We start from the raw sequence: 57,671 nt of genomic DNA, 5'->3' as shown, positions 1-57,671 counted from the left end.
CGAAACTGCCGAGCGGAATCTGGCGATCGGCCGCGCCCGCCCAGCCGGGCAGGCCGAGGAGCAACGGGAGCAGCAGGGTACGGGCTATCGTCATGCCCGCGATCCTCCCCCGACCAGCGCCGGGGGGCAAGCGATCATCCTCCGCAGCGTGCGCGTCCGGACCCCATGCGCGATGTCGTGCACCGGGCGTCCGGGCCCAGATCGGCATCGCCCGATCCCATGATCGACACGGTGGCGGGTCCCTCGACCCGTGTGGTGATGCTGCCCGATCCGGCGATCGACACCTCCGCCGATCTTGCCCGCAGCGCCGGTGCGGCAACGCTGCCCGACCCTGCGATGCTGGCGCGCAGTGCCCCCGCCGTTCCCGCAGCCTGCACGCTGCCCGACCCTGCGATGTTCAGGTCGGTCCGCTCCACCCGCAGTGCCGCGACGGTCAGCGACCCCGATCCGGCAAGACTGGCGTCGAAGTTCGGACCCTCGACCCGGTCGATCGTCATCGAACCCGATCCCGATACGCCGGCGTCGCTGATCCGCGGCATCGTCACGAACACCTTCACGCGGCCGCGCGAGGACCAGTTGCCGCCACGCTTCTCGCGTCCGACGCGCAGCGTATCGCCGCTGCGTTCGATGCGCAGCATGTCCAGTTCGCTGGCGGGACCCTCCGCACGGATCGAAAAGCCGCGGCCGACCTGTACCGCCACCGAATCGGCACCGCGGACATCGATGCCGGTAAAGCCGGTCACCGGATAGCTGCGGCTGGTGCCGCCCTCTGCCGCCCGCTCGGACGAGCAGGCCATGGCCGGGATGGCGAGCAGGATGAGGGTAGCGGGAACGAAGCGGCGCATGGCGATCCTCCTGTGTATTGTATATACAATACACACCGCCCGTTTCCTCGCCAAACGAAAAAGGGCGGCCCCGCACCGGAGCCGCCCCATCGAAGCCTTGGCCTGAACGAAAGACGTCAGGCGGCGGGCTTTTCCTTGTTGTAGATCGCGGCAGCGGCACGCAGGATTTCCAGAATCTTCTCCTGGGCCCGCGGCTCGTCCACCTCTTCCATCGCGGCCAGTTCGCGCGCCAGCCGGCTGGTCGCCGCTTCGAAGATCTGGCGCTCGGAATAGCTCTGCTCGGGCTGGTCGTCGGCACGGAACAGGTCGCGGACCACTTCGGCGATCGACACCAAGTCGCCCGAATTGATCTTCGCCTCATATTCCTGCGCGCGGCGCGACCACATGGTGCGCTTCACCTTGGGCTTGCCCTTCAGCGTTTCCATCGCCTCGCGCATCGTCTTGTCGGACGACAGCTTGCGCATACCCACCGATTCGGCCTTGTTGGTGGGCACGCGGAGCGTCATGCGCTCCTTTTCGAAACGCAGCACGTACAGTTCGAGCTGGAGCCCCGCAATTTCCTGCTTTTGCAACTCGATGACGCGCCCCACGCCATGCTTTGGGTACACGACATAATCACCGACATCGAAGGAGAGCGCCTTGGCAGCCATTGATGGGCCTTTCCGGATCAAGGCCTTCGCACGACCGCCGTTTCACGGATAACACCGTTCACAAAGCCGTCGGGAAGGAGGGGTCGAACACTAGAAGGCGGGCGAGGTCATGGAAGTTCGCCCGACATGGCCCCTTTTAACATGCCGGCAACAAAATTACTAGCCAAACTGTCAGTTTGACTGACCCGAACGCGGTAGTGGCGCAGGGGTTCCCCTACACCATCCCCGTTACCCCTGCAACTGCTTCGCAATAGAAACAGTCAAACCCGGATCTTGCCTTGGATCAGTCGCCCTTGCCGGGTTCGGCGGAGAAGAACTGCTCGTACTTGTTCTCCACGCCCTTCATCGCATCCGCATCGGGCGGCGTCTGGTCCAGCTTGCGGGTGACGTTGGGCCACTGCGCGGAGAAGGTGGTGTTCAGCTCCAGCCATTGCTCCAGATTGCTCTCGGTGTCGGGCAGGATCGCCTCGGCCGGGCATTCCGGTTCGCATACACCGCAATCGATGCATTCGGACGGATTGATGACGAGCATGTTTTCGCCCTCGTAGAAACAATCCACGGGGCACACCTCGACGCAGTCCATATACTTGCAGCGGATGCAGGCATCGGTGACGACGTAGGTCATGGAAACTCCTGAGGGGGTAACGCGGTGCTGCTATGTCGCGTTCCGGCTCGCGTCAATCGACACGCGCCTGCTGCGAAACGTTAGCAGTCTCCAGATCGGTGTAACAGCCTTGCGCCTCGGGCGCCGGGCCACGCCGGACGGGTAGCGCCTCTACACGGATCACCCGCACGCGTCCATGCGCTATGTAGGTCAACACGTTGCCGACGCGCACACAGGCATGGGCGCGATCGATCGCGCGCCCGTCCAGCCGCAAATGGCCATCGCTGGCGATCGCCTGCGCGGCGCTGCGCGTCTTGGCCAGGCGTGCCCACCACAGGAACCGGTCCAGCCGCATCGTGTCGGCCCGACCCGTCTCAGCCCGACCTATCTCAGCCCGATTCATCTCAACCATGCGGCCGCCAGTCCGCCAGCGCGGCAAAGGCGTTGTCGGGGGCGGGGCGGGCAGGGGGCTGCTTGGCGGCGGGCGGTCGCCCGTGCCAGCGCCAGCGATCGGTGCCATCCGCCTCCGCGGCCAGCCGGCGAAAACCCAGCTCGGCCATCAGCCGTGCGATCGTCGCACCGTCCAGTCCCATCGAGGTCGCCAGCGCCGCATCGGGCGTGAACGGCGTCCGCCCGGCGCGCGCATCGTGCGCGGCGCGCGCGATCCGCTCGACCAGATCGATCCGCACCGCCTGCGCGCCGAGCGGCCGGAACCCCGAGGCCAGCACCGCACCCGCCGCACCGCGTTCGAGAACGGTGGCGCCGGGTGCGGCCAGCGTCGGCGCACGTCCGTGCAGGCCCAGCAGCACCCGGCGCCAGCGGGCCGCTTCGGGCTTCAACAACCGTGCGTCGAACAGGTCCAGCGCGCCGATGGTGATGCCCGCCTGGCGCAGCCGCTTGCGATCGGGCTGGGTCAGCGTGTCGACGGTCGCGCGTTGCGGCATCCGGGGGGCGATCCCGCCCAGATCCTCCAGCGCCGCCGCGGTCGCGCGCAGTGCCGGTGTCGCCTGCGGGTCGCGCGCCAGGGCGGCAAGTGCAGCAAGCCCCGGCACATGCCGCCTGATCCCCTCGGCCAGCCAGCGTTCCATCCGACCCGCGATCCGCTCCCGCACATTGCGGTCCAGACATTCCAGGTCACGGTGCAGCACCACCTGCGGCCGCCCGGGCGTCGGCCCCGCATTCAACCGCGCCACGCCATGCCCTTCCCACAGCACGCCGCCCTCGTCGTCCAGGGTGAAGGCGCGCGGCTCGGCCGCCATCAATCCCTCCGCCCGGCGCGCGCGCTCATGGCCCAGCCGCTTTTCCGCCGCCGCCAGCAACAGCCGCTTGTCGGCTGCGCGGGCACCCGGCTCGACGGTGAAGCGAAACCCCTCCAGCCGTCCGATCGGGTGATCCTCCACCAGCACTTCGCCCTCGGGGCCGACGGTCACCGGCAGCGATGCCGCATCCGCACCGATCTGCCGGATCAGCGCGGTGGTGCGCTTGTCGACGAAACGCTGCGTCAGGCTGGCGTGCAACCCGTCGGACAGCCGTTCCTCGATCGCCTTGGTCCGGTCGGCCCAATGCGCGGGGTCGGCCAGCCAGTCCGCCCGCTGCGCGATATAGGCCCAGCTCCGGATCGCCGAGAGGCGCCCGGCCAGCGTTTCCACATCACCGGCCATCGTATCCAGCCGCGCGATCTCGTCCGCGAACCACTGGTGGGGCACATGCCCCGAACCCTCGCTCAGATAGCCGAACACGCGCGACACGAAGCGCGCATGCGGGTCGAGCCCCACCTTGCGGAAATCGGGAATGCCGCACGCCGCCCATAGCCGCGCCACCATCGCCTTGCCCCGCACCCGGTCGCGCACCCAGCGTTCGTCGGCCAGCCGCTTGAACACCTGCAGGTCCATCGCCAGCGGCGCGGCGCGCAACACGCCCGGCGGCGGGCGGCGCTCCAGGCTGGCGATCAGCGCATCGATGCTCGACAGGTCGGGCTCCCCCTCGCGCCAGAACAGATGCTCCAGCCGGGGAAAACGATGTTCCTCGATCGCGGTGATCTCTTCGGGCAGGAACGCGTCCGGCCCCTCGTCGGCCAGCGCGCCAAAGGTGCCGTCGCGCTGGTGCCGGCCGGCGCGCCCCGCGATCTGCGCCATTTCCGCCACGGTCAGCCGCCGCTGCCGCCGCCCGTCGAACTTGGACAGGCCGGCAAAGGCGACATGCGCCACGTCCATGTTCAGGCCCATGCCGATCGCGTCGGTGGCGACCAGATAATCGACCTCGCCCGCCTGGAACATCGCCACCTGCGCGTTGCGCGTGCGCGGCGACAGCGCCCCCATCACCACCGCCGCGCCCCCGCACAGGCGGCGCAGCATCTCGGCCACCGCATAGACTTCTTCCGCCGAGAAGGCGACGATCGCGGAGCGCTTGGGCAGGCGACTGATCTTCTTGGCGCCGGCATAGGTCAGCGTGGAAAAGCGCGGCCGGTTGACGATCTCGGCGTCGGGCATCAGCGCCTTGATCATCGGGCGCAGCGCCTCCGATCCCAGGATCATCGTCTCCTCGCGCCCACGCGCGCGCAGCAACCGGTCGGTGAAGACATGGCCCCGCTCGGGGTCCACGCCCAGTTGCGCCTCGTCCAGCGCGACAAAGGCGGCGTCACGGTCCGGCATGCTCTCGGCGGTGCACAGGAACCAGCGCGCGTCGCGCGGCACGATCTTTTCCTCGCCGGTGACGAGCGCCACCTGGTCCGGCCCCTTCAGCGCCACCACCCGGTCATACACCTCCCGCGCCAGCAGGCGCAGCGGGAAGCCGATGATACCACTGGAATGCGCGCACATCCGCTCGATCGCGAGATGCGTCTTGCCGGTGTTGGTCGGCCCAAGAACGGCCGTCACGGCGCCCGATACGCGGCTGGTCATGGCCCCTAACATCGGCACTCGGGTGCCCGCATGCAATGACGGGAATGCACAAGCGACGCCCGGCCGCGCGCGACCCACGGCCGACCGCACCAAAGCCCTGGATTTCCGTGCCTTCATTTGACTTTAGGAAAGCGGCGGCCACAACGGCGAAACACGGCGCCGGGGGGATTTCGGCGCCGCTTGAGCGTGGACATGGGGCCGACGGTGTTTTTACGGACGGTTGAAGGACTGGAACTGGCCGGGGGTACGGCCGCACGGCCATTCGGACGGCTGACCGGGCCGGCCGCGGTCGCCACCCCGATCGACCGGCTGCGCGATGCCGCCGCCGGTATCGACTGGGCACCCGACCTCGGCACCCAGATCGGCAGCCGTACCTGGTGGCGCGGGCTCGCCACGTGCACCGCGCTGTGCGCCACCACCGTGTGGCTTGCCCCCGGTATCCGCCCGATCACCGGCGCCACCCCTGCGCCGCTCGCCGGCACCGCCTGGGAGGAGCAGCGCGCACAGACGATCACGCCGCTCGCCTGGGGCGCGGACACCGGCCGCCGCATGGGTGCGGGCGACCTGGTCGCCCCGCTCGCCCAGGCGCCCGAACGGCCGGTGGTGGAGCTGGCCGCGACGATGGGGCAGGGCGATCGCCTCGCCAGCGTCCTCCAGCGTGCCGGCGTCGGGCGCAGCGATGCGCGTGCCGCCGCCGACCTGGTGGCCGGCGCGGTGGATGCGAACGCCATTCCCTCCGGCACCCGCCTCGCCCTCACCCTCGGCCGCCGCCCCAACCGCTCCGTCGCCCGCCCCCTCGACAAACTGACCCTCCGCGCCCGCTTCGACCTCGCGCTCACCCTGGAGCGCACCGCGAACGGCCTCTCCATGACCCGCCAGCCGATCGCGGTGGACGCTACCCCGCTGCGCATCCAGGGGCTTGTCGGCGCGAGCCTCTACCGCTCCGCCCGCGCCGCCGGCGCCCCCGCCAGGGCGGTCGAAAGCTACATCAAGGCGCTCGCCACCCGCCTGTCGATCGGCCGCGACGTCAGTGCCGCCGACACCTTCGACCTCATCGTCGAACGCGAACGTGCCGCCACCGGCGAGGTCCGGCTGGGCCAGCTGCTGTTTGCGGGGCTCGACCGCGGCGGCAAGTCGATCCAGCTGGTCCGGTTCGAGGGCGAGCGCGGCCGTGCCGACTGGTTCGACGCCAAGGGTCAGACGGAGCGGCGCGGCTTCATGGGCATGCCGGTCGCCGGTCGCATCACCTCCTCCTACGGACGGCGCATGCACCCGCTCCTGGGCTTCATGCGCATGCACAAGGGCCTCGACATCGGCGCCCCCTATGGCGCGCCCATCTATGCCGTGCTCGACGGCGTGGTCCAGTTCGCCGGCCGCTCGGGTGGATATGGCAACCTCGTCAAGCTGCGCCATGCCGGCGGCGTGGCCAGCGCCTATGGTCATATGAGCCGTTTTGCCGTTCGCTCGGGCACGCGCGTCCGTCAGGGACAGGTCATCGGCTATGTCGGCTCGACCGGCATCTCCACCGGCCCGCACGTCCATTGGGAGGTGTGGAAGAACGGTCAGGTAGTGAATCCGAAATCGATCACCTTTGCCAATGTCGCGCAACTGTCGGGTGAGCGCCTGCGCGCCTTCAGGCAACAGGTGGCGACGCTACGGGCGGTAAAGCCGGGCGCGTGACAATCTGGCCGTGAAGTAACGGCTTGCACGGTCGGGAAAAGCAGCCGATGTTTGAACAAGGCGGGGCATGTCGGGACAGGAAAACCTACGATGCTGAACCTCTGTTTCGTGGCTGCAATGACGGCGTCGATGATTTCGAATGCTCCGGCTGACCGAACGCCGACCGTTATCGACGAGAGCGCAGCCCTGATGTCGGCCGTCGGGATGCCGCCACCGCCCGGAACGCGGATGCTAGGCATGTCGATCACGCCGGACAATCCCAATGCGCCGGTGATTTACCGGGTCGGCAGCGCGCTGAGCGCCGATGATTTCCTGAAGGCCTATGCCATCGCGGCGGCAGACGCCGGGCTGCGTGTTTCGCAAGCACAAGGAAATCGCATCACCGGAATGCTGAAAACCGGTGAAAACTTCAGCCTTGATGTGGCCGCCTCGGAAGCTGGATCAGGATCGACGGGCGTTCTGGTCATCACGCCGGGCCACAGGCGGTAAACGTCAATCTGCCGCGCCGAGGGATAGCACGCACGCCGCGATAAATCCGGTCATGCGTCGCCCATCCAGCCTCACTTCCCCTGCGAGCGCCAGCGCTTGATCGTCCGGGCCAGGATCTGATCCTCGCCGCCGACATCCCGCCAAAGTTCCGAAAACAGCGGATCGCCCGAGGCCGGGCGCCTGGCTTCCTCCAGATCGGCAAAGCGTACCCGGATCGGCACCGCCACGCCCTCGCCGCAGACGATCGCCTCGCGGTTGCGCAAGGCCGGGATCGCATCGAGAAACCCACGCGCACCCTCCGGCATCGCCGCGCGTACGAAAGCCTGGTCGCGGTCGTTGTTCAGCCGCATCGCGATGATCGTACCGCATTGCGACAGCACGCCCTCCGCCAGATCGGACGGGCGCTGTGTCACCAGTCCCAGCGCGACGCCATATTTGCGACCTTCCTTGGCGATCCGCGACAGGATGCGGCCGACCGAGGATTGCTGCTCCGCTTCCGCCGGGATGTAGCGATGCGCTTCCTCGCAGACCAGCAGGATCGGGCGCTGCGGCTCGGCGCGGGCCCAGATCGCATAGTCGAAGGTCATCCGGCTCAGTACGGCCACCACCACCGCGGTGATTTCCGACGGCACGCCCGACACGTCGATGATCGAGATCGGCTTGCCGTCGCCGGGCATGCGGAACACGCGTTGCAGGAATGCCGCCATCGTGTCCGCGACCAGCATGCCGGAGAACATGAAGCCATAGCGGGGATCGGCCTTGATCTCGTCGATCTTGCCCTTCAGCCGCAGATAGGGCGCGGTGTCGCCGGCCCGGTCCATCTTTCCCATTTCCTGATTGATGATGCCGGTCAGGTCGGACAGCAGATAGGGGATGGGGGCATCCACCGTCAGCTTCGCTATCTCCTGCCCCAGCCGGCTCTTGGCGCGCGCCGCCAGCAGGCATTTCGCCAGGATATCGGCATCGATCTGTCGTTGCGCCCCGCTGGAGGTCAGGAAAACCTCGCAATGCTCCTCGAAGTTCATCAGCCAGTACGGCATCTGCAGGTTGCCGACATCGTAGATCGCGCCGGTATCCCGGAACGCCGCGGCATATTCGCCATGGGGATCGATCATCACGATATGGCCCTGCGGCGCCAGCGCGCAGATGCGGTGCAGGATCAGCGCGGCGGCGGTGGACTTGCCGGTACCCGTCGACCCGACCAGTGCAAAATGCTTGCCCAGCATCGCATCGACATACAGCGCGGCGGGCACGTCGTCGGTCGGATAGACCGATCCTATGCCGATATGAGCACGATCCTGCGCGGTGTAGATCCGGTGCAGGTCGGCGGTGGTGACCGGAAAAACATCGCATCCGGGCATCGGATAGCGCGTCACGCCGCGGCGGAAGCGGGTCAGCGTGCCATCGGCATCCTCGTCGCCTTCACCCAGGAAGTCGATGTCGGCGGCGATCAATGCGCCGCCCTGCGCACTGTCCAGCGTCAGCGCACGGACATTGGCGATCAGCCAGCTTGTCCCCACCCGCATCTTTACCTGGCTGCCGACCTGACCCGCTGCCGCAGTCATCGGATCGGCGTCCGTCGACAGTCCTTCCAGCAAGGCGCGGTCGAACAGGATGCGGCTGCTCGATCCCGCTATGGCCAGCACATAGCCGACCGGGGCCGGACCGGTATTGGTGGTAAAGGTCTGGAAGTGCGGCATTTCGACCATGACGGGTCACCCGATGAATATATTCGGTGCCGCCTCTAGCGTCGGTCGGGTAAAGATAAGGTGAGGGCGCACGCCGGATTATGTGCGTCGCGCGATCCATCCCGCCGTCCAGCCGAGCAGCACGGATAACGCCACTGCGGTCAGGCCGTAGAGTATCGAGGACCGATCGGCCGCCCGCGCCACGAACCGCTCGAACCCCGATTTCCGGATGTCGATATCGCGCACCGCCGCCGCCAGCACCCGGCCGTCACGGATCAGGAAGGTTTCGGCGGTGAAGCGCCCCACCGGCACGCGCGCCGGAATGGTTACGCGCGCCCGGTACAGCACGTCGTCGGTGATCTCCACCGCACGCGGCGCCTCGACATACAGGCCGGCGCGGCGTTTCAGATCGACCAGCCCCTCCTGGAACCGGCCCTGTTCCTCCGAGGGAGCGTTGGAAGCGGGGGAGAGTTGCAGGCTGTCCAGCCCCAACTCGTAGATTGCCCGCGTCCGCTCGTCGACCAGCCGTTCCACTGGCCGGGACGATGCGATCGCGTAAAAGGAGGGTGCGGAGCGATAGCGCAGGCGTCCGGCATTCACCCACAGGCCCGCCACCTTTTCCTTTTCGCGGATCAGCACGGATTGGGTGGGGCCTTTCACCACCACCACCACGTCGGTCGGACGGTCATCGCTCGGCAGGCGGCCGCCGGGATACAGGATCGCGCCGAACAGCAGCAGTTCGGCCCCGGTGAAGCTGTAGACGATCTCGATGTCGCGCTGCGACACGTCGGGAACCAGCACCGGCTTGGCCTGCGCCAGCAACAGGGGGGACAGCAGGGTGAGTGTTCCCGCCGCGCGCCTGCCCATCGCCTTCACGACAGTTCGACCGTGAAGATCTCCTCCGGCCGCCATACCAGCCCGAGCAGGATGCGCGTACCCACCAGCAGCACGATGATCGCGAGTGCCAGCCGCAGATATTCGGGCCTGGCCCGCGACGCGAACTTGGCGCCCAGTTGCGCCCCCGTCACCGATCCGATCAGCAGCAATCCGGCCAGCACGATATCGACCGCCTTGGTCGTAGTCGCGTGCACCATCGTCGCTGCCGCGGTGACGAAGAGCGTCTGGAACAGCGACGTGCCCAGCACCACGCTGGTCGCCATGCCCAGCAGGTAGATCATCGCCGGCACCAGGATGAACCCGCCGCCGACACCCAGCAGGATCGTCAATATGCCGGTAAAGAAGCCGAGCAGCAGCGGTGCGAGCGGCGAGATGTAGAGGCCCGAGGCATAAAAGCGCGTGCGGAAGGGGAGGGCGGCGACCAGCGGATGGTGTCGCCGCCGCGCGGCTGCCCCCGCGTGCCCACGGCGGCGCGCCAGGATCGCCTGCACCGCTTCGCGCGCCATCATCGATCCGATCGATCCCAGCATCAGCACATAGACGATGGCGATCACCGTATCGATCTGCCCGCTCGCCTGGAGCAACCGGAAGATGCCGGCACCCGCGAACGACCCGACGACGCCGCCCGCGACCAGCACGCCACCCATCTTCACGTCGACGCCGCCACGGCGCCAGTGCGCGAACACGCCCGACACGCTGGCGCCCGTCACTTGGCTGGCGGCCGACGCGGCGGCGACGGTCGGCGGAATGCCGTAGACGATCAGCAGCGGCGTTGTCAGGAACCCGCCGCCGACGCCGAACATGCCGGACAGCAGGCCTACGCCCCCACCCAGCGCGATGATCACCAGCGCATTGACCGACAGGTTGGCGATGGGAAGATACAGGTCCACGACGCGCTTTATACAGCCCCGGACAGCCGATGCCTCAGAAATCGGTGCCGATCGAAAGTGCCGGTCCCGAGCCCGGTGCGGCATCCCCGGCGATCCGTTGGCGCCAGTCGAGCGACAGCCGCATGCGCTGCCCGGCCACAGGCACCGAGACACCCAGGGTCGGCCCGGTATCCAGCCGCCGCGCCCCGGGCTGTGCCCCGCCCCATATGCCCATGCCCAGATCGACCCGAACGCTTCCCTTCGTCAGTGCATGCGTGACGCGCATCGCACCATCGGCAAATCCATCAACCCTTGCGCGAACGACCACGCCAGCCTGTGCGTAAGCCTCAAGGTTGAAGCCGGCAGCGATCGGCGTCGGGTCGATGCCGCCAACGATCATGGCGGTTGGTCCACCGGGATTTCCGTCCAGACCGAAACGTTGTTCCGCGATTAATCGCACCGGAAGTCGCGTCGGCCGCCACTCCACGCCCACCGCCGCTTCCCGGCCGCGTCCCTCCAATGGCCCCGCCAACCTTCCTGCCAAAGCGACCTGCTTTTGCACGGCATAGGTCAGCCTTACGCCCGCCTGCGACCCGCCCAGCTGCCCACCGAGCAGGGAGGTGTTCCCGCCACCTCTTGCGATCGCCCAGGCACTGGCAGCCCATCGGGAAGGCGGGGTAGGGCGTGGGGTGGGAAATAGCGGAGGCGGGATCATGCCCGGCGTTGTTTGCACGGCATCCACCGGAATCGTGCGAGATGGCTGGACCGTCAGGTCCTTCGCTGGTGGATCGGAATGAACAATGGTCGTGATCGCGGGCAGGGGTTCGGATCGGTGATGTCTGAACAGGGGCGGGAATGGAACGGCTATCGGCTCGCGCGGGACGGGCACTGCCGACGCCTCGGCCGGAGGGAAGAGCAGCGTGCCCACGGCCTCCGGTGAGGCCGATGGCCACAGCACGAACAGCGTGCGTGCAACTGTCCAACCGCCTGTGACCAAGAGGAGGAAGCGGAGCGGCCTCCCGGCAGCCATGTTCAGGCTGCGTCCGGGAATTCATGCTGGGTCTTGTCCCATACCGGCGCATGGCCGCGCAGAATGCCGGCATAACGCAGCAACGCACGCGGGGCCGCGGCGAGTGCGACGAAGTTGCCGACGATAAAGCGGGGTACCGACCACAACGCTTCTTGCCAGCCATAGACCCGGCCGGTGAACGTCATCCGCATCGCCAGACGCCAGCATAGCAGCAGAGCGTTCCAGAAGATGAAGTCGTTGAGCAGGGGGCTGGGCTCGGGCGGCGTCGTGCTGCGGATCAGGTGAATCAGGGCAGCGATACCCCACAGCAGAAGCCCGATATAGGCAGTTGCCAGAACGAGCATGGCCACCGGCGCGCGCCGATCGCGCATTCGCATCCAATGATCACTCAACGCGAATGGGCCAGCCCAGCCGGTGCGATCCCAGCCGGCAAAGGCGATGCCGGTCATCCACCGTGCCTTTTGTCGAATGGCGGAGACCAGGTCGCCGGGGAAATAGGCGCGCACCGCGACGACCTGCCCTTCGTCCTGATGCACTCGCGCGAACAGGCCTTCGCCGCCCAGTTCGGCGATGCGCAAGCCCAGTTCATAGTCCTCGGTCAGGCTCGTGGCATCGAACGGATCGCCACCACGTAACGCCGCCACCCTGGCGAGCATGGCCGGGGCAATGGCACAACCCGTCCCCGCCAGCGGCAACCCTGCGCCCAGCGCCGTGCGCACGATCAACTGCTTTGTATGGGCTTCTGCGAACTCGTCGGCGTAATGGCCGGACACCAGGCGAGAACCATGTTTGATGAGCGGAAGGACAGGCACCTGCACCACCGCCCGCCCTTCAATCAGAGTGTCGAAGATGCGGAGTTCGGCAGGATGAACGACGTCTTCCGAGTCATGCAGCACGACAGCCTTGGCGAACACCCCCTCGACCCGTTCATCAGCCAGCAACTCGCGCCAAAGCGTATTAAGACAATCCGCCTTCGTGGTTGGGCCAGGCTTGTCGCCTATGACGATCCGGACACGGTGATCGCCATGCGCCACGGCGACGGCAGCATCGATCGTCGGCTGATCGTTGGGGTAGACGCCGACATAGATGCGGTAGTCGGCATGGTCGAACCGCGCCAATGCATTGGTCAGCATGTGTCCGATAACGGCGACCTCGTCCCAGGCGGGAACGAAGATGACGATGCGTCCGGGCTGCTTTGGACACGGAAGTGTCGTCAGCCACGTTCGCGGTCGGCGGCGTGTCCACAAGCGGCGTAGCAGGTAGATCAGGTCGATCGCGAAATCGTCCAGACCGCCAATCAGCAGACCGACACCGGCAAACAACATCGCCTCGCGAGCGATGACATCGAGTAGAGCAAAATCCCCCATGCGGCTCCCCCAAACCGATGGAGGATGATGATCATTTCAGATGTAAAATGGCAAGCATTCTATGGAATGGCGAATGTCTTCATCCGGCACGATGACGGCATCAACCAAGATGCTCGGCAAAAAACGCCGAAGTACGTTCGTCGGCCAATCGCGCGGCCGTTTCGGAGCGGCGGGCACCGAACTCGGCGGCAAAGCCGTGATCTTCGCCAGGATAATCATACAAGCTGACCTTGGGATGATCGTCCAGCCCGGCATGCATGCGTGCTTGCGCGTCTTTGTCGACGAAGTGATCCTCTTCCGGCACATGTAGCAGAACGGGATGCGCGATCGCATTTTTTTCGCCGAGCAGAGTATCGATGCCGACGCCGTAATAGCCGACGCTGGCGTCGGTATCGGTACGCGCGGCGCTCATGAACGCCAGTCGGCCGCCCAGACAATATCCCACTACACCGACCTTACCGCCGCCGATCATCTGGCGTGCGGTTTGGATTGCCGCCTGGATATCGCGAATGCCGGCATCCTGATCGAAGCGACCCATCAGACCCAACGCCTCCTGCATCTGATCGGGTACATCCGGATCCAACTGGATACCTGGCCGGAGCCGCCAGAAGAGGTCGGGCGCAATCGCCAGATAGCCGGCGTCCGCAAGGGTGTCGCACTTGCGGCGAATGCCTGCGTTCACACCAAATATCTCCTGGATCACCACGATAGCCGCGCGGGGCGTCCGGGCTGGTTTGGCGCAATAGGCCTCGAACTGGGCATCACCCTCCAGCGTTTCGACCGTCATCATTGCCGTCATGGCCAAGCATCTCCTTCGGTTTGGTCGTTGCGGTCGCGTGGCACCCGCGGCCATATGTCCCTATGCGCTGTCGGTGCGGCGATGCTCAAGCCGGCTCGATCAGGGGAGACAGGTGCGATGAAGGTGAATGTAGAAATCGAGTGCACCCCCGAGGAGGCACGGCGCGCCATGGGGTTGCCGGACCTGACGCCGATCCATGAGCGATATACGCAATTGATGCTCGAGACGATGGAGTCCGGGATCGCGCCTGAAATGATGGAATCGATGATGCGCAACTGGGCCCCGATGGGGGAGGCAGGCGTAACGTTCTGGCGTCGGTTGTTTGAGACGGCACAACGCTGATACCCGTCATGACCGCATCGACGATCTTCGCCGTATCCAGCGGCCGGCCGCCTGCGGCCATTTCTATCCTCCGGATCAGTGGGCCGGCGGCAATATCGGCTGCGACGCAACTGGCAGGCGCGCTGCCGCGGCCACGTGAAGCCCGCATACGCACATTGCGCAACCGGCGTGGCGAGATATTGGACCGGGCCCTCGTTCTGGTCTTTCCCGGTCCGGCGACGGCAACCGGGGAGGATCTGGTAGAGCTGCATTGCCATGGCGGGCGTGCCGTTGTCGCAGCGGTGGAAGCGGCATTGGCCGATCTACCGGACATGCGCCCTGCCGAGCCAGGGGAGTTTACCCGGCGGGCGCTGGTGCATGGGCGTATCGATCTTACTGAGGCCGAAGGCTTGGCCGATCTGTTGGAGGCCCAGACGGAGCGGCAGCGGGTCGCGGCGATGGGCGCGGTAGAGGGCAGGGTCAGTGCGCGAATTCGCGACTGGCTGGACCGCGCGACAGGCATGGCCGCACGTGCGGAGGCGATGCTCGATTTTGCCGAAGAGGATGATGTGCCGGTCGATGCTGCATCCTTGGATCGGCTGAAGGCGGATATGGACGCGTTGGCGGTCGAGATGCTGGAGGAGGTCGAGCGCCCCCCGGTCGATCGTCTGCATGACGGTTTGCGGATCGTGCTGGGTGGACCGCCCAATAGCGGCAAGTCGACGTTGCTCAACCTGCTGTGCGAGCGCGAGGCAGCAATCGTATCGCCCATTGCCGGAACAACGCGTGATCGGATCGAAGCGGGGGTCGTGCGCAACGGCATCGCTTACCTACTCGTGGATACGGCAGGACTTGCCGATGCAACCGATGACGTCGTCGAGGCCATCGGTATCGGCCGTGCGGAAGAGGCAATCCTGGCGGCTGATATTCTATTGTGGCTCGCCGACACGCCGCCGCCTCGGGATGATGCGATCTGGTTGCATACCCGCGCCGACCTCGTTGGTCGTGAAGCACTGCCAGGTGGCAAGCAGCTGGCCGTCCGGCAAGACGATGCCGTGAGCGTCGCAGCCGTCTGGGATGCCATTGCGGCGCGCGCAGAATCGCTTCTCCCCCGAAGCGATGGTCCTGCGCTGAAGCGTCATCAGCAGGAACAGTGCCGTGCGGCGGCGGTCGCACTTTCGCTAGCGCCATCATCCGACCTGTTGCTGATCGCAGAGCATCTCCGAGTGGCGAGAGGCCGTCTCAGTGACCTGCTTGGCGTTAGCGCTACGGAGGCGATGCTGGACGCCTTGTTTGGACGATTCTGCCTCGGCAAATAGCTCGAGCGTTCCACGTGGAACATTGTGATGCGGCTTCCGCCATCGCCAATTTTCCACTATTGCGGCAGCATGTTCGATGTTGTGGTAATCGGCGGTGGGCACGCCGGAACCGAGGCGGCTGCCGCTTCGGCACGGCGCGGAGCTAAAACCGCGCTCCTTTCCTTCGACCGTCGCACGATCGGCGCAATGTCCTGTAACCCTGCCATCGGCGGTTTAGGCAAGGGGCATATCGTGCGTGAGGTCGACGCGTTTGATGGGTTGATCGGTCGTGCAGCGGACGCAGCCGCGATCCATTATCGTATGCTCAATCGCAGCAAAGGGACCGCCGTTCAAGGCCCACGGGTCCAGGCGGACCGGCGGCGCTATGCTGCGGCGATCCACCACATGCTTTCTGAACAGGCGAATTTGAGCATCGTCGAGGGAGAAGCGGCGGCGCTTCATATTGAGCGTGGCAAGATTGCGGGCGTTCGTCTGGCAGATGACACCATCATCGCGTGCCGTGCGGTGGTGCTGGCAACCGGTACGTTTCTGGGTGGTCGGCTGTTCCGGGGGGATGAGCGTGATGCCGGGGGCCGGGTAGGGGAGAGGTCTGCAAGTCGGATGGCCGAGCAGCTCCGTGCCCTTGATCTGCCTATGGCGCGGATGAAGACCGGGACGCCGCCACGACTGGATGGGCGGACGATCGACTGGGCCGCATTGCCGGAACAGCCGTCGGACAGCGAACCTTGGACGATGTCGCCTATGACCGGCTCGCGTCCGCTTCCCCAGATTGCCTGCGCGATCACGCGGACGACGCCGCAGACCCACGCTATCATAGCGGAGGCATTCGATCGGTCTCCGCTATTCACCGGCGCGATCGAGGCCAACGGGCCGCGATATTGTCCATCGATCGAGGACAAGATCAAACGCTTTGCCGACCGCGACAGTCATCAGATCTTTCTGGAGCCCGAGGGTCTGGATGACCCGCTCGTATATCCCAATGGATTGTCTACCTCGCTGCCTACCGATGTGCAGGAGTCGATGATCGCCAGCATGCCAGGGCTGGAACGCGCCCGGATCACCGTGCCTGGTTATGCCGTGGAATATGACCACATCGATCCGCGTGCGCTGGACGGGCATTTAGCGTTGCGTGCGATTGACGGCGTATTCTGTGCCGGACAGATTAACGGCACGACGGGGTATGAAGAGGCCGCCGGCCAGGGCTTGGTCGCCGGATTGAACGCGGCGGCACATGCCTGTGCCATGGCTCCGGTGATCTTGGATCGCGCGTCCAGCTATACCGGAGTGATGATCGATGATCTTATATTGCAGGGCGTAACCGAGCCCTATCGCATGCTCACCGCTCGCGCGGAGTACCGATTGTCGCTTCGTGCGGATAATGCCGAGACGCGTCTTGGGCCGATCGCCAGAGCGTCAGGGTGTCTGAGCGCGGAGCGAGCGGCACATCAGGCGGATCGGATGCGGCAACGCGAGCAGCTGCGGGAGGAGCTGTCGGCGATGCGGACTGCGGCCGATCTGGCTCGCCAAGGCGCCAGCGTTGCACAGGATGGATCACGGCGTACCGCATATGAATGGCTGCGTTTCGAGACCGTGACCTTGGACCACGTCATGAATGGCATGGTCGACGTCGAGCCGGCGGTGGTCGCCGAGACGCTCGAGGATGCGCGCTATGCTCCGTATGTGGAACGGCAGGTTGAGGAGGTTGCCCGGCTTCGCGCGGACGAAGCGATCATGTTGCCGAGCGACCTGGCCTACGCCACCGTACCGGGGCTTTCGCAGGAAATGATCGATCGCCTCTCGCTCGCGCAACCCGCCTCACTGGCTGCGGCATCGCGTATTCGCGGCATCACTCCAGCTGCGCTGTCCGCGGTATTGCTGCACGCCCGGAAGCGGGCAGCATGACGGAGCAGGATGCGCAGGCCTGGATCGCCGCGCGTCATGGCGTGGCTGCGGTCGATCGGATCGGGACATTCCTTGCGATGGTTGCCCATGAAAACGGGCAACAGAATCTGGTCTCGCCTTCTACGCTCGATACGATGTGGTCACGTCATGCCCTGGATTCGGCGCAGTTGCTGTCGTTTTTGCCCAAGGGTGCCAATCGGTGGATCGATATCGGGACGGGCGGCGGCTTTCCGGGAATGGTGGTGGCGCTCGCCTGGGGCGGGCATGTTACCTTGGTGGAGCCTCGCAAACGCCGCGCTGCTTTTCTCGCGGAATGTGTCGAGCGGTTCGGTATTGGCGACCGCGTAGTGGTGCATGCCAGCAAGATCGAAGCCGTCAACGAACAAGCCGATATAATTTCGGCCCGTGCTGTCGCGACGATCGAAAACCTTTTGCGCACGGCAGCACACTGCGGCAAACGGGATACGCGGTGGCTGCTCCCGCGTGGCCGCTTTGACGAACGCGATCTGGACGGTCTGCGCCAGAATTGGCAGTTTGTGTTTCACGTGGAACATAGCGTCACCTCGACGGAATCGTCGATCGTGATCCTCGATCGAGTACGTGCCAAATGATCTGTGTCGCTGTGGCCAATCAAAAAGGTGGGGTGGGAAAAACCACGTCAGCCATCAATCTGGGAACGGCTTTGGCCGCAACCGGACTGCATGTTTTGCTGATCGATTTCGATCCTCAAGGGAATGCATCGACCGGGCTGGGCGTCAGCCATGGTGAGCGGGCTTGGTCCAGTTATCACGTGCTTATGGGCGAAGTGGGTGTCGACCAGGCTGTCATGCAGAGCCGGGTGCCACGGCTCGACCTTCTCCCTGCAACCGTGGATCTGTCGGGGGCAGAGATCGAGCTGGTCGATTTCGAGGAGCGCACGCACCGGCTGGATCGCGCGATGCGGGCGTCTTCCGGCCAATGGGATATCGTCTTGATCGATTGCCCGCCCTCGTTGGGCTTGTTGACGATCAACGCGATGGTCGCCTCGCACGCGTTGTTCGTACCCCTGCAATGTGAGTTTTTTGCGCTGGAAGGTCTGTCGCAGTTGCTGACGACGGTGGAACGCATCCGCGCCCGCTTCAATCCGGGCCTGTCTATCATGGGTGTCGCGTTGACCATGTACGACCGCCGAAACCGTCTGACGGATCATGTCGCGGCAGACGTGCGCGCAGTATTGGGGGGAGTGGTGTTCGAAACCGTGATTCCACGTAACGTGCGATTATCGGAGGCACCCAGTCATGGCTTGCCGGCGCTGATCTACGATCATCGTTGCGTTGGAAGCCAGGCCTATATCGCCTTGGCTCGCGAACTGATCTCTCGCTTGCCCGCTGCTGCAAAGGCGGCGGCATGAGCACGGAAACGGCCAAGCGCCCGCGTCCCGGCCTTGGCCGTGGCCTGAACGCGCTGTTGGGTGAGATCGCGCGTGAGGCGCCGGTCAAGCCGGGGATGGACCAGTCGCAGTCCGGCGTGCGTATGCTGCCCGTCGGTGCCTTGTCGCCACATCCGGATCAGCCGCGCCGCCGGTTTGATGAAGCGGCGCTGGACGAACTTGCGGGATCGATCGCAGCACGTGGACTGATCCAGCCGATCGTCGTGCGCCCGCATGGCAAAGAATATCAGATCGTCGCTGGAGAGCGACGCTGGCGGGCGGCGCAACGTGCCAGACTGCACGAGGTGCCCGTCGTCGTTCGCGAGTTCAACGACGCCGAGACGCTGGAAATTGCACTTGTCGAGAATATTCAGCGGCAGGATCTGAACGCGATCGAGGAGGCACAAGCCTATCAGCGATTGGCCGGCGAGTTCGGTCACACGCAGGAGGCTCTGGCGAAGATCGTCCACAAATCGCGCAGCCATGTCGCCAATCTGTTGCGCCTGCTGGAACTGCCGGCGAGTGTGCAGGCACAGGTGGTGGATGGATCGCTGTCCATGGGGCATGCACGCGCCTTGCTCGGCGCGCAGGACGTGGAAGGCTTGGCCGATCAGGTGGTAAGCCGTGGCTTGTCCGTTCGGGAAACCGAAAAGCTGACCCGCGAGGCGAAGGGCAGGGCATCGACGAGTGAGGGCCAGCGGGACGCAGGCGGCGCAACACGCAACGCCGGCACCGGCACCGGCGGGACGAGCATGGATTCCCCTGATGCCGATATTGCAGCGTTGGAGAATCAACTTGCTGACCTGCTCGGCCTGTCGGTGAGGATAGCGCATTCCGGGGAAGGTGGGACGCTGACCTTGAGCTACTCGACACTCGATCAACTGGACATGGTGTGCCAGCGACTGACCGGAGAAGGCATTTAGGCGATCAGCCGCGTCGAGCGATACCTTGGGCGATCACCGTCGCTTCCGCTTCGGCAAGAACCGATCCGGCATTGCCGGGCGCGACAACGGCGCGCTCGGCCGCGCGAATGCGGGCCAGCGCACGGGAGAGCATCATGGGCGTCCACCGGCGTAGCGCACGGGCTGTCTGTGCCTCATCGCGGAAGAAGACGCGGTGACGCTTCATGACGGCATCCACTGGTTCGCCGGTTTCGATATCGGCCCGCATCTCCGCCAGCGCGACCAGACGGCGGGAAAGAGCGCGTAACCAGGGGATGGGGGAGGCGCCCCCCTCATCCAGCAGTGTCAATTCGCCGCCCAGATCGGCGACGCGACCCTCGACGACGGCCTCGACCGCCTGGCCCATCTCCGCTTCGCCGAGATCGGCACCCACGGCGTCGAGAGCGTCGTGATCAAGCTCGCGAACGCGATCCGGTGCTGCGTCGAGATACAGTGCCAGCTTTTCCAGTTCCCGCATCAGGACGGAACGGTCGGCCGCGGTTGCATCCACCAGCCGCCGGGCAACGCCTGTGGTGGGGCGCATCCCCAATTCACCGGCCAGCATCATGACCATCCGCTCTGCATCGGCGGCGCTGGGCGCGTAACATCCGAATGCCATCGCACGGGGCGAATCGGTCGCCAACTTGACGATGCGGGCGCTGGTCTTGACGCTTGGCGCGATCGCAACGACCGGATTACCGGCACGATCCGCATCGAGCAGCGTCGAAAAGGCCGCCAAACCCTCTTCGCCCACCGCCGTGACGCGCACGTAACGCGCCCCACCGAATAGGGACAGCGAGGCGGCTTCATCCGCCAGACGCGCAGGATCGTTCTTCAAGGTCGCGGGATCAAGGTCGATCCGTTCGGCCTCTGGCCCCATCGCTTTGGCTAGGCGATGGGCGAGATCGGCGGCGGTCGCTTCGTCGGGACCGTGTAGGAGGTAGAGGCGGATATCGGGGCTGGGCTTATCCAGTGCCTGACGGATCTGGTTGGAGCTGGCTTTCACGGGGCGGTTGGTTGAGTGCGCGCGTAGGTGGCGAGGCGGGCGACGATCTGGTCGGCGACGATCTCGGAAAGTCGTTCCAGTGCCGTGTTTTCCGCCGCAATCGTGGCATATTCAGACTGCACCACGTCGATCCCCGCATCTGACCCCGCGCTGGCATCGAGCAGCACCGCGTTGTTGCCGGTGTCGATCAATTGATAGCGCGCGCGCAGCGTACGCCGCTCCCGCGTCACGCTGTCATCAGCACGCACGCCGAGTCCGCGGATCTGGTCATCGAGACGCACATCGAGACGATAGCGCGCGCCGCCGCTGCCATCACCACCGCCGCCGACCAGCCGGTCGCGCAGGGCGTTGCCAACCAGCCAGCCGGCCTTGCCCTCGATCGGGGCGACCTCGACCTGGGTCAGCGCGTTGGCGACCGCGCCGCTGCCGCCGCCGGCATACAGCGGCTTCAGCCCGCAGCCGGCAAGCGTCAGGCTAAGCGCCATCAGGGCAAGGGGGGCTTTCATGCGACGACGTTGACCAGACGGTCAGGCACGACGATGACCTTGCGCGGCGCCTTGCCCTCCAGCAACTGGACGATGCGCTCGGAAGCCAAGGCCGCTTCCTCCAGCCTGTCCTTTGCCATGCCCTTGGGCACGGTCAGGGTATCGCGCAGCTTTCCATTGACCTGGATCGCGATCGTCACCTCGTCCTCCACCAGCAGCGCGGCATCGACGCTGGGCCACGGCGCATCGGCAATCAGGCCGCCGGTGCCGATCGTCGCCCAGGCTTCCTCGGCGAGATGCGGCACCATCGGCGCCACGAGCAGCAACAGGGTGCGGATCGCATCGGTCCGGGTCACGCCTGCCGGTGCCTTTTCCACCGCGTTGACCAGCTCGTACAGCTTGGCCACCGCCTTGTTGAAGGCCAGCGCTTCGATATCCTCGGCCACGCCGGCGATGGTCTGGTGCAGCTTGCGGGCCAGTGCCTTGTCGGGCGCGTCGCTGCCGGTTTCGCCGACATTCTCGAACAGGCGCCACAAACGCTGCACGAAGCGCCACGAGCCCTCGATACCGGCCTCTGACCAAGGGAGATCGCGTTCGGGCGGGCTGTCGGACAGCATGAACCAGCGCACCGCGTCGGCGCCATACTGGTCGACGATGGGCTCCGGATCGACCGTGTTCTTCTTGGACTTGGACATCTTCTCGATGCGTCCGACGGTAATCGGCTTGCCGCTGGCGATCTCGATGCCATTCTCGACCTCGGCGGGCGAGAGCCAGCGATTGTCCCACGACTTGTACGTCTCGTGCGTCACCATGCCCTGCGTGAACAGGCCGGCAAAGGGTTCGGCCACGTCGATCAGGCCGATATGTTTCAGCGCACGCGTCCAGAAGCGGGCATAGAGCAGATGCAGGATCGCATGCTCGACCCCGCCGATATACTGCCCCACGGGCAGCCAGCGCTCGGCGACCGCACGGTCAAAGGGCCTGTCGTCGGGCTGGCTGGCGAAGCGGATGAAGTACCAGGACGAATCGACAAAGGTGTCGAGCGTGTCGGTTTCGCGTACCGCATCCTTGCCGCAGGCGGGACAGGCGACGTGCTTCCACGTCGCGTGCCGGTCGAGCGGATTGCCGGGCACGGCAAAGGACACGTCCTCGGGCAGGGTGACGGGCAACTGGTCCTTGGGGACCGGAACCGCGCCGCAATCCTGGCAATGGATGATCGGGATCGGCGTGCCCCAGTAGCGCTGGCGACTGACACCCCAGTCGCGCAGGCGGAAGACGGTAGAGCCCTGACCCCAGCCTCCGCCCTCGGCCCGGGTGATCACGGCCCGCTTGGCATCCTCGACGGTCATGCCGTCGAGCAGCGCGGAGTTCACGATGGTGCCGGCACCGGTATAGGCGGTATCGCCCTGGAACACCGGATCGACCGCGTCACCGTCGGCCACGACGCGGCGTACGTCGAGCCCGTATTTGCGCGCGAAATCCAGATCGCGCTGGTCATGCGCCGGCACGCCCATCACCGCGCCGGTGCCGTAATCCATCAGCACGAAGTTGGCGATGTAGACCGGCAGTGCCCATGCGGGATCGAAGGGATGCGCCACGGTGTAGCCGGTGTCGAAGCCCAGCTTCTCCTGCGTTTCCAGCTCGGCAGCCGTGGTGCCGCCTTCCTTGCACCGCTGGATGAAAGCGGCGGCGTCGGCATTGCCGGCGGCCAGTGCCTGCGCGACCGGGTGATCCGCGGCGATCGCCACGAAGCTGGCACCGAAAATCGTGTCGGGGCGTGTCGAATAGACCTCGATCGGGTCGGCCAGCGGCGCATTGGGCGCGAAGCGGAAGGTAAGGCCCCGGCTGCGGCCGATCCAGTTTTCCTGCATCAGCTTGACCTTGTCGGGCCAGTGATCGAGCGTGGTGAGCCCTTCCAGCAGTTCGTCGCCGAATTGCGTGATCTTCAGGAACCACTGGTTCAGCTTGCGCTTCTCGACGAGCGCGCCCGAGCGCCAGCCGCGACCGTCGATCACCTGCTCGTTGGCGAGCACGGTCATGTCGACCGGGTCCCAGTTGACCGCCGATTCCTTGCGATAGACGAGGCCCGCCGCCAGCAGGTCGAGGAACAGCGCCTGTTCGTGGCCGTAATAGTTCGGCTCGCAGGTGGCGAGCTCACGCGTCCAGTCGAGCGCGAAGCCGAGCCGCTTCAACTGTGCGCGCATCGTGGCGATGTTGTCGCGGGTCCAGCCGCCGGGATGCACGCCCTTTTCCATGGCGGCGTTTTCGGCGGGCATGCCGAACGCGTCCCAGCCCATCGGGTGAAGGACCTCATGCCCCGTCATTCGCCGATAGCGTGCCAGCACGTCGCCCATCGTGTAGTTGCGGACATGGCCCATATGGATGCGCCCCGACGGGTAGGGGAACATCTCCAGCACATAGGTACGCGGCTTTGGACTATGATCGTCGGCGGCAAAGGTACGTCGGTCTTCCCAGACGCGCTGCCACGCCGCATCCGCCTTGAGCGCGTTGAAACGCGAAGCCATGGTCGCCGCTTAGCCCGAAATGGCGCCGCGGCGCAGGTCGCGTGCCTTGGTCAGGATGATGTCTTCCAGCTTCTGCGTGGTTGCCGCCGCGACGGGCGCGGCCACCCACTGGCCCCCGCGGTTCACCTCGCGCAGCGCCGCGACGCGCAGCGCATCGGCACGCAGATCCTGGTCGAGGATGGTGACGGTGACCTTCATCCGCTCGGTCGGGACCTGCGGATTGACGTACCAGTCGGTGACGATGACGCCGCCATTGGAATCGGTCTGCACCAGCGGCATGAAGCTGAGCGCATCGAGGCTGGCGCGCCACAGATAGCTGTTCACGCCGATCGTGGTGACCTTGGACGCCGCCAGATCGCCCGTGGGCCGATCGCCGCCGCCGGCACAGGCGCCCAGCGACAAGGCGGCAAGAACCGCGAACGCGGTGGCTGAACGGCGAAGCATCGGCAACATCCTGAAATAGGAATAAGGGTTGATACGGCCTCTACAGGGGCGCCGTCACCCCGGCAAGCGGTGGCGGCACCACGCCCTGGCCCGGAGCCAAGGGCCCGCATTGTGTGAGTAATGCAACACTCGGGCAGATTCGGCCGGGAATCGTATAACTCTCCTCTTGAATGGGATCGCTACCGGGGCATTTCGTGTTAGGCGCATCTTCCACAGGGGAGCTGAGGGGTTCGGTCGTGAAGATCGGTCGGGTGATGATCGGGATTGCTGCGGGAGCGCTGGTCGCTGCCGGTGCGCTCGTCGCGCCTGCGTTCGGCGCCACCGAAGTGCGCAACAAGCTGCCACCCAAGCGCGCCGGCTTCTCGTTCCGCGGAGGCGCGGGCTTCACGCCGTCGTCGGCCGACCCGCGACTCGCTGCTGTCTTCGCACGCGGCGGGATCGATGCGGGCGACTTCCGCTTCACGCCGGCCGAGACCCAGCGCGGGAATCGCTCGGTCAGCGTCGCGGTAAAGGCGCAGACCAGCCGATCCGCCGAAACCAAGGTTGCGGCGGTCACGTCGCCGGTCGTCGGGCTGACGCCGATCTCCTATAATCTGGGCGTCGCTGTCGGCTGGAAGCAGTTTGCGGTGTCGGGCGACGTCAATCGCGTCGATCTGGCGGGCCTGCCCGGCAGCCGCGAGGCCGCCGATGTCGCGGTCAGCTATTCGGGCACGCGCTTCACCGGCCGGGTGAAGGCGATGGCCGACCGGCCGATGCAGAATGGCCCGGCTCTGGTCGATGACATGTCCAGCTATGCGCTGGATGTCGGCGGCTCCTATTCGCTGACCCGCAACCTGGATGTGACGGCGGGCGTGCGGTATCGCTCCGATCGGGAGCGCCTGACGCGCGTCGACGAACGCCGCGACAGCCAGGCCGTTTATCTGGGCACTGCCTTCCGCTTCTGATCGGGGCAGGGCCGCCAGGCGTCGATCGCTGCCCATCCGTGAAATCCGCGCAGGCGCCTGAATCGCCGGGCGTCCATACCGCCTAGGGCGATCCGCGGCAGATCGAGGCGTGAGCCGATTCGCGCGGCCCGGCCCGCGCCCAGTGCGCCTTCGCCCGGATGCGAGCGGGTGGGGTGGACGGGCGAGACGAACAGCATGTCCGCGCCCGCGCGCGATGCGATGATCGCCTCGCGGTCGTCATGTGCCGGCCAGGTCGTAAGCCCGGCCGAGCAGGGGGCGGCATGACGTCCTTCACCGATCGCCGGGCCACGGGCGACCACCAGCACCAGCCGTCTTGCCCGGGTCAACCGCCATAGGCGACGCAGCAGCGCGTGGCGGGCGCGGCGCGGAGTGGCATAATGCCGGAACACGACGCCCGATCCCGGCGGCAGCGCGCGGAGCGCCCGCCATAGCGTGTCGCCCAGCCGCTCGTCGGTCATCAGCCAGGTCACGGGGTATCGGTGGGCCATCGCCCGGCTTATAGCGCACGGCATGACCGAGGACAGCGCCGGCGCACTTGCCGCCATCACCGACCGTATCGCCCGATCCGCCCGCATCGCCGACCGCCGGCCGGATGCGGTGACGCTGATCGCGATCTCCAAGACGCAAGGCCCCGAAGCGATCCTGCCGCTGGTGGAGGCAGGGCACCGCGTGTTCGGCGAGAATCGGGTACAGGAGGCGCAGGGCAAATGGCCGGCGCTGCGCGAGGCCTATCCCGACGTCACGCTGCATCTGGTCGGCCAGCTCCAGTCGAACAAGGCGGCGGACGCGGTGGCGTTGTTCAATGCGATCCACAGCGTCGATCGCCCGTCACTGGTGCAGGCGCTGGCCGAGGCGATGGCGCGGCAGGGTCGCCGGCCCGATTGCTTTATCCAGGTGAATATCGGCGAAGAGGCGCAAAAGGGCGGATGTGCGATCGCCGATCTGCCGGCGTTGCTGGCCGGGGCACAGAGCGCGGGATTGCCGGTGAAAGGATTGATGGCGGTGCCGCCGGCGGGACTGGATGCGGCGCCCTATTTCGCCCTGCTGGCGAAACTGGCGCGGGATCACGGGCTGGAGGGCCTGAGCATGGGGATGAGCGAGGATTTCGAAACCGCGGTGACGATCGGGGCGACGCATGTCCGCATCGGCAGCGCGCTGTTCGGAGCGCGGGCATGAACCATGACGCGCTGCTGTTCGATTTCGACGGCGTCCTGATCGAGAGTGAATATGAGGGCAATCGCCATCTCGCCGAATGGCTGAGCGCCAATGGTCATCCGCATACGCCCGAGGAGGCGATGGCGCATTATATGGGGCTGGCCGGACCCGATTTCGTGTCGGCGATCGAGGCGCGGATCGGTCGTGCCTTGCCCGACAGCTTCCGCGAGGCGCGCGAGGTGGAAAATCGGCGCGTGATGGAGGCGGGTGTGGACGCGGTGGCGGGCGCGGTCGCCTTTGTCCGGTCGCTACCGGCGGACCTGCCCAAGGCGATCGTCTCGTCCAGCCATAGCGACTGGATCGACCGGCATCTGCGCCATATCGGGCTGCGCGACCTGTTTGGGGAGCATGTCTATAGCGGGCGCGAGCATGTCGCCCGCGGCAAGCCGGCGCCCGACCTGTATCTCTATGCCGCCGACCGGCTGGGCGTGCCGATCGGGGCGTGTGCGATCTTGGAGGATTCGCCGGTCGGCGCGACCGGCGCAGTGGCAAGCGGGGCGTTCGTCATCGGCCTGTGCGCCGGGCAACATTGCGGCATCGGCCATGACGCGCGCCTGCGGGCGCTGGGCGTGCAGGCGATCGCGCATGATTTTGCTGGGGTGCGGGCGGCGCTGGGGCTGGGCGACTGATCGATCGGGGGGAGTGGGGGATGGACGAGGATGAGTTCGAGGGCGACGCGATCGCCGACCTGCTTGCCCGCCCCGGAGCCGCGGCGATCCTGGCGGCCCTGCCGGGGTGCAGCGCCTATCGCGACGATCCCGATGCCGCCATGGTCATCCGGTCCTGCGATCCTCATGCGTTGCAGATCCATGTCGAGGACCGCGCCGGGCATGTCCGTGCCTATCCGCTGCGCGGCCGCTATGTGGTCAGCACCGATGGCCGGCTGCGCGCGGCGATCGCGGCGAATGTCACCGACGGCGACCGCGCGCGGGACGCGGCGGTGCGGCGGATCGCGACGTTCGGCATGGCGGGGCGGATCGAGGCGGGCGACGTCGCCGATCTGGCGGGCGCGATCGACAGCATCGAACGCGGCGTGCTGCCAAAGCTGGCCGATCGCCGGCGGACGACCGCACTGGCGCGCAAATACGGGTCGCCCCGCATCGTCCTGCGCTTCACCGATCACTGGCGCCGGTTGGCGGGAGGCAGCGTTCCGGCCGATATCCTGATCGAGCATGTCGCGTGCCTGCGCGAACTCGGCGAAATCGAGAACGCCCTGGCCGGCACCGAAATCCTGCAACGGCGCGACCATGACCTGTCCTCCTCGGCGCAAGGGGTGCTGTTCACGCAGCGTGCCGCCTTGTGGCTGGACCTGTACGAACTGCGCCGCGATCCGGCGCATCTCGACCTGGCGCAGCAGGCGGCGGACCGAAGCTGGGCGATCGGCCCGTCGCGCGAATGCCGCGGCGTCCACGGCCGGCTGCGCAAGCTGCGCGAGGACAATCTATAGCTGGTGGCCGGTGCGGTCGCGCTTGGTGGCGAGATACTGCGCATTGTGCGGATTGGGGGGCAGCTTGTGCGGCACGCGCTCGGCGACGGCGATGCCGGCGGCCTCCAGCCCGGCGACCTTGGCGGGGTTGTTGGTCAACAGCCGCACCGCATCCTGCCCCAATAGCGCCAGCATGCGCGCCGCGACGCCGAAGTCCCGCGCATCGATCGCGAAGCCGAGCCGGGTGTTGGCATCGACCGTGTCGAATCCCTGGTCCTGCAGACGATAGGCACGCAGCTTGTTGACCAGGCCGATCCCGCGCCCCTCCTGCCGCAGATAGAGCAGGATGCCCCAGCCCGAGTCGGCGATGGCGTGGATCGCGGCATGAAGCTGGGGCCCGCAATCGCATTTCAGGCTGCCCAGCACGTCGCCGGTCAGGCATTCGCTGTGCAGGCGTACCAGCGGCGGCGCGCCATTCGGCTGGCCGATCAGCAGCGCGACATGCTCGTCCGCGCTTTCGGGCGATCGAAAGGCGACGATCTCTGCGTCCTCCGCCCCCGCGACGGGCAGGCGGGCACGCGTGGCGATGGCGAGGCGGTCGGCATCCTCGTGCGCGTCGATATCGGCTGCGGTGAGCGCAACCTCCGGCGCCGCGGTGCCGCCCAGGAAGAAGGCAGGGAGCAGCCCGGCAATGCGGGCAAGGCGCAGGGCGGCGCTCGCCGGTCGTGCATCGGGCAGGTGCAGCGTGCGATAGGGCCCCTTCAGCGGCGTCGCGAGATCGAGCTGCGGATCGGCCAATGCGGTGGCGGCCGGGAAGTCGATCCACGGCGCGCGTTCGACCAGGACCGGCGAATCGGGATCTGCGGCCTCCACCTGGTTGGCCAGCTTCAGCGTCGCGGCGCGCCCCGACGAGATCAGGATGCCCGCGGCCCCCTCGGTATCGAACGCCGCCAGCCGTCCCGGATCGGCGGTTTCCACCGCGAGCAGCGTGATCCCGTCGATCGCGATCGGCCAGCCACGGCGCAGGGCATCGATCGCGCGGGCGGCGGCACGGGCGTCGCTCACCAATCGAACTCGGTCATGATCGGGATGTGATCGGACGGCTTCAGCCAACTGCGGCACGCCTCGAACACGGTATGTCCGGACGCCTGTGCGGCCACGTCGCGCGTCGCCCACATGTGATCGAGCCGGCGACCACGGTCGGAGACCGCCCAATCCTTCGCGCGGTAGCTCCACCAGGTATAAAGCCGCGTCGGCGCGGGCACGAAGTGGCGGCCGAGATCGACCCAGTCGTTCGATGCCTGAAGCCGCGCCAGCGTCTCCACCTCGATCGGCGTGTGGCTGACGACGTCGAGCAGTTGCTTGTGGCTCCACACGTCCGATTCGAGCGGCGCGATGTTGAAGTCGCCGGTCAGGATCGTCGGGCAGTCCAGCGCCTGCGACCAATCGATCATGCGGCCGAGGAAATCGAGCTTCTGTCCGAACTTCGGATTCACCTCGCGGTCGGGAACGTCACCGCCGGCCGGGATATAGACGTTCTCCAGCCGCACCCCGTTCGGCAGTCGCACGCCGACATGGCGGGCTTCCCTGTTCGCCTGCCAGTCCAGCCGGTCGTCCTCGACGATGGGCACCCGCGACAGGATCGCGACGCCGTGGTGCATGCGCTGGCCGTGGATGACGATGTGGCGGTAGCCGAGCGCACGAAACGCATCGAACGGGAAGTCGCTGTCGATCACCTTCGTTTCCTGAAGGCACAGGATGTCGGGTTCGACCTCGCGCAGGAACTGCTCGACGATGGCGATCCGGAAGCGGACGGAATTGATGTTCCAGGAGACGATCTTCACGCCGATCCATCTAGGCGGGGGCGGGAGAGGGGGCAAGGTTGTGGGGTTCCCGTTCAATCGGCGCGCGCCGCGGGCGAAGCCCGCGTCGTCGGAGGGGCTGCGCCCCCCGGCCGTGCTCGGGGAGCGAGATACGCAGCATGCTCGATCCCCTACGCAGAAAGGCCCCCGCTCCGGGGGCATGGAGCGAGGGCCGACCTAGCGTTCGTCACGCAGGCGGGATGTGGTCAACAATCCGGGCAACAGGGGGGAAATCCCGGACGCTCCACAACCGCAAGACCGGTATTAGGCCGACCTACCTGTCGCCCGGATGAATGAAACTGTTGGTTTCCATTCAGTTTTGCCGTCCACCTCTCCGTGGGTCGTTCCAGCGAAACGTACTGTCGCTGACCGGCGCGCCGAAGCGCTGGTTCGACAGGCGAATCGTGGTGCGATTATTCTGGCCGTCCAGCGCCACCCAGCCTTGCAGCATCAATCCGGCGGGGGCCGCCGAATCGCGCGCGAAGACCAGCGTGATCCGGCCATATTCGGGATGCTTCGGATCGTTCGCCTCGACCGAGACCAGACGCTGATCCGTCGAAGGCACGATCTTGGCGAACCGCGTGATGTCGCGATCGGGATCGAGCAGCACGCCCAGCGGCGAATTGCGGATCGGCCAGCGCTGCACCTGCCGCACCGAATAGTCGATAAAGGTCAATGCGCCGCCCTCCGCCACGATCAGCAGGGGCACGCCCTTTTCATATTGAAAGCGGATCTTGCCCGGCTTCTTCAGCGTCACCGTGCCGGTCAGCACCTTGCCGGCGCGATCGGTCTGGCTGAAATCGGCGGTCATCGTCGTCACCGACTGAAGGTGCCGCTGGACCGCGGCCAGATCGCCGGTCGCCTGCGCCAGAACGGGTGCCGGCACCAGCGCGACGGCCGCCGCGACCGGGGCGAGGATGGAACGCGAAACGAACATGCATGTCTCCTTGGAGCGGGGGCTTGTCCCATCCGCGTTGAACCGGCTGTGAACTCCCGCGCGTTTTCGGTTGCGGCTACAGTGTGATGGCCGCCTTCATGCCCAGCACCGCCACGTCGTCGGCCGCCGCAACGCCGCCGGGGTGATGGATATATTGCAGGTTCGGCCGCATCTCGAGCCAGTCGGCGGGGTGGATGCTGTAATAGATCTCGGCGGCATATTCGGCGCCCTGTACCGCCGGGCGGGCGGGATCGAGCCGCTGGCCGGCCGCCACGCGTCCGTTGACGTTGGTACGCGCAACGCCGATGCCCAGCACGTCGCCGGGCACATGCGGCACCAGCCCCTTGTAGAACAGGCCGAGGGCCACCTGATTGTCGGTCACGCTCGTCCGGCGATCCGCCTGCGTGACATTGGCGAACATCGACAGGCCGTTCATCGCCTTGCCGTCCTTCGACTCGCCGGTAAGCTGCTGCTGCATCGTGAAGTAGACGCCGTAGCGGCTGTCCCGGCGCAGCGGGTCCATGCCGGTGATCGCGATCGGACGGCGGTTCACGTCCAGGAACACGTCGTCGCCATGCTCCGTCGCGATCCAGCCGCCGATCTTGTACGATCCGACATGGCCGTCGTCGCCACCGCGCGACCACCCGCCCTCCACCGGCACCAGCACGCCCGTCGCACCCTTGAAATGCGCAATGAAGAAGTGGTTCTCCAGATTGCGCGGATTGATCTCGTACGCCGCGGTCTGCACGTAGAAGTCGCGGGGCAGGTCCACCCGCACGCGCGCGCCCCATTGGCCGATGGGCCAGTTCTGCCAGTAGCTGCCGTTCAGATTGCCGGGCTGGGCGCCGCAAAAGCTGAGATTCATGAAGTGGCAGGAGAAGACCGCGAAGTCCTCACCCGGATTCGTCCGGCCCAGCTTGATCTCTACCGCAGGGCCGATCTTCTGTTCGTACCAAAGCTGCGTCACGCGCATCGTCTGGCCGCGGCCATAGACTTCCTGCACCTGTTGCAGCGTGCCCAGCCCGGCATCCTGCGTCAGGTCGTAGCCGCGCCGCCACGTGACCGTCGCCTGGAATGCGCCGCCGCCCAGCCCGATCAGCTTTTCGAGATCGAGCAGCGTGCCGACGTCGAACTGGCCCGTTTCCCGAAACAGCTTTCGCGTGCCACCGGCAAAATTATAGCCGCTCTCCGACGCGTAGCGCGCGGTCAGGCCGATGCCGCGCCGGCCGAGCCGCGTCCGGATCTCCTGCCAGTCGCCGATCAGTCCGGGCGGCGGCGCGTTCTGCGTATCGGCGGTCAGCGCGGAGGGCGAGGTATCGCGCTGGCGGTTGCGGGGCGATCGGCCGGCACCCGTGTTCGGCTGGCGCTGCGTGTCCGCGCTGCTCGTCTCGGGCGGTTGCTGCGCGGTTTCGGGGGGCGGTGGGGATGCGCCGACATCGACCTGCTGCGCATGTGCGCTCCCCGTCCACAGCATGCCCGCCAGCACCGCCGCGGCCACACGATCCTTGCGCATTCAGTCCAACCCCGTTTCGAACCCTTGTCCATCCGACAACCGATTGAAGCGTGGAAAGGTCCGGCAGCGTTACGATCGTTCCCGATCAGATCGGATGCCCCTCGGTATCGCGCAGCACCTCGCGCCGGCCGACATGGTCGGGGCGGCTGACGACGCCGTCGGTCTCCATCCGCTCGATCAGGCGCGCCGCCGAGTTGTAGCCGACGCGAAGCTGGCGCTGGAGCCAGGAGGTGGACGCCTTCTGGCTTTCGCAGACGAGCTGGATCGCGGCGCGGTACTGCTGGTCCTCCGCCGAATCCTCGCCGGTGGGCGCACCGTCCAGTGCGAAGCTTTCCGCCGGCTCCTCGGTGACCGACGAGATGTAATCGGGCGATCCTTGCGAGCGCCAGTGATCGGCGACCGCATGCACCTCGTCGTCCGAGACGAAGGGGCCGTGGACGCGGACGATGCCCTTGCCGCCGGGCATGTAGAGCATGTCGCCGCGCCCCAGCAGCTGCTCGGCACCCTGTTCGCCCAGAATGGTGCGCGAATCGATCTTGGAGGTGACGTGAAAGGAGATGCGCGTCGGCAGGTTCGCCTTGATGACGCCGGTGATGACGTCGACCGAGGGGCGCTGCGTCGCCATGATCAGGTGGATGCCCGCCGCGCGCGCCTTTTGCGCGAGGCGCTGGATCAGGAATTCGACCTCCTTGCCCGCGGTCATCATCAGGTCGGCCAGCTCGTCGACGATGACGACGATCTGCGGCAGCACCTGATAATCGAGCTGCTCCTCCTCGTAGAGCGGCTGGCCGTTCTCGCCATAGCCGGTCTGCACCTTGCGGCCGAGCGGCTGGCCCTTGGCACGCGCCGCGCGCACCTTGTCGTTGAAGCTGGCTAGGCTGCGCACGCCGACCGACGACATCTGGCGATAACGATCCTCCATCGTCTCCACCGCCCATTTCAGCGCGCGCACCGCCTTTGCCGGATCGGTGACGACCGGCGACAGCAGATGGGGGATGTCGTCATACATGCTGAGTTCCAGCATCTTCGGATCGATCATGATCATCCGGCACTGGTCCGGGGTCAGCCGGTAGAGCAGCGACAGGATCATGCAGTTCAGGCCGACCGACTTGCCCGATCCGGTGGTGCCTGCGACCAGCAGGTGGGGCATCGGCGCCAGATCGGCGACGACGGGATCGCCCGCGATGTTCTTGCCCAGGATGATTGGCAGTTGCGCCGCCTGATCCTCGAAGCTTTGCGAGCCGACCAGTTCCTGCAGGCTGACCGATTCGCGCTTGGCATTGGGCAGTTCGATGCCGATGACGTTGCGACCCGGGATCACCGCGACGCGCGCAGAGATGGCGGACATGTTGCGCGCGATGTCGTCGGCCAGCGCGATGACGCGGCTGGCCTTGATGCCGGGGGCGGGTTCCAGCTCGTACATCGTCACGACGGGGCCGGGGCGCACCTCGGTGATCGCACCCTGCACCTTGAAGTCGTCCAGCACGTTTTCGAGCAGGCGGGCGTTGCGCTCCAGCGCGGCCTTGTCGACCGGCCCCGCGGAGGAGGGCGGCGCCTCCACCAGCAGGTCGAGATCGGGCAGGACGTAGCTGTCGCGCGGTTCTGCGGGGCCTTGCGCCTTGGCCTTGGCCGGGGCCGGCGCGATCTGGCGATCGGCGATGACGGGGGCGGGACGCGGATCGGCCTCCGCGGGCGCACGCTGCGGCAGGGCGCGGCGCGCCAGCGTCAGCGGCTCCTCGTCATCCTCCTCGTCGCCCATCCAGGCGTCCTCGCCGGCCAGTGCATCGGCCCGCGCACGGCGGCGGCGGAAGCGGAAGCGGCGGTCGCCCAGGTCGATCTCCAGGCTGCGGCCCCAGACGAGGATACCGGCCACGGCGAGCGCCAGCCCGATGCCGCGTGCGATCCACAGCGCCGCGACCGGCTCGCCGATAAAGGCCAGCGCCCAGTCGACCGATCCGGCGACGGCCAGGCCAACGATGCCGCCCCAGCCGGCGGGCAGCGCCATCACCGATGCATCGGACACGAAGGCCAAGGCGCTCGCCATCAGCGCAACGCCCAAAGTTGCGCTGCGCAACATGCGGACCCAGCGCCCCAGCGGCAGGTCGCGCCACAGCCGCAGCCCCAGGATCGGGCCGATTGGCAGCAGCAGCGCCACCGCCGGACCGAACAGGCTCAGCGCGACATCGGCGATCCAGGCACCGGGATGACCGACCAGATTGGCGGGCGACGCCCCCGACGCGGTATTCAGCGCCGGGTCGTTGCCGTGATAGCTGGCCAGCGCCAGGGCAAGGATCGCGGTGGTGACGAAGATCGCGATGGCGGTGACCAGTGCGCCGCTGCGCACCGCGCCCGCCTTCATCGTCTCGCGCCACAATACGGGCTGCGCGCGGCTCGCCATGGTCGAAAACCCCGGATATCCTGAAGAAACGGCGAAAACCATTGCGCGCGGGGGGAGCGGCGTCAAGGGAGCGGCGTTGTAGCGGAGCGCTGCGGAAGGTAGAGCGAGGCATGAACAGCGACGTCATCATCCTGGGCGGCGGTTTGGTGGGTGCGACCCTGGGGGTCGGGCTTGCCGCGCACGGGCTCAACGCGATCATCATCGACCCCGCCGATCCGGCGGTCACGCTGGCGCCCGGCTTCGACGGCCGCGCCTCTGCGGTGGCTAGCGCCAGCGGGCGGATGCTGGATGCGATCGGCATCGGGGCACGGCTCGCCGGCAAGGGCTGCGCGATCCGGCACATCCGGGTCAGCGACGGGCTGGAGCCGGGGGCGCTCGACTTCATTCCCGACGCCGATGACGGTGCGCTTGGCACGATGTTCGAGAACAAGCTGCTGCGCACCGCGATCCATGAGGCCGCGGTGGTGGCGGACGGCGTCGACCTGCGCATGAAGACGCGCGCCACCCATGTCGAGCGCGGCCCCGCCGGCGTGACCGTGACGCTGGATACCGGCGACGTGATCCGCGCGCCGTTGCTGGTCGCGGCGGAGGGGCGCAACTCGCCGACGCGCAAGGCCGCCGGGATCACGGTGGCGCGCTGGAAGTATGATCATGCCGCGATCATCGGTGCCTTCCACCATGAACGTGCCCACGAAAACATCGCGTTCGAAATCTTCTATCCGACCGGTCCCTTCGCGCTGCTGCCGCTGCCCGACGACGAGATCGGCCACCGCTCCGCGATCGTCTGGTCGGTCAAGGGTGCCGATGGCCCGGCGATGCTCAAACTGTCCGACCGCGCCTTTCTGGCGGAGGCGGAAAAGCAGATGGGCGGATTTCTGGGCAAACTCAGCCACGCCTCGCCGCGTGCGAGCTACCCGCTCGGCTTCCACCATGCCGCACGGGTGACGGCGGAGCGGCTGGTGCTGGTCGGCGACGCCGCGCATGGCATCCACCCGATCGCGGGGCAGGGCCTCAACCTGGGCTTCCGCGACGTGGCCGCTTTGGTCGAGGTGCTGGTGGAGGGCAAGCGCACCGGGCTGGACCTGGGCGATGCCGCGCTGCTGGCGCGCTACCAGCAGTGGCGGGGCCTCGACACGATGATGGTCGCGGTGGCGACCGACGTGCTCAACCGCCTGTTCGGCGTTCCGGGCAGGACGGCGAGCGCGGTACGGCGCTTCGGTATCTCCGCGGTAAATCGCATCCCGCCGCTGAAAGGCCGCTTCATGGCGGAAGCGCGCGGCGAAAGCGGAGAACTGCCCAAGCTGTTGCAGGGCGTGCTGGTTTAGATTTCCCGCGCTTCTTCCACCAGCATCACGGGAATGCCGTCGCGGATCGGATAGGCGAGGCCGGCGGCTTCGCTCACCAGTTCCTGCGCGGCTTCGTCGTGGCGCAGGGGCTGACGCGTCACCGGACAGACGAGACGTTCGAGCAGCCAGGGGTCGAGGGTCATTGCCCGTTCCTCATCGGCCGTTCCTCATTGCCCTTCCTCATTGCAGCGTCACCCGGTCTTCGCCGTCGTGGCGGCCGAAGAATTGCATCAGCTGGATGATGAGCTCGGCGCGCGTCTCGATATCGCTTGCCTCCAGCAACGCCTGCTTGGCCGCGGAATCGAAGGGGGCGATCTGGGCGATGCCATTGACCAGGCTCATATCGTCCAGCCGGCTGACCGCTTCCCAGTCGACCGCATAACCCTGAAGATCGGCGAAGCGGCGCGACTCCATTTCCAGCGACGAACGACGGGCGATCGACAATTGCTCGTCATCCTCGACCGCCAGCAACTCGGCCTCGACCTGGCGGAAGGGGGTGGATACCTTCAACTCGCGCACGACGCGGAACAGCGCCACGCCCTCCAGGATGATGTTGTAGCGTCCCTCGTCCAGCGCCTCGACCTCGGCGATCTTGCCGACGCAGCCGAGATTGTAGAGCGCCGGCACCTCGCCCTCGCCCGAAGGCTGGATCATCCCGATGCGCCGGTCGCGCGCCATCGCGTCCGAGACCATGGCACTGTAGCGCGGCTCGAAGATGTGCAGCGGCAGGTGCATGCCGGGAAACAGCAGCGCCCCCGGCAGCGGGAAGATCGAAAGCCTGGTCATCCGAACAGGATCGCCGACAGCCGCCGGCGCTGTTGCGAAACCCAGGGGTCGGTCATCCCCACCACCTCGAACAGTTTCAGGAGCTGCTGGCGCGCGGCGTCCTCGTTCCATGTCCGGTCGGCGGCGACGATGTGGAGCAGATTGTCCGCCGCGCCGTCGCGGTCGCCCGCGGCCATCTGGGCATTGGCGAGTGCGAAGCGCTTTTCATGATCGTCCGGGTTGGCCTGCACCTCGGCGGCCAGCCCGGCATGGTCCGCCACCGGTGGCGCGGAGCGGGCAAGGGCCAGCGTCGCCTGCGCCCGCTGGATGCCGGCATCCTTGGCCAGTTCCTCGGGCAACGCGGCGATCGCGGCTTCCGCCTCGTCGTTGCGGCCGGCCGCGACCAGCGCGCGGATGCGGCCGGACAGCACGGCGGGATGCTCGGGCGCCATCTCGACCAGCTGGTCGAAGATCGCCAGCGCACGCTCGGCATCGCCTTCGCCCAGCACCTCCTCGGCCATGGCGATCAGCGGTTCCAGTTCGGCCTCCGCCTCGCCCGCCTCGGACTGGATCGGCAACTGGCGCAGCAACTGGTCCAGCATGGTGCGCAGCGCGCTTTCGGTGCGCGCGCTGGTCAGGTCGGCGACCAACTGACCCTGGAACATCGCGTACACGGTCGGGATCGAGCGGATCTGGAATTGCGTGGCGATGAACTGGTTCTTGTCGGTATCGACCTTGGCCAGCACCACGCCCTTGTCGGCATAGGCGGCGGCGACCTTTTCCAGAATCGGAGTCAGCGCCTTGCACGGCCCGCACCATTCCGCCCAGAAATCCAGGATCACCAGCTTCGTCATCGACGGTTCGACGACGTCGTGGCGGAACGCGGTGACCGCGTCCTTCTCGGCGGCGGACATTCCCAAGGTGGCCAAGTGCAACTCCTATTCTTCTTGTGCGCCTATGTGGGCGCTTCGTGCGATCAATGGAAGTCCCGCGACTTCGGCAAGAGACGGGCATCGCGGGGATGGGCGGCGCGCGGGTCGGGGCTGCGCGTATAGACCGGGCGCAGCACGCCGTCGGCGCGGGCGATCGGCGGCGTCATCGGCTGGCCGTCGGACAGGCGGGCAAGCTCGTCGCTGCGATCGTCGACCCGCACCGTCATCAGGTGGATCACCCCTTCCTCGCTACGCTGGATCACCCCGTGCAGCACCATCAGCCGCGCCGCCATCACCGCACGCCGGTTCGCCTCGAAATCACGCGCCCACATCAGCGCATTGACGATCCCCGTCTCATCCTCGATCGTGACGAATATCGCATTGCCCTTGCCGGGGCGCTGGCGGACCAGGACCACGCCGGCCACCCGGGCGCGGGTGCCATCGCGCATCGCCTCCGCATCGCGGCAGGACAGCACCCCCTCGGCCGCGAAAAGCGGGCGGAGGAACGCCATCGGATGTCCTTTGAGCGAGAGGCGGGTGGCGCGATAGTCGTTCGCGACCTGCTCGGCGAGGGGCATGGGCGGCAGCTTCGCATCGGGTTCGGGGGCGAGTTCGGGCGCCTCCATCGCGGCGAAGAGGGGAAGCTGCCTGGGTGGCGTGCGGCGCGCCTCCCACAGGCCGGTACGGCGATCGCGGCCCAGCGAGCGATAGGCATCGGCATCCGCGAGCAGGGTCAGGGCGCGTTGCGGCAGGCCGGCGCGCGCGGCGAGATCCTCGATCGCGGCATAGGGGGCATGCGCGACGATCTGTGCCGCCCAGGCTTCGCGGAACCCGTCGATCTGGCGGAAACCCAGGCGGAGCGCGAAGTCTTCGAGTGTGTTGTCCCACGCGCTGGCGTTCACATCGACCGGGTGGACCTTAACCCCATGCTGGATCGCATCGCGAACCAGTTGGGCCGGCGCGTAGAAACCCATCGGCTGCGAGTTGAGGATCGCACAGGCGAACACCGCCGGATGGAAGCATTTGATCCATGACGAGACATAGACCAGCCGCGCGAAGGACAGGGCATGGCTTTCGGGAAAGCCGTAGGAGCCGAACCCTTCGATCTGCTTGTAGCAGCGTTCGGCAAAGTCGCGGGGATAGCCGCGGTTCACCATGCCTTCGACCAGCTTGCGGTGGAAATCGTGCATGCCGCCGACATGACGGAACGTCGCCATCGCCTTGCGAAGCTGGTTCGCCTCGTCCGGGGTGAATTTTGCCGCGACGATAGCCAGCTTCATCGCCTGTTCCTGAAACAACGGCACGCCATAGGTTTCGCCGAGCAGGGCGTGCAGCTCGTTGGCTGGCCCGTGTCGCGGATCGGGGGAGGGGAAGATGACCGCCTCTTTTTTGGCGCGCCGCCGCAGATAGGGGTGCACCATGTCGCCCTCGATCGGGCCGGGGCGGACGATCGCCACCTGTACCACCAGATCGTAGAGCTTTTCCGGTTTCAACCGGGGCAGCATGTTGATCTGCGCACGGCTTTCCACCTGGAACACGCCGATGCTGTCGCCCTTTTGCAGCATCTGGTACACGCGTGGATCTTCATCCATCGCGACATCGTCCAGGTGCGGGCGACCCAGGCCGTGGCGTTCCATCAGGTCGAATGCCTTGCGGATGCAGGTCAGCATGCCGAGTGCCAGAATATCCACCTTCATCAGGCCAAGTACGTCGATGTCGTCCTTGTCCCATTCGATAAAGGTGCGACCCTCCATCGCACCGTTGTGGATCGGCACGGTTTCGTCCAGACGTCCTTGGGTGAGCACAAAACCGCCGACATGTTGCGACAGGTGGCGCGGGAACGTCAGCAGGCGATCGACCACCATGCGCAACCGTGCAATCTCGGGATTGTCGAGGCTGAAGCCGGTTTCGCGAAAACGCTTCTCCTCGAAATGGTCGGCGAAGCTGCCCCAAACGGTGCTGGTCAGCCGCTGCGTCACATCCTCGGTCAAACCCAGCGCCTTGCCGGCTTCGCGCACCGCGCTTTTGGGACGGTAGTGGATAACCGTTGCTGCGATCGCTGCGCGGTGGCGACCGTAGCGCGTATAGATGTGCTGGATCACATCCTCGCGCCGTTCATGTTCGAAATCAATGTCGATATCGGGCGGCTCGTCACGCTCGGCCGAGACGAAGCGCGAGAACAGCAGGTCGTGCCGCATCGGATCGACCGAAGTGACGCCCAACAGGAAGCAGACCGCGGAATTGGCCGCCGATCCGCGTCCCTGGCACAGGATCGGCGGATCGAGCGCACGGGCAAAGCGGACCAGGTCGTAGACCGTCAGGAAGTAATGCGCATATTCGCGTGCATGGATCAGGGCGAACTCGTCGCGTAACAGCGTAACGATGCGATCGGGAACATAGCCGTCATAGCGGTCGATGGCATGTTGCCAGGCGACATGTTCCAGCCAGTCCTGCGCTTTCCAGCCCGGCGGCACCGGCTCGTGCGGATACTCGTAGCGTAGCTGGTCGAGCGAAAATTCCATCCGGTCCAGCAACAACAGGCTTTCCGCCAACGCCTCCTGCTGATCCGCGAAGAGCCGGGCCATTTCGGATGCCGGCTTCAGATAACGCTCGCCATTGGCGGCAAGCAGGCGTCCCGATGTCTGGATCGATCGTCCTTCGCGGATGCAGGTGACGATGTCGTGCAGGGCACGATCCTCGGCCTGCGCATAGCGGACATCGCCGGTGGCGAGCAGCGGCACGCCAAGAGAGGCCGCCAAGCGGGCATGACGCCTCAGGCGGCGTCGATCGGCACCGGCCCTGGGCATGGATACACCCAACCAGACATGGCCGGGTGCCAGCGATGCCAGCATGCTGAGCGTCGCGGCAAGGCTGGGGTCGCCACGATCCGGGGGCAGCATCGCGCCCGGCATCGGCTCCACCGGCCGGGCACTGCTGGTTGGCAGGACGATCAGCAACAGATCGCCTAGGTGGCGGCGCAGATCGTCAAAGCCCAGGATGCATCCGCCTTTGTGTGCACGGCGATTGCCTTGCGACAGCAGCCGCGTCAGGCGGCCCCATCCGGCACGATTGGCCGGATAGATGACGATGTCTTGCGTACCATCAGTGAAGACGAGCCGTGCACCCACGGCCAGTTTGAAGGAAAGCGGCGGCAGGCCGTCATCCTTTACCCGACGCTGTGCCTGGCATAGCGCATCATAGGCGCGCACTACTCCTGCCACGGTGTTGCGATCGGCGATCCCGATCCCGGCATGCTCCAGTGCGACCGCCTGCATCACCATGTCGCTGGGATGGGAAGCCCCGTCCAGGAATGAGAAGTTCGTCGCCGCGACCAGTTCGGCAAAGCGGGGCGGGTCGGGTGTCATGCAAACAGGCCGTGCACGTACCAGCGGGGGCGTTCGGTTTCGCTGTAAAGACCATGGCGGAAGATCCAGAAGCGACGGCCGCGCACATCCTCCACACGGTAATAATCGCGCGTCGGGATCGCCTGCTGCCGGCGCCACCACTCGCCCGCTATCCGCTCCGGTCCCTCGGCCCGCGCCACATCATGCAACCGCCGCCCCCACCGAAAGCGGGCGGGGGGGCCGTCGGGTGTTTCGGCGGCGAGGGTTTGGATGGGTTGGGGGGGGTCGAAGAGGTAGATGGGGCGTAGGGGGGGCTCGCCGGGGTCGGGGGTGAGCCAGCCGGTGTCGGGCGGGGTGGGGGCGGCGGCGGCGAGCAGGAGTTCGGCCTGTTCGGGGATGTGGCTGTTGCGGGGGGCGATGCGGCGTACGCGGCTGCGGCCGAGGCGGGTGCTGAGCCGGTCGACCAGCGCTGCCACCTCGCCGGCCTGCACGGCACCCCCCTCCAGCCGTAACTGACTGGCATCCAGGCGTTCTGCAAGCGCGACGTCGAGCTGGATCAGGTCATAGCCGAAACCGGGATCGAGCGGATCGGCGAGCGCATCGATCCGCTCGCGAAACAGGCGGAGCAGCAGTGCCGGGTCGCGTGTCGGCTGCCCCGTTTCGATGCGCAGCCGTTGCACCTGCCCATCGGCGCGGAACAGCCGCACCTCCCACCGGCGACCGCCCTGGTGGCGTTCCTCCAGATAACGGCCCGCCTCCGCCACAAGGTCGCCGATCACGCTCAGCACATCCTCGGTCCGGGCGATCGGTTCGGCAAAGCGGTGTTCGACCTTGATGGGGGCGACGGTCCGGCGGACGGTGAGCGGGCTCTCCGCCTCGCCCGCCAGCCGGCGGATCGCGGTTGCCGCATCCGCCCCGAAGCGCGCGGCGATGGCGGACAGCGGGCGCGCCATGACGTCACCGACCAGCTTCAGCCCGGCCGCGACCAGCGCCGCGGTCGCATCGTCATCCAGTTCGAGCGCGGCGACGGGCAGGCGGCGGATCGCGCGCGCCTCGTCCGGCGCCGGGCCGCCGGCATGGCGGGCGAGTGCGCGTGCCGCCTCCGGCGTATCGCCGAATGCGTGGCGCACCAGGATGCCGCGACGGGCCATCCGCTCCTCCACATCCAGTGCAAGCCGCCGCTCGCCCTCAAAGGCGTGGGTGCAGCCGGCGATGTCGAGGATCAGCCCATGCGGCGGGTCGAGCGCGATCGACGGCGTGTAGCGCGCGCAACCGTCCGCCAGCCGTTCCAGCCATTCCAGATCGGCATGCGGGTCGTGGGGAAACACCTCCAGCTCGGGCACGCGGGCGCGGGCATCGGCCAGCGTCAGTCCGGGACGCAGACCCAGCGACGTGGCGGTGCGATCCAGCGCGGCGAGGCGCACGGCATTGCCCAGCGTTTCCACAAAGGCGACGGGTGCCTCATCGCGGCCGACGAACAGGTGCGGGCGGCATCCGCGCAGCCGCTCGATCGACACCCAGGGGAAGTGAAGCGCCAGATAGCGGCGCGGGATCGAAGCTTTGCGTGTCACGGTTCCACTCCACGCGCCAGCGGGTGCCGGCAGGCCCCCGACGTCGGCGCAGCAATTCCACATCGAAAGCGGGGGCGCCGGGGGCGTCCGCCTCCAGCCGGGCGGACAGGGCCGGCGTCACCCCCCAGCGCGTCGCCGCGGCGGTGGGGCTGGGTTCGGCATCGACGCGCAGGGCCAGGATGGTGACGCCTGACACTTCGGCTGCCAGCATCAACCGGCGCGTCGCGGTCAGGTCGTATCCGGGCATCCGGCCCCGACCTTCCACGATCAGCGTCGCAAGGCCGGGGCAGCGCGCGGCATCGGCGGCGGCGCGGAGCAAGGCCGCATCGTCCTCCACCACCGCCAGCACCAGCGCGGCAGGGTTCAGCCCCATCTCGATCAGCCCGGGTCCGTGCAGCCGCCCGGCGGCACGCTCCGTATCCTGGTTGCGCAACCACAGCAGCGGCGTGCCGCGCGCCGCCAGGGTCAGCGCAACCGCAAAGCCCGCCGCGCAGGCCCCGTCGGCGTCGTCGACGGCAAAGATTTCATGCAGCTGGCCCTTTGCCAGCCCGTCCGCCAGCCAGGCATCCGGCGCCTCGGCCTCCGCCGCCTCATGGGAAGAGGCGTTGGCTAGTTGCCGCAGATGGGCGATAAGGGCGGCGGAGTCGGTCACGTATGTTCTTGTAATGTTCTATTGATCCATTCGCCAAGCCACAAAAGTTCAACAATGGGGTTGCCACACTCAAAACCCACGGCTAATAGCCCGCCCACCCCACCGGAACATCGCCGGTCGGAACGCCAGAGCGGGCGTAGCTCAGGGGTAGAGCACAACCTTGCCAAGGTTGGGGTCGAGGGTTCGAATCCCTTCGCCCGCTCCAGTTCGCTGCCATGAAGCAGCGAAGCAGCTTTATCGAACAGCAGCGAACACAGACGGCGTCACAGCGTGGCGACGATAGTGTTGCTTTACCATCTCGTAGAGTTCCCTCGGAAATTTCATGAAGACGGGCAGGGTTGCCGCAGTCTTTCGGAGCCGTTTTCTGCGTTTTCGTCGTCATGCCCCGGCTGCACGCCAGCCCAAGGGTTCAACGCGCGTGGATAAGTCGGTGCACAGGGATCATCATATGCGGGGGAGGCTTTGATGAACACTGCGGTTGCACCAACGGCGACACGGATGAAATCCTATCCTGACGCCCTGGCATGCGTCGAACAGACCGAAAAGATCAGCAAGCTGGTACCGCTGGCCATCCTGGGGGTGCTGGTCGGCCTGCCGATGCTGTCGTCGCTGTTGAGCTTCAGGCTGGGTGAGGCGCTCTTCAGCGGGATCATCATGTTCCTGATCGCAGGCGTGGTCATAAAGATCGTCGATGCGGTGATTCTTTCGTCGATGCGCGCGGTGCACTATCGCGGCGTCGCCAACCGGCTCGCCGCCGCGGTGCAGGCGGTGCCGACCGCCGTGTCGCAGTGGCGATCCTGGTGGCAAGGGGCGCCGGGTGCGCTGGCGGTGACGCAGCGCGGCGACCTGGTGGTGATCGACCGGTCGACCAATTACGAGGAATTGTGGCTGCACCCGTCGCAGATCTCGAACGTCAGCGTCGAGCGTGAGGCGACGCAGATCACCAATACGCGCCATGGCGGGCGCTTCACATTGGGGGGGGGGGCATCGAGCAGCGGGCTGTTCGGTGGCTATACCTTTGGCGGGCGATCGCGTTCGACCACGCACACCGTGGAGACTGCGTTTCTGGAAATCCGCTACCAGTTGGAGCGCAACGGCATGACCTACACGACGGTCATCCCGTTCGGCGACGACCGCCGCGGGGCGGATGCACTATGTGCCACGATCAGCCGCCTGGAGCATGACGCGGGCTGATCCACCGGCTCGTCGGCGTCTGCGATAGATCGTTGCTCCCCCGCGTCCCCGTTCCCGCCCTTGCAGGGAACAGGGACGCGGCCGGTTTCAGCGGCCCAGCAGGACGCGGGCCTGGCCCGCGATCTGGGCGAGCATCGCCGCATTGGGCTGGGCAGCGTTGCGGGCGCGGTCGATCACCGCCTTGAACTGGCCGACGCGGCTGGCACGGGCGGCCAGCCACTGTTCCACCGCCGCCTCCGGATCGATGCCGGCATGGCGGCCGAGGAATTCCAGCCGGAGTTGCTGGAAATCGCGGGCCAGACCGGCGATCAGCAGGCGCTCCCACGGATCGCTGGGGGTGATGCGCGCGGCATTGGCCTGTGCCCAGTCCAGACCCAATGCCTGGCCGAGACGGGTGAAGGCGCGGGCCAGCACCACCTCGTCCAGCGACAGGCGGCGACCGAGATCGGCAAGGCCGACGGCACCGTCCAGCTCGAACAGGCGAACGACCTTGCGGACAAGCGCCGTCGGTGCGCCCTTGGCCTCCAGCTCGTTTGCAATGCGGCTGCTCTGCGCCCGCGCCTCCTCCAGCAACAGGCTGGGTGTCTGCGTGTCGAGATGCGCAAGACCCTGCGCCAGCCGGTCGAGTGCCGCGCCAGGGGTGGTGCCCGCCGGCGTGACGCGCAGCAGGTCGGCGATCTGCGAGCGAGTGACGAAGGCGATCTCCTCGAACAGCGCGATTCGCGCCGCCTCCGGCATCGCGGTCGCCTCTACCTCCGCCCAGAGCGTCGGCAGATCGAACAGACGCTCGGCCACCACGAACATCGCCGCGATGTCCGCCATGCCGGCCCCTTCTTCCTCCGCGATTTCGAAGGGGAAGAGGATGCCGAGGCGGTTGACGATGCGGTTGGCGAGCTTGGTGGCGACGATCTCGCCGCGCAGGCGGTGCGCGTCGATGGCGTCGGCGAAGCGCGCGCGCATGGCGGGGGGGAAGGCGGCGTAGAGGTCGGGAGCGAGGTCGGGCTCGGTGCCGAGCTTTGCGGTCTCGATCGCGTCCTGCAGCGTCAGCTTGGCGGTGGCGAGCAGCACGGCAAGCTCGGGGCGCGACAGGCCATGCCCGTCCTGCCCGCGGCGCAGCAGGATGTCGGGCGCGTCCAGCCCCTCCACCACGCGGTCGAGGCGGCCGGATTGTTCGAACATCTCGATCAGGCGGACATAGCTGGGCATCGCGGCGGCGCCGTCCGCCTCCGCGATCGACAGCGCCAGCGTCTGGAGGCGGTTATCCTCCAGCACCAGATGCGCGACATCGTCGGTCATCTCGGCGAGCAGGACGTTGCGATCCGCCTCGGCAAGCCGCCCCTCGATCAGCTCGCGGTTGAGCGCGATCTTGATGTTCACCTCGTTATCCGAGCAATCGACGCCGGCCGAATTGTCGATGAAGTCGGTGTTGATGCGCCCGCCGATGCCGGCAAAGGCGATGCGGGCCGCCTGGGTGACGCCCAGATTGGCGCCCTCGCCGATCGCGGTGACGCGCAGTTGTTCGGCATCGACGCGCAGCCGGTCGTTGGCGGGGTCGCCGACCGCGGCGTTGTTTTCCGACGCGGCCTTCACATAGGTGCCGATGCCGCCGAACCAGAGCAGATCGGCGGGTGCCTTCAGGATCGCGGAGATCAGCGCGGTGGGCTCCATCGCCTCTGCGGTGATCCCGAGCACGGCGCGCGCCTGGGGCGAGAGGGGAATGCGCTTGTCGGTGCGGGCGAAGACGCCGCCGCCTTCCGAGATCAGCGAGGCATCGTAATCGGCCCAGCTGGAGCGGGGCAGGGCGAACATGCGCGCGCGCTCCTCCCAACTGGTCGCAGGGTCGGGCGTCGGATCGATGAAGATGTGGCGATGGTCGAAGGCGGCGACCAGCTTGATCGCCCTGGACAGCAGCATGCCGTTGCCGAACACGTCGCCCGACATGTCGCCGCAGCCGACCACGGTGACGGGATCGACCTGAACGTCCACCCCGCGCTCGGCGAAATGGCGCTGGACCGAGACCCAGCCACCCTTGGCGGTGATGCCCATCGCCTTGTGATCATATCCCTGGCTGCCGCCGGATGCGAAGGCATCGCCCAGCCAGAAGCCGCGTTCGATCGCGATGGCGTTGGCCACGTCGGAGAAGGTGGCGGTACCCTTGTCGGCCGCGACGACGAAATACGGGTCCTCGCCGTCCAGAATGCGCACCGATTCGGGGTGGACCACCGCGCCGTCGACGATGTTGTCGGTGATCGACAGCAGCGAGCGGATGAAGATGCGGTAGCTTTCCCGCCCTTCCGCGAACCAGGCGTCGCGGTCGGTCGCGGGGGAGGGAAGCTGCTTGGGATAGAAGCCGCCCTTGGCGCCGGTCGGCACGATCACCGCGTTCTTCACGCGCTGCGCCTTCATCAGGCCCAGGATCTCGGTGCGGAAGTCGTCCCGCCGGTCGGACCAGCGCAGGCCGCCGCGCGCGACGGGGCCGGCGCGTAGGTGAATGCCCTCGACACGGGGGGAATAGACCCAGATCTCGCGCCACGGCAGCGGCGCGGGCAGGCCGGGGATGGCGTGGCTGTCCAGCTTGAAGGCCAGCGCCTCCGCCGCGGCAGGGGCAAAGGCGTTGGTGCGCAACGTGGCGGCGATCAGGTCGCGGATGCTGCGCAGGATACGGTCGTCGTCGATCGCGGACACGGCATCCAGCCCGCGCTCGATCGCGGCATCGGCCTCGGCCAGATCGCCGCCACCGGCGGGGTCATGCGCGGCGGTGAAGCGATCGACCAGCGCGGCGGCGAGTGCGGGCGCACGGCGCAGCGCATCGACCACGGTGGCCAGGCCATAGGTGAGCCCGGCCTGGCGCAGATAGCGGAACCAGGCGCGGAACAGCACCACCGCACGCGGCGACAGGCCGACATCGACGATCAGGCGGTTGAACGCGTCATTCTCCGCCTTGCCCTCCAGCACCGCGGCGATCGCGCCTTCCAGCATGGCGGCATCGTTCGGGTCGGCACCGGCATCCGACTCGACCACGAAGTCGTGCACAAAGGCGTCGGTCTCGTCCTCCAGCCGGGTGGGCAGTTCGCCGATGACGCGGAAGCCGAAATTCTCCAGCACCGGCACCGCATCGGACAGGGCAAGGGCACCGCCCAGCTTGTAGATCTTGAACTGCCGCTCGGCGCCGGGTGCGGCAGGGAACAGGCGGACCGAGCGGTCGGCCGGGCTTTCCAGCGCGCTGAGGCGCAGAATGTCGGCGGCGGCCTCCGCCGGGCTGCTGACGTTGCGGTAGTTGGCGGAGAAGGTGTCCGCCCAGCGCAAGGCCAGACGTGCGGCGCGGGGCGCGGGCAACTGCTCGGCCAGCGCCGCCTCGACATCGGGCACCCAGCCGCGGACCATGCGGCGCAGCCGGTCGGCCAGCGGCTCGATATCGGGCAGGCGGCCCTCGCCCCGCAGGTCGATGGTGTAGCGGAGCAGCGCGACGACGCCGTCCTCCAGCGCGATCGACCAGTTGAGGACGCGGCCCTGCGCCGCCTCGGCCAGCATCTCGCCGATCGCGACGCGGCGGCCGGTGGTCAGATCGTCACGCGGCAGCCAGACGAAGCCGAACAGATGCCGGCCGAGCGCGGAGCGGACGAGCACCAGCGCGGGGCGCGGGCGATCGGCCAGCGACATCGCGGTCAGCGCCAGTTCCTCCAGCGCATCCGGCTGGAACGCGGCGATCAGGTCGTGCGGCAACACGGTGAGGGCATGCGCCAGCGCCTTGCCGGTATGGCCGCGCGGATCGAACCCGAACTTGGCCTCCAGCGCCGCCATGCGAGTGCGCAGCATCGGCACGTCCTTGGGCGGGGTGGCAAGCGCGGCGGAGGTCCACAAACCGGCATGGATCGACAGGCCGGTGATCGCGCCATTCTCGCGAATCGGCACCACCACCAGGTCCAGCGGCACGGCACGGTGAACGGCGGCGATCGCGTTGGACTTCAGCAGCAGGGGCGCTTCGCCGCCACCCGCGAACCATTGGAGCGCGAGTTGGCGGGAGCTGTCCGCCAGGATCGGCACGCTGCGCTCCAGCGTGGCGATGCCCAGCGCTTCGCCGGGGCGGCCATCGGCGAACCAGCGTTCGTGGCCGAGCAGCGTCAGCTTGCCATCGATGAACCAGCGGAGCAGGGCGGGCCCCTCGCCACCGGTACCCTCCGCTTCCAACCGGTCGGCATCGGCGGTGACGGCGGCCTGCATCGCACGCCAGTCGGTCACCGCCGCGCGGACATCGGCCAGCACCGCATACAGATCGTCGACCAGTCCGCGGCGGTCACGGGCATCGGCCCGCTCCATTTCCAGATAGATCATCGATTCGGGCGTGGCACCGGCCTGGTCGGCGCCGATATCGGTCAACTGGCCTTGCGCGTCGCGGGTGACGGGGACGATCGGATGGATGACACGGTCGATCGCCAGATCCTGCGCGCCAATCGCGGCGGCGACCGAGTCGACCAGAAAGGGCATGTCGTCGTTGATGACGGCCAGGCGCATGTGGCGGTGCGTGTCGTCGCCGGCGATCACCTCCAGCGCGATGGCCGGGCAGCCGGGTTTGCGCGTCGCTGCCGCGGCGGCAATGAAGGCAGCGGCATTCGCCACCTCATCCGGCCCAAAGCCCTGAAGTTCTCCGGGAAGCGCGCCACGCGTCAGGTGGGGGGCGAGGCGGGCAGCGATCGCTGCGGCGAGCGGTTGCGACGGGTTCGATGCCATGGTGGCAAGCCCTACGCGTCCGCTACCCGGCACTCAAGGCTTGCGGCAGTGCGAAAAGATGTTGCGCCGCAGCGTAATAATCAGTCCGCCGCTCGCAATACACGGTCCGCCAGTGCCTCGTCATCCTGTACCGATCCGACGATCTCCAGCATGCCGTCCGCCCCGACCCGTGCAACAAGGATGACGGTGTCGCCAGGCATCGCCACCGCGCCGCCATCAAGCGCGGCGCGGCCGATGACGGGGCGTTCGGTAACGGGGCGCGGGGCGGGGCCAGATGCCTTTGCCCCCCGCATCTCGCGTTCCGCCGCGACGATCGCCTTCACCCCGCCGGCCAGTTCGGTCAGGAAGGCGGGAAGGGCGCCCGCGGGCACCGCATGGCGGCGGGCATGTTGCAGAACCGCGGCAAACTCGGCGAGGCGCGTCTTGTCGTAATCGGCGCCGAAGACCAGCTTCACGATCGGGGTCATCGGCGCGCGCGCCTGTACGGTCAGCCCGGCATCGGCGAGCAGCCCAGCATAACCCTCGGGGTCGATTTCCGTCGACAGGCCGAAATCATGCGCGCGGCCAAGCGCACGGTAGAGGGCGGCGCGGCTGCGCGTGTCGGCGGCGCGGACCGCCGCGGCGCTTTCGCGTGCCAGGGTCAACTGGTTGCCCAGCGGCCCGGTCAGCGGCTCGACCGGCTCGGCCGTCACATCGCCGGGGACGATGGGCTCGATCGCGCCGCTGGGCCCATCCGCCCACACCGTTGCCGCGACGCTGGGCGTGGCGGGGGCGGCGTGCATCGCGGCGGCCAGTGCCGAATCCAGCGTCGCCTGGACGAACGGATCGGCCACTTCCTTCCAGTTGATCACGCCGTAGATGAAGTCGATCGTCGTTCCGTCCGACGAGAAGGGCATCAGGATGCCCCGGTACATGGTGGTGTGGCCGCGCGTGTTGGTAAACTCTGCCTCGAACCCGATCGGCGCCTGATTGGCGATGATCTGCAGATAATGGTCGGTCAGGCGCGACAACAGCGAACGGGCCGGCACCTCCGCCACGCGCCGCGGCGTGACCTCCAGGCCACATTCCTCGCGCAGGGCGCGGCCGATAAAGGCGATGTGGGGATCCTCCACCGCCTGGGTGAAGTCCAGCAGCACCGAATGGGCGCTGAAATCGGCGATGGCCGCGGGATTGAGATCCTCGATCGAGGGATAGGCGCGGCCGCGGAGCAGCGACACCCATTGATTATAGGCGCGAACGTGCATCCGGCGCTCATCGCCGCCCAGATCGAACATGACGTCGTCTACGGCGCCTTCGCACGCCTCTGCCACGGCAGGATCGTTCAGTTCGGGCCCGGCGGTCATGATGGTACGAATCCCCTTCAGCGTGCAGCGCCCTTGTGCACCCGGCGTGGTAAACGATGCGTGAAGACCAAAGCGGCTTGTCAGCCGCGATCCGGCCTGTTAAGCGCCGCCTCCTCGACCGGATACCAGCCGGTCGCGATTGCATGGGCCGCTTTAGCTCAGCTGGTAGAGCATCGCATTCGTAATGCGGGGGTCACAGGTTCGAGTCCTGTAAGCGGCACCATCCAAAATCATGACATCGCAAAATCAGGTGATCGCTGCCGCGAGGACAGCGCCGTGGTCCGGCGTGTGGCTTATCCGCTGGCTGGGCGTGGTATCGTGGCGGCACGAACCGTGATCCGTGCCGCCAACGGGGTTAGAAGCGGATACGCATCGCGCCGCGGTAGGATTGATTGCGAACATCGTCGCGGCCGATCGTCGTGTCGGCGCCCAGGCTGAACTCGACGGCACCGCTGGCATAGGCGACGCCCGCACCGATCTCGGCCCAGTCATGGTCCTGCCCGGCCACCAGGAAGGACGCGGTTGCGCCCTTGCCACCCGCCAGCGTCGCCGTCACCACGCCCGGCCGATCCTCGAAATCGTGGACGTAATAGGCGGTGGCGAACGGGCGGAAGCCACGCGAGTCGCCGTCGATCTGGAGGCCGGCGCGGCCCTGCAGGCTGGCGAAGCGGTCCTGGCGGAACAGCAGGGCCGGCCCGCTGCCGCGCTCGCCGGTGGGGGTGAAGTCGATGCGGCTGGCGCGCAGGGCGACGCGGGGGCTGAGGTGGAGGCTGTCGCTGCCGAAGGCGTAGCTGCCGCCGACCTCGGTGGAAAGCGCGAGCGCGTTGTCGCGCGTGGCGAGGTCGAAGGTGGTGCCGATCAGCGTGCCGGTCCGCCGCGTGCGTGCCTGGAACACGCCCGCGCTGAACTGCGCATCCAGCATCGGTCCGCCGACCGCGCCCAGCTTGCCGTACAGCGTGCCCTGGATCAGCTCGCCACTGGCCGAACGCGCCATCAGCCGGCGGCTGTCGAGATCGGTGTAGGACAGGCTGAAGCCGAGCGTGCCCTGCTCACCCGCCTCGCCCTCCAGACCGGCGGCGATGTACATGCCGTCGAAGCGTTCACGGGCATCGCCGAAGCTGGTCGCGGGCATGGCGGCGTTCGAGCCGTTGATGTAGCCGCCCGCCAGATAGGCCGACATGGTGTCGGGCAGCGCGCCCTCGCGCACCGTCGTCAACCCGGCATCGCTGACCATCTGCTGCTGGCCGGGCATGGTGATCGCGTTCGCCGCGACCTCGACGGGGCGACCGATCATCGACACGGTGCCGCCGCCGCCCGAGCCGGGTCGCAACGCGGCCAGACGGTCGCGATAGAAGCGCGCCATATGGTCGATCGCGGCGGTGCCCAGCGCCCGCTTCGTGGTTTCGGTGCGCGGGGCCAGACCCTCCAGGCTGGTGCGGATCGTCGTGGCGTTCTGCACGTCGAGCAGGTCGTAGGTGCCGCGCAGATTGGCATAGGCGCCGCGATTGCCGTCGAGGAGGCGCGCATAGGCGGTCTGCACCGGGGTGGCGGAGACGATGTCGGCGTAGCGGCCGGCGGCGATGCGCATGGTGACGGCGTTCGGGCCGTAGGACAGGCTGGGGAAGAGGATCGCGCTGAGTGCCTGCGGGGTGGCGAAGCTGCCCGCGACGCCCCCGGTCACGGTGGCGACGGTGTAGCGTTCGTCATACAGGAGCGGCCGGCCGCCGGCGGCACGCAGCGCCAGCGTGCCACCGTTCAGTTGCAGGCGCCCACCCGTCACGGCCAGCTGGTCCGACTGGCCGGGGGTGCCGACATCGATCAGCAACTGGCTGCCCGCGCCCAGCGTGGCGTTCCCCGCAACGGTCAGCGTGCCGATCCCGCCGGCCGCCGCGCCGGGCGAAACGGTGCCGCCGGTGGCATTGAGCGTCGCGATCCGCCCGGTACCGCCCAGCGTGCCGCCCGCGACAAGGGTGAGCGCCGAGTTGCGCAACTGACCGTTGACGGTCAGCAGACCCTGTTCGACGCGGGTCGGCCCGGTATAGCCGCTGTTGCCGGTCAGGATCAGCTCGCCGCCGCCCTTCTTGACGAGGCCGCCGATATCGTTGGGAAAGGCCTGCAGCACTTCTGCCGAATAGCGGGTGCGCGCGTCGGCAATGTCGTTGCTCCACACGTCCACCGTGCCGGCCACGACCGTGACGTCGCGCACGGCGCGCAGGGCGGTGGGACCGCGCAGGGCCACCTCCATCTGCGGTGCGCCCCAGCCCGATTTCAGGTCCACGCCCGGTGTGTCCAGATCCTTCGAGCTGGACACGAGGATATCGGAAATCAGCGGCGTGTTATATTCGGGAAAGGCCTCCATCAGCACCGCGGCAAAGCCCGACACGTTGGGGGCGGCCATCGACGTGCCGGTATAGGCAGCATAGCCCGGCCCGGTGTAGCGGATAAAACGGCCGAGCATGGTGGCCATCATTGCGTCCGCCTCGACCAGCACGGCGCTGGAGAATTCAGGCGTCAGAATGTTGAGATTACCCGCCAAGATGCCGGCCAGGTTGGCGGTAACGCCATCGGGGGTGTTCAGGCGGCTGCCCGCGACCAACGTGATGGCCACAGCTTCCTGCGCGACACGGCGACGCGCAGCGGTTTCGTCGAACGCGACACCGGCACGCTGCGCAGCGTCCTTGGCGCCGAGATACTCGTTCAGGGCGGCGATGAAGCGGTTGACCGACGCGCTTTGCAGGGCCGCGACGGTGGTGGCTGCGTAGAGCGTCGGATAGGCGGCGCGGGTGAACTGGGCCTGGATGCCCTGCCGGTCGAACTCGTAGGCTGGAACCGAGGATACGATGTTGCTGCCCGGTCCCGACACGCACCAAGTTGCGGTTTGCCCACAGAAGCTGGTCGAAGGCGTGGCGGTCAGGTTCGCCTGATAATTGGCGACCGACAGCCAGTTGCCGCGCAGACGCGGGTCAGAAAACGGGGCAACCGCATCCACGCTGGCATGGACGCCCGATCCGTTACCGGCCGAAAAGACGACCAGCACGTCGTTCTTCAGAACAGGATCGTAGAAGGTGCCGAGATCCTGACGGAATTGTTGAAGCACGGTGGTCAGCGGCGCATCATAGGGCAGTGAATTGCCGCTGCCCCAGCTGTTGTTGATGATACGAACCTGACCGGTACTGGCGAGATTGACGATATTCTCCCGCGGGGTGCTGACCAACGTGCCGTCGATCACCTGATCCTTATACCACAGGAAGTCGCCGGCCGCGAAATTGGCGGTCGCAGAGTAGATGTTGGCGTTGAAGGCGTTGCCGAACATGGGGAGGCCGTCGACCCGGCTGCCGGCCGCAGTGCCGGCGACGTGGGTGCCATGGCCTTCCCACCGGCGGCGCGGATTGATCAGGCCGTCATTACCATAGGCGGCGGGCACCACGGTGCGCAGCCCGGTGATCTTGCCGGCGCCCTGGAACTGGGGGTGGGTGGTCAGCACGCCTGCGTCGTTGATGCCGATCGTTTGCCCACGCCCGCTGAGCCCCAGCACATAGGCATGCTCCATGCCCAGATAGGCCTTGGAATAATCAACGGAAAACTGCGCATCCTTGCGCCAGGACGCGATCGCGGCGGCATAGTCCGCGGTTCTGGTGCCATTCGCCATATAATATCCACCGGCCGGCGGCGGCGGTGGCGACGATGGTGCAGTCTGGGCCAGAACCGGCGAGGACACGAGGCACGTGGTACACAGCACCGCGAAAAGGATTGCGCTTTTGCACGACTTGATCATGGAAACCCCCGGATGGCGGGCGCTCGCAGCCCGCTTTGTCCGGAAGGCTGACACCCGAAAGGGTTAGTTTCAAACGAAAATGGATCGATAACGAGGCGCTAATGCAGATCTTTCCACAACCGTGTCTTTTATAACCACAATGATTTTTCCGGGCAGCGGGTGACGTCCGCATGTTTCGCGATGGCGTGATCGCCTATGCTGCGCCCATGACCAGTGGCACGATTCGCGTCGGCATCGGGGGATGGACCTATGAGCCATGGCGGGACAGCTTCTATCCACCGAAATGGCCGCAGAAGCGCGAATTGGAATATGCCGCGTCGAAGCTGACCGCGATCGAGATCAACGGCACCTATTATTCAAGCTTCAAGCCGGTGAGCTTCGCTGGCTGGGCAAAGGCGGTGCCGGATGGCTTCGTCTTTGCGCTGAAGGCGTCGCGCTATGCCACCAACCGCAAGGTACTGGCCGAGGCGGGCGAGTCGGTGATGCGCTTCATCGGGCAGGGCATCGTCGAGCTCGGCGACCGGCTGGGGCCGGTCCTATGGCAGTTCATGGCGACCAAGCGTTTTGATCCGGACGATTTCGGCGCGTTCCTGGCGCTGTTGCCGAAGCAGCATGACGGGGTGGCGCTGCGTCACGCGGTGCAGGTCCGGCATGAGAGCTTCCAGACGCCCGACTTCGTCGCGATGGCCCGCGCGGCGAACGTCGCGGTGGTCTTCGACGACAGCGAGGGTGCGCCGACCTTTCCCGATGCCACAAGCGACTTTGTCTATGCCCGGCTGGAGAATGCGGTGGAGGACGAATCGGCCGGCTATGCCCCGGCGGCGCTCGACGGGTGGGGGGCTGCCGCGGCGGGGTGGGCCAAAGGTGGCGTGCCGGCGGGGATGACCTGCATCGGCAGTGAAGCAGCACCGATCGTTCCGCGCGACGTGTTCCTGTTCTTCATCAACGGCGCCAAGGTGCGCGCCCCCCACGGCGCGATGGCGCTGATCGACCGGCTTGGTGGGCGTTAGAGTCAAACGCGATCAAGATTGTACTGGCCGAGCCCCTCCCTGGAGAGGGGGGCGCAAAGCTGATATCGAGAGACACGTCGCCGCGTCTGGCACTGTCTCGATACGCTCCTGCGAAGCTACTCGATCTCTACTCGACACGAACGGATCAGGGTGATGTCATCCGGCTGCAGTGTGCGGGGCCGTCCATCGACGTGATTTCCTGAAACGGCTCTGCAAGCCTGTTCGACCTCCACCCGTCACGAACGGGAAAGAGGGAATCATCATCGTCTCAGGCGCGGGTGCCGCTCGCTTCGGTCGTGGTGGTGACGGGGGGGGCGGCCTGCGGTGCGGGGGCGGCAGGCGGTGCGGCGGGGGGCGTCATCAGGGCGGCGTTTTCGAGCGTGTCGAGGGCGCGGCGGGCAGCGGCGTAGCGGTAGGCGGCGCGGTCCCAGGTGGTGGCGCGGGCGGCGCCCGGCATGCGCGCGATCTCGTCCCGCGCGGCATCGACCTGGCCGGCATCGAGCAGGTGGCGGGCGCGGGTCAGGCGATCGACGGGGGCGGTGGACGGGCTGTTGGCCTGGCGCAGCACGACAAGGCCGGCGAGTTCCTGGCGCACCCCTTCCCACCAGCCCTGGCTGTCGTCGACGGACAATTGCGAGGCCAGCGTGTCGAGACCCTGACGCAAGGCCTCCAGCGTTACCGGGCGGCTGGCGACCGCGATGACGGTGCCGACCGCGCGCGGCTCGACCGCGCCGAAACGGGTGCGAAGCTGTTCCTCGAGATACCCGAGCGGCTGGCCGCGATCGAGCGCGCGGCGGGCGGCAAAGGCGACCAGCAGCGCCTCGGCCCGGGTCGCCTGTCGACCGGCGGCGTTCGTATCGGCGTCCAGCGCGGCGGTGCGCGCCTCCAGAGCGGCGAGCTGGCCGGCAAGTGCGGCCTCGCGGGTGGCCAGCGTCGCGGGGTCGGCAAGGGGCGCCGGCTGGGCCGGGGTGGCAGGGGCGGCGGCGGTCTGGACGGGTGCCTGTGTCGCGGTGCGCGCGTCGCTGCGATCGAAGTTCCTCATCGCATAGCCCATCAGGATCAGGCCGGCGACAAAGGCGAGAAGGACGAGCGCGACGAGCACGCCGGTACGGGGGCCGCGCGCGCGCGGTCGATCGATCGGCATGGGGTCGCTCATGCGCGCTTTATCTCCCCGGCCGTCACTCCGGTCAATCGTGGAGCCGCTGCAAGGCGAGCGCGACCAGTGCGGCGTCATCGGGCCGGGGGGCGGCAAGGGCGTATCGCCAGCCCGGCCCCGCGGCGTCCCGAATCGCCGGGCTGAGCGCAAGAAGGCCGATCCGGCCCCGGTCGGCGCCATCGCGGTCCACCAGCGCAGCGAGCCGCCGCGCGGCACGTGCCGAATGGAGCAGGACGTCCATTTCCGCGAAGCCGCGAACGGTGCCGGGGGGAAGGGGAACCGGTTCTGCGGCATAGATGGTGATCGCGACCACGGCCTCGCCCCCGTCGATCCGGTCGCGGCCGGCGAGATGAAGCAGACGCGCAAGGCCCCGGGCGCGGGCGGCGGCGATCGCGGCGGCGGCATCGGCGGCGCCGGTCACCGCGACACAAAGGCCAGCGTCGCGTGCGGCGGCGGCGGTTGCCGGGCCGACCGCGACGACGGGCAGCGCGGCGAGCGTCGCCAGCGCTGGGCCGGCTTGGCGCAGTGCCTGCGCGCTGGTCAGCAACAGCGCGTCGAAATCGCCGGGTGGGGGCGGCGCCCAGGCCACCGGCGCGACGGCGAAAAAGGGGCAGGCCCGCGCGTCGAGACCGACGGCGGCGAGCGCGGTCAAGGTGCGCGTGGCGCCCGGTTCCGGCCGGACGACCACGAGCGGGCGCGTCATGCCCCAAACAGGCGCCGCACCGATGGGGGTGCCCGCTCCAGCAGGTCGGCAGCGAGGGTGGCGCCGAGCGCGTCGTCGATCGCTCCCTCGACCGTGCCGACGACGCTGTCCGCGCCGTCCTCGGTCAACAGTTCGGCGGTGAGGCGCAGCGTTTCGCCGGCAAGCGAGGCCATCGCGCCGACCGGCGAATGGCAATCCGCCGCCAGCCCGGCGAGCAGCGCGCGTTCGGCCAGCACGCAGGCGCTGGTATCGTCGTGGTCGATCGCAGCGACGATGCGGCGGGCATCATGGTCGTCGGCGCGCGTCTCGATCCCGACCGCGCCCTGCGCGGGGGCGGGGAGCATGGTATCGGTGGGGATCGCGGTGCCGACATCGTCGCGGCCGAGCCGGTCGAGCCCGGCGGCGGCGAGCAGCGTGGCGTCGGCCTCGCCCGCGGCCAGCTTGGCGAGGCGCGTCTCGACATTGCCGCGGAACAGCACGATGCGGAGGTCCGGCCGGTGGCGGAGCAGTTGCGCGCGGCGGCGCGGGCTGCTGGTGCCGACGACGGCGCCGGAACGCAGGCTCGCGATGTCGGGCGCGCCGATCAGCCGGTCGCGCACATCGGCGCGGGGCAGCATCGCGGCGATGGTGATCGCGGCGGGGCGGATCGTCTCCACATCCTTCATCG

Annotated in this window: 49 protein-coding genes and 2 tRNA genes (2 of these 51 only partly in view); 17 read left to right on the top strand and 34 right to left on the bottom strand. The window is 67.2% G+C overall.

All coding sequences use genetic code 11. From position 1 onward, the window contains the following. The 6 genes from GQR91_RS05130 to GQR91_RS05105 form a co-directional block, all read right to left on the bottom strand. A protein-coding gene (locus GQR91_RS05130; protein ID WP_160146737.1) for a GIN domain-containing protein crosses the window boundary here: on the bottom strand, positions 1–94 show its 5' portion. The gene continues 614 nt to the left of window position 1, outside the view; only the first 94 of its 708 coding nucleotides appear in the window; the start codon lies at positions 92–94; its stop codon lies off the left edge, out of view. A 40-nt stretch (positions 95–134) separates the two neighbouring features. Further along, positions 135–845: a head GIN domain-containing protein gene (locus GQR91_RS05125; RefSeq protein WP_149681397.1), complete on the bottom strand. Its 711-nt coding sequence runs from the start codon at positions 843–845 to the stop codon at positions 135–137. A gap of 116 nt (positions 846–961) precedes the next feature. Continuing rightward, on the bottom strand, positions 962–1,495 hold the full coding sequence (locus GQR91_RS05120; protein ID WP_112383911.1) for a CarD family transcriptional regulator: 534 nt from the start codon (positions 1,493–1,495) through the stop codon (positions 962–964). Positions 1,496–1,778: 283 nt separating this feature from the next. Continuing rightward, complete coding sequence (gene fdxA / locus GQR91_RS05115; RefSeq protein WP_112383910.1) at positions 1,779–2,120, bottom strand: ferredoxin FdxA; 342 nt, start codon at positions 2,118–2,120, stop codon at positions 1,779–1,781. 52 nt (positions 2,121–2,172) lie between these two features. Continuing rightward, complete coding sequence (locus tag GQR91_RS05110; RefSeq protein ID WP_249042517.1) at positions 2,173–2,511, bottom strand: RNA-binding S4 domain-containing protein; 339 nt, start codon at positions 2,509–2,511, stop codon at positions 2,173–2,175. Next, the gene (locus GQR91_RS05105; RefSeq protein WP_149681396.1) at positions 2,504–4,999 is read right to left on the bottom strand and encodes a helicase-related protein; all 2,496 of its coding nucleotides are present in this window, start codon (positions 4,997–4,999) and stop codon (positions 2,504–2,506) included. Before GQR91_RS05105 ends, GQR91_RS05110 begins: the two co-directional genes overlap by 8 nt. A gap of 204 nt (positions 5,000–5,203) precedes the next feature. Here GQR91_RS05105 and GQR91_RS05100 point away from each other — a divergent pair, with 204 nt between their 5' ends. Further along, a complete protein-coding gene (locus GQR91_RS05100; RefSeq protein ID WP_149681506.1) occupies positions 5,204–6,679 on the top strand; it encodes a peptidoglycan DD-metalloendopeptidase family protein in 1,476 nt (491 codons plus the stop codon). A 90-nt stretch (positions 6,680–6,769) separates the two neighbouring features. Beyond that, on the top strand, positions 6,770–7,168 hold the full coding sequence (locus GQR91_RS05095) for a hypothetical protein (RefSeq protein WP_149681395.1): 399 nt from the start codon (positions 6,770–6,772) through the stop codon (positions 7,166–7,168). A 71-nt stretch (positions 7,169–7,239) separates the two neighbouring features. On the opposite strand, the gene GQR91_RS05090 is transcribed toward GQR91_RS05095, so the two are convergent. From GQR91_RS05090 to GQR91_RS05065, 6 genes are all read right to left on the bottom strand, one after another. Then, entirely contained in the window at positions 7,240–8,877 is a 1,638-nt protein-coding gene (locus GQR91_RS05090; protein WP_149681394.1) for an ATP-binding protein, read from the bottom strand. Between the two features lie 78 nt (positions 8,878–8,955). Then, positions 8,956–9,723 carry a TIGR02186 family protein gene (locus tag GQR91_RS05085; RefSeq protein WP_112383939.1) on the bottom strand — a complete coding sequence of 256 codons (768 nt, stop codon included), beginning with the start codon at positions 9,721–9,723 and terminating at the stop codon, positions 8,956–8,958. A gap of 5 nt (positions 9,724–9,728) precedes the next feature. Continuing rightward, on the bottom strand, positions 9,729–10,643 hold the full coding sequence (locus tag GQR91_RS05080; RefSeq protein WP_112383906.1) for a sulfite exporter TauE/SafE family protein: 915 nt from the start codon (positions 10,641–10,643) through the stop codon (positions 9,729–9,731). A 34-nt stretch (positions 10,644–10,677) separates the two neighbouring features. After that, positions 10,678–11,550 carry a hypothetical protein gene (locus GQR91_RS05075; RefSeq protein WP_235903869.1) on the bottom strand — a complete coding sequence of 291 codons (873 nt, stop codon included), beginning with the start codon at positions 11,548–11,550 and terminating at the stop codon, positions 10,678–10,680. A 104-nt stretch (positions 11,551–11,654) separates the two neighbouring features. Continuing rightward, positions 11,655–13,019, bottom strand: coding sequence for a glycosyl transferase family protein (locus tag GQR91_RS05070; protein WP_149681393.1), 1,365 nt, complete (start codon positions 13,017–13,019; stop codon positions 11,655–11,657). Between the two features lie 100 nt (positions 13,020–13,119). Further along, a complete protein-coding gene (locus GQR91_RS05065; protein ID WP_149681392.1) occupies positions 13,120–13,818 on the bottom strand; it encodes a dienelactone hydrolase family protein in 699 nt (232 codons plus the stop codon). Positions 13,819–13,935: 117 nt separating this feature from the next. On the opposite strand from GQR91_RS05065, the gene GQR91_RS05060 reads away from it, so the two are divergent. From GQR91_RS05060 to GQR91_RS05035, 6 genes are read left to right on the top strand one after another with little or no spacing between them, the layout of a single operon-like run. After that, positions 13,936–14,160 (top strand): DUF6489 family protein, encoded by a 225-nt coding sequence (locus GQR91_RS05060; protein WP_149681391.1) that lies wholly within the window; start codon positions 13,936–13,938, stop codon positions 14,158–14,160. 8 nt (positions 14,161–14,168) lie between these two features. Beyond that, a complete protein-coding gene (gene mnmE / locus GQR91_RS05055; RefSeq protein ID WP_149681390.1) occupies positions 14,169–15,458 on the top strand; it encodes a tRNA uridine-5-carboxymethylaminomethyl(34) synthesis GTPase MnmE in 1,290 nt (429 codons plus the stop codon). A gap of 27 nt (positions 15,459–15,485) precedes the next feature. Continuing rightward, on the top strand, positions 15,486–17,360 hold the full coding sequence (gene mnmG, locus GQR91_RS05050; RefSeq protein WP_249042516.1) for a tRNA uridine-5-carboxymethylaminomethyl(34) synthesis enzyme MnmG: 1,875 nt from the start codon (positions 15,486–15,488) through the stop codon (positions 17,358–17,360). After that, positions 17,357–17,971 (top strand): 16S rRNA (guanine(527)-N(7))-methyltransferase RsmG, encoded by a 615-nt coding sequence (gene rsmG, locus GQR91_RS05045; protein WP_149681388.1) that lies wholly within the window; start codon positions 17,357–17,359, stop codon positions 17,969–17,971. The genes mnmG and rsmG overlap by 4 nt, the downstream gene beginning before the upstream one ends. Further along, positions 17,968–18,750, top strand: a complete 783-nt coding sequence (locus GQR91_RS05040) for a ParA family protein (RefSeq protein ID WP_112383898.1) — start codon at positions 17,968–17,970, stop codon at positions 18,748–18,750. Before rsmG ends, GQR91_RS05040 begins: the two co-directional genes overlap by 4 nt. After that, positions 18,747–19,691, top strand: a complete 945-nt coding sequence (locus GQR91_RS05035; protein ID WP_149681387.1) for a ParB/RepB/Spo0J family partition protein — start codon at positions 18,747–18,749, stop codon at positions 19,689–19,691. The genes GQR91_RS05040 and GQR91_RS05035 overlap by 4 nt, the downstream gene beginning before the upstream one ends. 4 nt (positions 19,692–19,695) lie before the next feature. Here GQR91_RS05035 and holA read toward each other — a convergent pair whose 3' ends face one another. From holA to GQR91_RS05015, 4 genes are read right to left on the bottom strand one after another with little or no spacing between them, the layout of a single operon-like run. Next, on the bottom strand, positions 19,696–20,715 hold the full coding sequence (gene holA, locus GQR91_RS05030; protein WP_149681386.1) for a DNA polymerase III subunit delta: 1,020 nt from the start codon (positions 20,713–20,715) through the stop codon (positions 19,696–19,698). Next, a complete protein-coding gene (gene lptE, locus GQR91_RS05025) occupies positions 20,712–21,221 on the bottom strand; it encodes an LPS assembly lipoprotein LptE (RefSeq protein WP_149681385.1) in 510 nt (169 codons plus the stop codon). The genes holA and lptE overlap by 4 nt, the downstream gene beginning before the upstream one ends. Further along, positions 21,218–23,725 (bottom strand): leucine--tRNA ligase, encoded by a 2,508-nt coding sequence (leuS, locus tag GQR91_RS05020; RefSeq protein WP_149681384.1) that lies wholly within the window; start codon positions 23,723–23,725, stop codon positions 21,218–21,220. Before leuS ends, lptE begins: the two co-directional genes overlap by 4 nt. A gap of 9 nt (positions 23,726–23,734) precedes the next feature. Next, on the bottom strand, positions 23,735–24,169 hold the full coding sequence (locus GQR91_RS05015) for a DUF3576 domain-containing protein (RefSeq protein ID WP_112383938.1): 435 nt from the start codon (positions 24,167–24,169) through the stop codon (positions 23,735–23,737). 236 nt (positions 24,170–24,405) lie between these two features. On the opposite strand from GQR91_RS05015, the gene GQR91_RS05010 reads away from it, so the two are divergent. Next, on the top strand, positions 24,406–25,113 hold the full coding sequence (locus tag GQR91_RS05010) for a porin (protein WP_311732267.1): 708 nt from the start codon (positions 24,406–24,408) through the stop codon (positions 25,111–25,113). Here GQR91_RS05010 and GQR91_RS05005 read toward each other — a convergent pair. Continuing rightward, positions 25,086–25,604, bottom strand: coding sequence for a thiamine phosphate synthase (locus GQR91_RS05005; protein WP_311732266.1), 519 nt, complete (start codon positions 25,602–25,604; stop codon positions 25,086–25,088). The two genes, GQR91_RS05010 and GQR91_RS05005, sit on opposite strands and share 28 nt — an antisense overlap. A gap of 40 nt (positions 25,605–25,644) precedes the next feature. Between GQR91_RS05005 and GQR91_RS05000 the strand changes: the two genes are divergently transcribed. Genes GQR91_RS05000 through GQR91_RS04990 form a run of 3 tightly spaced genes read left to right on the top strand, consistent with a single transcriptional unit; the run spans position 25,645 to position 27,796 of the window. Beyond that, the gene (locus tag GQR91_RS05000) at positions 25,645–26,310 is read left to right on the top strand and encodes a YggS family pyridoxal phosphate-dependent enzyme (RefSeq protein WP_149681383.1); all 666 of its coding nucleotides are present in this window, start codon (positions 25,645–25,647) and stop codon (positions 26,308–26,310) included. Next, positions 26,307–26,978, top strand: a complete 672-nt coding sequence (locus tag GQR91_RS04995) for an HAD family hydrolase (RefSeq protein WP_149681382.1) — start codon at positions 26,307–26,309, stop codon at positions 26,976–26,978. The genes GQR91_RS05000 and GQR91_RS04995 overlap by 4 nt, the downstream gene beginning before the upstream one ends. A 20-nt stretch (positions 26,979–26,998) precedes the next feature. Beyond that, the gene (locus GQR91_RS04990) at positions 26,999–27,796 is read left to right on the top strand and encodes a hypothetical protein (protein WP_149681381.1); all 798 of its coding nucleotides are present in this window, start codon (positions 26,999–27,001) and stop codon (positions 27,794–27,796) included. Here GQR91_RS04990 and ribA read toward each other — a convergent pair. From ribA to GQR91_RS04965, 5 genes are all read right to left on the bottom strand, one after another. Further along, on the bottom strand, positions 27,791–28,840 hold the full coding sequence (ribA, locus tag GQR91_RS04985; protein WP_375781598.1) for a GTP cyclohydrolase II: 1,050 nt from the start codon (positions 28,838–28,840) through the stop codon (positions 27,791–27,793). The two genes, GQR91_RS04990 and ribA, sit on opposite strands and share 6 nt — an antisense overlap. After that, positions 28,837–29,619 carry an exodeoxyribonuclease III gene (locus GQR91_RS04980; protein WP_149681379.1) on the bottom strand — a complete coding sequence of 261 codons (783 nt, stop codon included), beginning with the start codon at positions 29,617–29,619 and terminating at the stop codon, positions 28,837–28,839. The genes ribA and GQR91_RS04980 overlap by 4 nt, the downstream gene beginning before the upstream one ends. A 331-nt stretch (positions 29,620–29,950) precedes the next feature. Then, positions 29,951–30,574, bottom strand: a complete 624-nt coding sequence (locus GQR91_RS04975) for a LolA family protein (RefSeq protein ID WP_149681378.1) — start codon at positions 30,572–30,574, stop codon at positions 29,951–29,953. A 76-nt stretch (positions 30,575–30,650) separates the two neighbouring features. Further along, a complete protein-coding gene (locus GQR91_RS04970) occupies positions 30,651–32,087 on the bottom strand; it encodes a carbohydrate porin (RefSeq protein ID WP_149681377.1) in 1,437 nt (478 codons plus the stop codon). 85 nt (positions 32,088–32,172) lie between these two features. Further along, the gene (locus GQR91_RS04965; protein ID WP_112383887.1) at positions 32,173–34,485 is read right to left on the bottom strand and encodes a DNA translocase FtsK; all 2,313 of its coding nucleotides are present in this window, start codon (positions 34,483–34,485) and stop codon (positions 32,173–32,175) included. A 110-nt stretch (positions 34,486–34,595) separates the two neighbouring features. Here GQR91_RS04965 and GQR91_RS04960 point away from each other — a divergent pair, with 110 nt between their 5' ends. Beyond that, positions 34,596–35,810: a UbiH/UbiF/VisC/COQ6 family ubiquinone biosynthesis hydroxylase gene (locus GQR91_RS04960; protein ID WP_149681376.1), complete on the top strand. Its 1,215-nt coding sequence runs from the start codon at positions 34,596–34,598 to the stop codon at positions 35,808–35,810. On the opposite strand, the gene GQR91_RS04955 is transcribed toward GQR91_RS04960, so the two are convergent. From GQR91_RS04955 to GQR91_RS04930, 6 genes are all read right to left on the bottom strand, one after another. Next, positions 35,807–35,974, bottom strand: coding sequence for a Trm112 family protein (locus tag GQR91_RS04955; RefSeq protein ID WP_149681375.1), 168 nt, complete (start codon positions 35,972–35,974; stop codon positions 35,807–35,809). The genes GQR91_RS04960 and GQR91_RS04955 overlap by 4 nt on opposite strands. A 37-nt stretch (positions 35,975–36,011) precedes the next feature. Beyond that, positions 36,012–36,617, bottom strand: coding sequence for an LON peptidase substrate-binding domain-containing protein (locus GQR91_RS04950; RefSeq protein WP_112383883.1), 606 nt, complete (start codon positions 36,615–36,617; stop codon positions 36,012–36,014). Then, on the bottom strand, positions 36,614–37,510 hold the full coding sequence (locus GQR91_RS04945; protein ID WP_149681503.1) for a tetratricopeptide repeat protein: 897 nt from the start codon (positions 37,508–37,510) through the stop codon (positions 36,614–36,616). The genes GQR91_RS04950 and GQR91_RS04945 overlap by 4 nt, the downstream gene beginning before the upstream one ends. Before the next feature lie 62 nt (positions 37,511–37,572). Next, positions 37,573–40,893, bottom strand: coding sequence for an error-prone DNA polymerase (locus GQR91_RS04940; RefSeq protein WP_149681374.1), 3,321 nt, complete (start codon positions 40,891–40,893; stop codon positions 37,573–37,575). Beyond that, on the bottom strand, positions 40,890–42,425 hold the full coding sequence (locus GQR91_RS04935; protein ID WP_149681502.1) for a Y-family DNA polymerase: 1,536 nt from the start codon (positions 42,423–42,425) through the stop codon (positions 40,890–40,892). The genes GQR91_RS04940 and GQR91_RS04935 overlap by 4 nt, the downstream gene beginning before the upstream one ends. Next, positions 42,334–43,095, bottom strand: coding sequence for a hypothetical protein (locus tag GQR91_RS04930; protein ID WP_112383880.1), 762 nt, complete (start codon positions 43,093–43,095; stop codon positions 42,334–42,336). Before GQR91_RS04930 ends, GQR91_RS04935 begins: the two co-directional genes overlap by 92 nt. A gap of 130 nt (positions 43,096–43,225) precedes the next feature. Here GQR91_RS04930 and GQR91_RS04925 point away from each other — a divergent pair. Together GQR91_RS04925 and GQR91_RS04920 are read left to right on the top strand one after the other, a co-directional pair. Beyond that, positions 43,226–43,300: transfer RNA gene (locus tag GQR91_RS04925), tRNA-Gly, on the top strand. Positions 43,301–43,593: 293 nt separating this feature from the next. Next, positions 43,594–44,289 carry a hypothetical protein gene (locus tag GQR91_RS04920; protein WP_211368567.1) on the top strand — a complete coding sequence of 232 codons (696 nt, stop codon included), beginning with the start codon at positions 43,594–43,596 and terminating at the stop codon, positions 44,287–44,289. An 87-nt stretch (positions 44,290–44,376) separates the two neighbouring features. Here GQR91_RS04920 and GQR91_RS04915 read toward each other — a convergent pair whose 3' ends face one another. After that, a complete protein-coding gene (locus tag GQR91_RS04915) occupies positions 44,377–49,017 on the bottom strand; it encodes an NAD-glutamate dehydrogenase (RefSeq protein ID WP_149681372.1) in 4,641 nt (1,546 codons plus the stop codon). Between the two features lie 80 nt (positions 49,018–49,097). Next, positions 49,098–50,360 carry a PAS domain-containing protein gene (locus tag GQR91_RS04910; protein ID WP_149681371.1) on the bottom strand — a complete coding sequence of 421 codons (1,263 nt, stop codon included), beginning with the start codon at positions 50,358–50,360 and terminating at the stop codon, positions 49,098–49,100. Positions 50,361–50,507: 147 nt separating this feature from the next. Here GQR91_RS04910 and GQR91_RS04905 point away from each other — a divergent pair. Further along, positions 50,508–50,583, top strand: a tRNA-Thr gene (locus GQR91_RS04905). A 132-nt stretch (positions 50,584–50,715) separates the two neighbouring features. On the opposite strand, the gene GQR91_RS04900 is transcribed toward GQR91_RS04905, so the two are convergent. Continuing rightward, positions 50,716–54,009, bottom strand: coding sequence for a S8 family serine peptidase (locus tag GQR91_RS04900; RefSeq protein WP_211368566.1), 3,294 nt, complete (start codon positions 54,007–54,009; stop codon positions 50,716–50,718). Positions 54,010–54,341: 332 nt separating this feature from the next. Here GQR91_RS04900 and GQR91_RS04895 point away from each other — a divergent pair, with 332 nt between their 5' ends. After that, positions 54,342–55,145 (top strand): DUF72 domain-containing protein, encoded by an 804-nt coding sequence (locus tag GQR91_RS04895; protein WP_149681501.1) that lies wholly within the window; start codon positions 54,342–54,344, stop codon positions 55,143–55,145. A 268-nt stretch (positions 55,146–55,413) separates the two neighbouring features. Here the strand turns inward: GQR91_RS04895 and GQR91_RS04890 are convergent, their stop codons facing one another. The 3 genes in view from GQR91_RS04890 to hemC are tightly spaced (at most 31 nt apart) and all read right to left on the bottom strand, a layout consistent with a single transcriptional unit that may run on beyond the window. After that, positions 55,414–56,301 carry a hypothetical protein gene (locus GQR91_RS04890; protein WP_149681369.1) on the bottom strand — a complete coding sequence of 296 codons (888 nt, stop codon included), beginning with the start codon at positions 56,299–56,301 and terminating at the stop codon, positions 55,414–55,416. A 31-nt stretch (positions 56,302–56,332) separates the two neighbouring features. Then, positions 56,333–57,004 carry a uroporphyrinogen-III synthase gene (locus GQR91_RS04885; protein WP_149681368.1) on the bottom strand — a complete coding sequence of 224 codons (672 nt, stop codon included), beginning with the start codon at positions 57,002–57,004 and terminating at the stop codon, positions 56,333–56,335. After that, a protein-coding gene (gene hemC / locus GQR91_RS04880; protein WP_149681367.1) for a hydroxymethylbilane synthase crosses the window boundary here: on the bottom strand, positions 57,001–57,671 show its 3' portion. It continues 241 nt past the right edge of the window; 671 of the gene's 912 nt are visible here — the last part of the coding sequence; its start codon lies beyond the right edge, outside the window; the stop codon is at positions 57,001–57,003. Before hemC ends, GQR91_RS04885 begins: the two co-directional genes overlap by 4 nt.

Source organism: Sphingomonas carotinifaciens, assembly GCF_009789535.1.
In the GTDB taxonomy this organism is placed as follows: domain Bacteria; phylum Pseudomonadota; class Alphaproteobacteria; order Sphingomonadales; family Sphingomonadaceae; genus Sphingomonas; species Sphingomonas carotinifaciens.
The sequence above is the reverse complement of the archived record's forward strand: the minus strand, read 5'-3'. Positions and strand labels throughout refer to the sequence as shown.

Bases quoted from the DNA above. Each gene is read 5' to 3' on its own strand.
- GQR91_RS05120 (WP_112383911.1), bottom strand. From the start codon at position 1,495: ATGGCTGCCAAGGCGCTCTCCTTCGATGTCGGTGATTATGTCGTGTAC.
- GQR91_RS05070 (WP_149681393.1), bottom strand. From the start codon at position 13,019: ATGGGGGATTTTGCTCTACTCGATGTCATCGCTCGCGAGGCGATGTTG.
- GQR91_RS04950 (WP_112383883.1), bottom strand. From the start codon at position 36,617: ATGACCAGGCTTTCGATCTTCCCGCTGCCGGGGGCGCTGCTGTTTCCC.
- leuS (WP_149681384.1), bottom strand. From the start codon at position 23,725: ATGGCTTCGCGTTTCAACGCGCTCAAGGCGGATGCGGCGTGGCAGCGC.
- GQR91_RS04900 (WP_211368566.1), bottom strand. From the start codon at position 54,009: ATGGCGAATGGCACCAGAACCGCGGACTATGCCGCCGCGATCGCGTCC.
- GQR91_RS04915 (WP_149681372.1), bottom strand. From the start codon at position 49,017: ATGGCATCGAACCCGTCGCAACCGCTCGCCGCAGCGATCGCTGCCCGC.
- fdxA (WP_112383910.1), bottom strand. From the start codon at position 2,120: ATGACCTACGTCGTCACCGATGCCTGCATCCGCTGCAAGTATATGGAC.
- GQR91_RS04945 (WP_149681503.1), bottom strand. From the start codon at position 37,510: ATGTCCGCCGCCGAGAAGGACGCGGTCACCGCGTTCCGCCACGACGTC.
- lptE (WP_149681385.1), bottom strand. From the start codon at position 21,221: ATGAAAGCCCCCCTTGCCCTGATGGCGCTTAGCCTGACGCTTGCCGGC.
- GQR91_RS04910 (WP_149681371.1), bottom strand. From the start codon at position 50,360: ATGACCGCCGGGCCCGAACTGAACGATCCTGCCGTGGCAGAGGCGTGC.
- GQR91_RS04890 (WP_149681369.1), bottom strand. From the start codon at position 56,301: ATGAGCGACCCCATGCCGATCGATCGACCGCGCGCGCGCGGCCCCCGT.
- GQR91_RS04990 (WP_149681381.1), top strand. From the start codon at position 26,999: ATGGACGAGGATGAGTTCGAGGGCGACGCGATCGCCGACCTGCTTGCC.
- GQR91_RS04885 (WP_149681368.1), bottom strand. From the start codon at position 57,004: ATGACGCGCCCGCTCGTGGTCGTCCGGCCGGAACCGGGCGCCACGCGC.
- GQR91_RS04920 (WP_211368567.1), top strand. From the start codon at position 43,594: ATGAAATCCTATCCTGACGCCCTGGCATGCGTCGAACAGACCGAAAAG.
- mnmE (WP_149681390.1), top strand. From the start codon at position 14,169: ATGACCGCATCGACGATCTTCGCCGTATCCAGCGGCCGGCCGCCTGCG.
- GQR91_RS05015 (WP_112383938.1), bottom strand. From the start codon at position 24,169: ATGCTTCGCCGTTCAGCCACCGCGTTCGCGGTTCTTGCCGCCTTGTCG.
- GQR91_RS05095 (WP_149681395.1), top strand. From the start codon at position 6,770: ATGCTGAACCTCTGTTTCGTGGCTGCAATGACGGCGTCGATGATTTCG.
- GQR91_RS05125 (WP_149681397.1), bottom strand. From the start codon at position 845: ATGCGCCGCTTCGTTCCCGCTACCCTCATCCTGCTCGCCATCCCGGCC.
- GQR91_RS04955 (WP_149681375.1), bottom strand. From the start codon at position 35,974: ATGACCCTCGACCCCTGGCTGCTCGAACGTCTCGTCTGTCCGGTGACG.
- rsmG (WP_149681388.1), top strand. From the start codon at position 17,357: ATGACGGAGCAGGATGCGCAGGCCTGGATCGCCGCGCGTCATGGCGTG.
- GQR91_RS04895 (WP_149681501.1), top strand. From the start codon at position 54,342: ATGACCAGTGGCACGATTCGCGTCGGCATCGGGGGATGGACCTATGAG.
- GQR91_RS04995 (WP_149681382.1), top strand. From the start codon at position 26,307: ATGAACCATGACGCGCTGCTGTTCGATTTCGACGGCGTCCTGATCGAG.
- GQR91_RS05035 (WP_149681387.1), top strand. From the start codon at position 18,747: ATGAGCACGGAAACGGCCAAGCGCCCGCGTCCCGGCCTTGGCCGTGGC.
- GQR91_RS05105 (WP_149681396.1), bottom strand. From the start codon at position 4,999: ATGACCAGCCGCGTATCGGGCGCCGTGACGGCCGTTCTTGGGCCGACC.
- GQR91_RS05110 (WP_249042517.1), bottom strand. From the start codon at position 2,511: ATGGTTGAGATGAATCGGGCTGAGATAGGTCGGGCTGAGACGGGTCGG.
- GQR91_RS05000 (WP_149681383.1), top strand. From the start codon at position 25,645: ATGACCGAGGACAGCGCCGGCGCACTTGCCGCCATCACCGACCGTATC.
- GQR91_RS05085 (WP_112383939.1), bottom strand. From the start codon at position 9,723: ATGGGCAGGCGCGCGGCGGGAACACTCACCCTGCTGTCCCCCCTGTTG.
- GQR91_RS05040 (WP_112383898.1), top strand. From the start codon at position 17,968: ATGATCTGTGTCGCTGTGGCCAATCAAAAAGGTGGGGTGGGAAAAACC.
- GQR91_RS04975 (WP_149681378.1), bottom strand. From the start codon at position 30,574: ATGTTCGTTTCGCGTTCCATCCTCGCCCCGGTCGCGGCGGCCGTCGCG.
- GQR91_RS04940 (WP_149681374.1), bottom strand. From the start codon at position 40,893: ATGACACCCGACCCGCCCCGCTTTGCCGAACTGGTCGCGGCGACGAAC.
- GQR91_RS04960 (WP_149681376.1), top strand. From the start codon at position 34,596: ATGAACAGCGACGTCATCATCCTGGGCGGCGGTTTGGTGGGTGCGACC.
- GQR91_RS05060 (WP_149681391.1), top strand. From the start codon at position 13,936: ATGAAGGTGAATGTAGAAATCGAGTGCACCCCCGAGGAGGCACGGCGC.
- GQR91_RS05090 (WP_149681394.1), bottom strand. From the start codon at position 8,877: ATGGTCGAAATGCCGCACTTCCAGACCTTTACCACCAATACCGGTCCG.
- GQR91_RS04970 (WP_149681377.1), bottom strand. From the start codon at position 32,087: ATGCGCAAGGATCGTGTGGCCGCGGCGGTGCTGGCGGGCATGCTGTGG.
- GQR91_RS05065 (WP_149681392.1), bottom strand. From the start codon at position 13,818: ATGACGGCAATGATGACGGTCGAAACGCTGGAGGGTGATGCCCAGTTC.
- GQR91_RS04965 (WP_112383887.1), bottom strand. From the start codon at position 34,485: ATGGCGAGCCGCGCGCAGCCCGTATTGTGGCGCGAGACGATGAAGGCG.
- mnmG (WP_249042516.1), top strand. From the start codon at position 15,486: ATGCGGCTTCCGCCATCGCCAATTTTCCACTATTGCGGCAGCATGTTC.